This is a genomic window from Rhodococcus erythropolis NBRC 15567 (assembly GCF_001552595.1).
GTDB classification, from domain to species: domain Bacteria; phylum Actinomycetota; class Actinomycetes; order Mycobacteriales; family Mycobacteriaceae; genus Rhodococcus_F; species Rhodococcus_F erythropolis.
Map to the genome: position 1 here is coordinate 112375 of NZ_BCRM01000005.1, position 56972 is coordinate 169346.

At 62.7% G+C, this 56972-nt stretch carries 55 protein-coding genes and 1 pseudogene (2 of these 56 only partly in view); 31 read left to right on the forward strand and 25 right to left on the reverse strand.

Annotation, left to right across the window (positions count from 1 at the left end; all coding sequences use genetic code 11):
* The 3 genes from RE4_RS10035 to RE4_RS10045 form a co-directional block, all read left to right on the forward strand.
* On the forward strand, window positions 1-696 hold the 3' portion of the coding sequence (locus tag RE4_RS10035; protein ID WP_020969532.1) for an ABC transporter substrate-binding protein. The gene continues 1035 nt to the left of window position 1, outside the view; 696 of the gene's 1731 nt are visible here — the last part of the coding sequence; its start codon lies off the left edge, out of view; it ends in the stop codon at window positions 694-696.
* On the forward strand, window positions 693-1271 hold the full coding sequence (locus RE4_RS10040) for an adenine phosphoribosyltransferase (RefSeq protein ID WP_019748305.1): 579 nt from the start codon (window positions 693-695) through the stop codon (window positions 1269-1271). Before RE4_RS10035 ends, RE4_RS10040 begins: the two co-directional genes overlap by 4 nt.
* Before the next feature lie 98 nt (window positions 1272-1369).
* Window positions 1370-3781, forward strand: coding sequence for a RelA/SpoT family protein (locus RE4_RS10045; protein WP_029255290.1), 2412 nt, complete (start codon window positions 1370-1372; stop codon window positions 3779-3781).
* Window positions 3782-3833: 52 nt separating this feature from the next.
* On the opposite strand, the gene RE4_RS10050 is transcribed toward RE4_RS10045, so the two are convergent.
* A complete protein-coding gene (locus RE4_RS10050; RefSeq protein WP_370671294.1) occupies window positions 3834-4646 on the reverse strand; it encodes a peptidylprolyl isomerase in 813 nt (270 codons plus the stop codon).
* On the reverse strand, window positions 4646-5527 hold the full coding sequence (locus tag RE4_RS10055) for a peptidylprolyl isomerase (RefSeq protein WP_047888380.1): 882 nt from the start codon (window positions 5525-5527) through the stop codon (window positions 4646-4648). Before RE4_RS10055 ends, RE4_RS10050 begins: the two co-directional genes overlap by 1 nt.
* Before the next feature lie 194 nt (window positions 5528-5721).
* Between RE4_RS10055 and RE4_RS10060 the strand changes: the two genes are divergently transcribed.
* The 4 genes from RE4_RS10060 to RE4_RS10075 all read left to right on the forward strand — a co-directional run bounded on the left by RE4_RS10060 (window position 5722) and on the right by RE4_RS10075 (window position 9364).
* Window positions 5722-6402 (forward strand): MBL fold metallo-hydrolase, encoded by a 681-nt coding sequence (locus tag RE4_RS10060; protein ID WP_019748309.1) that lies wholly within the window; start codon window positions 5722-5724, stop codon window positions 6400-6402.
* A 15-nt stretch (window positions 6403-6417) separates the two neighbouring features.
* Window positions 6418-7689 carry a histidine--tRNA ligase gene (hisS, locus tag RE4_RS10065; protein WP_060938519.1) on the forward strand — a complete coding sequence of 424 codons (1272 nt, stop codon included), beginning with the start codon at window positions 6418-6420 and terminating at the stop codon, window positions 7687-7689.
* Window positions 7679-8308 (forward strand): hypothetical protein, encoded by a 630-nt coding sequence (locus RE4_RS10070; RefSeq protein WP_020969537.1) that lies wholly within the window; start codon window positions 7679-7681, stop codon window positions 8306-8308. The genes hisS and RE4_RS10070 overlap by 11 nt, the downstream gene beginning before the upstream one ends.
* A 66-nt stretch (window positions 8309-8374) precedes the next feature.
* Window positions 8375-9364: a malate dehydrogenase gene (locus tag RE4_RS10075; RefSeq protein WP_060938520.1), complete on the forward strand. Its 990-nt coding sequence runs from the start codon at window positions 8375-8377 to the stop codon at window positions 9362-9364.
* Between the two features lie 33 nt (window positions 9365-9397).
* Here RE4_RS10075 and RE4_RS10080 read toward each other — a convergent pair whose 3' ends face one another.
* Together RE4_RS10080 and RE4_RS10085 are read right to left on the reverse strand one after the other, a co-directional pair.
* Complete coding sequence (locus RE4_RS10080; protein WP_238076720.1) at window positions 9398-10705, reverse strand: hypothetical protein; 1308 nt, start codon at window positions 10703-10705, stop codon at window positions 9398-9400.
* On the reverse strand, window positions 10702-11031 hold the full coding sequence (locus RE4_RS10085; RefSeq protein WP_029255293.1) for a type VII secretion target: 330 nt from the start codon (window positions 11029-11031) through the stop codon (window positions 10702-10704). Before RE4_RS10085 ends, RE4_RS10080 begins: the two co-directional genes overlap by 4 nt.
* Before the next feature lie 173 nt (window positions 11032-11204).
* Between RE4_RS10085 and otsB the strand changes: the two genes are divergently transcribed.
* On the forward strand, window positions 11205-11993 hold the full coding sequence (gene otsB, locus RE4_RS10090) for a trehalose-phosphatase (RefSeq protein WP_019748315.1): 789 nt from the start codon (window positions 11205-11207) through the stop codon (window positions 11991-11993).
* Window positions 11994-12002: 9 nt separating this feature from the next.
* Here otsB and RE4_RS10095 read toward each other — a convergent pair whose 3' ends face one another.
* The 5 genes from RE4_RS10095 to RE4_RS31565 all read right to left on the reverse strand — a co-directional run bounded on the left by RE4_RS10095 (window position 12003) and on the right by RE4_RS31565 (window position 16338).
* Window positions 12003-12803 carry an alpha/beta fold hydrolase gene (locus RE4_RS10095; protein WP_060938521.1) on the reverse strand — a complete coding sequence of 267 codons (801 nt, stop codon included), beginning with the start codon at window positions 12801-12803 and terminating at the stop codon, window positions 12003-12005.
* 133 nt (window positions 12804-12936) lie between these two features.
* Window positions 12937-13728 carry an ABC-2 transporter permease gene (locus RE4_RS10100; RefSeq protein ID WP_019748317.1) on the reverse strand — a complete coding sequence of 264 codons (792 nt, stop codon included), beginning with the start codon at window positions 13726-13728 and terminating at the stop codon, window positions 12937-12939.
* Window positions 13728-14702, reverse strand: a complete 975-nt coding sequence (locus tag RE4_RS10105; protein WP_060938522.1) for an ABC transporter ATP-binding protein — start codon at window positions 14700-14702, stop codon at window positions 13728-13730. The genes RE4_RS10100 and RE4_RS10105 overlap by 1 nt, the downstream gene beginning before the upstream one ends.
* Before the next feature lie 80 nt (window positions 14703-14782).
* Window positions 14783-15838: a BUD32 family EKC/KEOPS complex subunit gene (locus RE4_RS10110; RefSeq protein WP_060938523.1), complete on the reverse strand. Its 1056-nt coding sequence runs from the start codon at window positions 15836-15838 to the stop codon at window positions 14783-14785.
* A complete protein-coding gene (locus RE4_RS31565) occupies window positions 15835-16338 on the reverse strand; it encodes a nuclear transport factor 2-like protein (protein ID WP_230091149.1) in 504 nt (167 codons plus the stop codon). The genes RE4_RS10110 and RE4_RS31565 overlap by 4 nt, the downstream gene beginning before the upstream one ends.
* 158 nt (window positions 16339-16496) lie before the next feature.
* Between RE4_RS31565 and RE4_RS10120 the strand changes: the two genes are divergently transcribed.
* The 3 genes from RE4_RS10120 to RE4_RS10130 are packed head-to-tail and all read left to right on the forward strand — an operon-like array spanning window position 16497 to window position 20578.
* A complete protein-coding gene (locus RE4_RS10120; protein ID WP_060938590.1) occupies window positions 16497-17117 on the forward strand; it encodes a TetR/AcrR family transcriptional regulator in 621 nt (206 codons plus the stop codon).
* Window positions 17117-18880, forward strand: a complete 1764-nt coding sequence (gene kstD, locus RE4_RS10125) for a 3-oxosteroid 1-dehydrogenase (RefSeq protein WP_060938524.1) — start codon at window positions 17117-17119, stop codon at window positions 18878-18880. The genes RE4_RS10120 and kstD overlap by 1 nt, the downstream gene beginning before the upstream one ends.
* Window positions 18881-18895: 15 nt before the next feature.
* Window positions 18896-20578: an ATP-binding cassette domain-containing protein gene (locus tag RE4_RS10130; RefSeq protein WP_020969548.1), complete on the forward strand. Its 1683-nt coding sequence runs from the start codon at window positions 18896-18898 to the stop codon at window positions 20576-20578.
* 17 nt (window positions 20579-20595) lie between these two features.
* Here the strand turns inward: RE4_RS10130 and RE4_RS10135 are convergent.
* A pseudogene (locus RE4_RS10135) lies at window positions 20596-21243 on the reverse strand (hypothetical protein).
* Window positions 21244-21682: 439 nt separating this feature from the next.
* Between RE4_RS10135 and RE4_RS10140 the strand changes: the two are divergent.
* On the forward strand, window positions 21683-22237 hold the full coding sequence (locus RE4_RS10140) for a LysM peptidoglycan-binding domain-containing protein (protein ID WP_019748325.1): 555 nt from the start codon (window positions 21683-21685) through the stop codon (window positions 22235-22237).
* 12 nt (window positions 22238-22249) lie between these two features.
* Here RE4_RS10140 and RE4_RS10145 read toward each other — a convergent pair whose 3' ends face one another.
* Complete coding sequence (locus RE4_RS10145; protein ID WP_060938525.1) at window positions 22250-22981, reverse strand: TetR/AcrR family transcriptional regulator; 732 nt, start codon at window positions 22979-22981, stop codon at window positions 22250-22252.
* A gap of 197 nt (window positions 22982-23178) precedes the next feature.
* On the opposite strand from RE4_RS10145, the gene RE4_RS10150 reads away from it, so the two are divergent.
* Genes RE4_RS10150 through RE4_RS10165 form a run of 4 tightly spaced genes read left to right on the forward strand, consistent with a single transcriptional unit; the run spans window position 23179 to window position 28203 of the window.
* Complete coding sequence (locus RE4_RS10150) at window positions 23179-24738, forward strand: amino acid permease (protein ID WP_020907661.1); 1560 nt, start codon at window positions 23179-23181, stop codon at window positions 24736-24738.
* Window positions 24739-24740: 2 nt separating this feature from the next.
* On the forward strand, window positions 24741-25574 hold the full coding sequence (locus RE4_RS10155; RefSeq protein ID WP_047888372.1) for an urea amidolyase associated protein UAAP1: 834 nt from the start codon (window positions 24741-24743) through the stop codon (window positions 25572-25574).
* On the forward strand, window positions 25571-26224 hold the full coding sequence (locus RE4_RS10160) for an urea amidolyase associated protein UAAP2 (protein ID WP_060938526.1): 654 nt from the start codon (window positions 25571-25573) through the stop codon (window positions 26222-26224). Before RE4_RS10155 ends, RE4_RS10160 begins: the two co-directional genes overlap by 4 nt.
* On the forward strand, window positions 26221-28203 hold the full coding sequence (locus RE4_RS10165) for a 5-oxoprolinase/urea amidolyase family protein (protein WP_060938527.1): 1983 nt from the start codon (window positions 26221-26223) through the stop codon (window positions 28201-28203). The genes RE4_RS10160 and RE4_RS10165 overlap by 4 nt, the downstream gene beginning before the upstream one ends.
* Before the next feature lie 115 nt (window positions 28204-28318).
* Here RE4_RS10165 and RE4_RS10170 read toward each other — a convergent pair whose 3' ends face one another.
* From RE4_RS10170 to RE4_RS10185, 4 genes are read right to left on the reverse strand one after another with little or no spacing between them, the layout of a single operon-like run.
* Window positions 28319-29101, reverse strand: a complete 783-nt coding sequence (locus RE4_RS10170) for a Fic/DOC family protein (RefSeq protein ID WP_060938528.1) — start codon at window positions 29099-29101, stop codon at window positions 28319-28321.
* Window positions 29098-30531: a putative nucleotidyltransferase substrate binding domain-containing protein gene (locus tag RE4_RS10175; protein WP_238076717.1), complete on the reverse strand. Its 1434-nt coding sequence runs from the start codon at window positions 30529-30531 to the stop codon at window positions 29098-29100. Before RE4_RS10175 ends, RE4_RS10170 begins: the two co-directional genes overlap by 4 nt.
* A gap of 49 nt (window positions 30532-30580) precedes the next feature.
* Window positions 30581-31465 (reverse strand): DUF5995 family protein, encoded by an 885-nt coding sequence (locus RE4_RS10180; RefSeq protein ID WP_078377493.1) that lies wholly within the window; start codon window positions 31463-31465, stop codon window positions 30581-30583.
* A gap of 54 nt (window positions 31466-31519) precedes the next feature.
* Complete coding sequence (locus RE4_RS10185; RefSeq protein ID WP_019748335.1) at window positions 31520-31885, reverse strand: RidA family protein; 366 nt, start codon at window positions 31883-31885, stop codon at window positions 31520-31522.
* A gap of 98 nt (window positions 31886-31983) precedes the next feature.
* On the opposite strand from RE4_RS10185, the gene RE4_RS10190 reads away from it, so the two are divergent.
* Genes RE4_RS10190 through RE4_RS10205 form a run of 4 tightly spaced genes read left to right on the forward strand, consistent with a single transcriptional unit; the run spans window position 31984 to window position 37728 of the window.
* Complete coding sequence (locus tag RE4_RS10190) at window positions 31984-33021, forward strand: Rv2578c family radical SAM protein (protein ID WP_003944842.1); 1038 nt, start codon at window positions 31984-31986, stop codon at window positions 33019-33021.
* A 37-nt stretch (window positions 33022-33058) separates the two neighbouring features.
* Window positions 33059-34483 (forward strand): 3' terminal RNA ribose 2'-O-methyltransferase Hen1, encoded by a 1425-nt coding sequence (locus RE4_RS10195; RefSeq protein ID WP_020907670.1) that lies wholly within the window; start codon window positions 33059-33061, stop codon window positions 34481-34483.
* Window positions 34480-37023, forward strand: coding sequence for a polynucleotide kinase-phosphatase (locus RE4_RS10200; protein ID WP_060938530.1), 2544 nt, complete (start codon window positions 34480-34482; stop codon window positions 37021-37023). The genes RE4_RS10195 and RE4_RS10200 overlap by 4 nt, the downstream gene beginning before the upstream one ends.
* 36 nt (window positions 37024-37059) lie before the next feature.
* Complete coding sequence (locus RE4_RS10205; protein ID WP_060938591.1) at window positions 37060-37728, forward strand: class I SAM-dependent methyltransferase; 669 nt, start codon at window positions 37060-37062, stop codon at window positions 37726-37728.
* Here the strand turns inward: RE4_RS10205 and RE4_RS10210 are convergent.
* A complete protein-coding gene (locus tag RE4_RS10210) occupies window positions 37689-38918 on the reverse strand; it encodes an MFS transporter (RefSeq protein ID WP_047888364.1) in 1230 nt (409 codons plus the stop codon). The genes RE4_RS10205 and RE4_RS10210 overlap by 40 nt on opposite strands.
* Window positions 38919-38988: 70 nt before the next feature.
* Here RE4_RS10210 and RE4_RS10215 point away from each other — a divergent pair, with 70 nt between their 5' ends.
* Together RE4_RS10215 and RE4_RS10220 are read left to right on the forward strand one after the other, a co-directional pair.
* Complete coding sequence (locus RE4_RS10215) at window positions 38989-40044, forward strand: LacI family DNA-binding transcriptional regulator (protein WP_228117894.1); 1056 nt, start codon at window positions 38989-38991, stop codon at window positions 40042-40044.
* Window positions 40041-40664 carry a hypothetical protein gene (locus RE4_RS10220; protein ID WP_238076716.1) on the forward strand — a complete coding sequence of 208 codons (624 nt, stop codon included), beginning with the start codon at window positions 40041-40043 and terminating at the stop codon, window positions 40662-40664. The genes RE4_RS10215 and RE4_RS10220 overlap by 4 nt, the downstream gene beginning before the upstream one ends.
* 95 nt (window positions 40665-40759) lie before the next feature.
* On the opposite strand, the gene RE4_RS10225 is transcribed toward RE4_RS10220, so the two are convergent.
* Entirely contained in the window at window positions 40760-41578 is an 819-nt protein-coding gene (locus RE4_RS10225) for a helix-turn-helix domain-containing protein (RefSeq protein ID WP_060938532.1), read from the reverse strand.
* A gap of 89 nt (window positions 41579-41667) precedes the next feature.
* On the opposite strand from RE4_RS10225, the gene RE4_RS10230 reads away from it, so the two are divergent.
* Window positions 41668-42039: a cupin domain-containing protein gene (locus RE4_RS10230; protein ID WP_060938533.1), complete on the forward strand. Its 372-nt coding sequence runs from the start codon at window positions 41668-41670 to the stop codon at window positions 42037-42039.
* Here RE4_RS10230 and RE4_RS10235 read toward each other — a convergent pair whose 3' ends face one another.
* The 4 genes from RE4_RS10235 to RE4_RS10250 form a co-directional block, all read right to left on the reverse strand.
* Window positions 42040-42768: an HD domain-containing protein gene (locus RE4_RS10235; protein WP_060938534.1), complete on the reverse strand. Its 729-nt coding sequence runs from the start codon at window positions 42766-42768 to the stop codon at window positions 42040-42042. It abuts the gene before it with no gap.
* A 206-nt stretch (window positions 42769-42974) separates the two neighbouring features.
* Entirely contained in the window at window positions 42975-43571 is a 597-nt protein-coding gene (locus tag RE4_RS10240) for a CHAP domain-containing protein (RefSeq protein ID WP_021344205.1), read from the reverse strand.
* Between the two features lie 17 nt (window positions 43572-43588).
* The gene (locus RE4_RS10245) at window positions 43589-45160 is read right to left on the reverse strand and encodes an MDR family MFS transporter (RefSeq protein ID WP_060938535.1); all 1572 of its coding nucleotides are present in this window, start codon (window positions 45158-45160) and stop codon (window positions 43589-43591) included.
* 43 nt (window positions 45161-45203) lie between these two features.
* Window positions 45204-45836 carry a TetR/AcrR family transcriptional regulator gene (locus RE4_RS10250; protein WP_024487257.1) on the reverse strand — a complete coding sequence of 211 codons (633 nt, stop codon included), beginning with the start codon at window positions 45834-45836 and terminating at the stop codon, window positions 45204-45206.
* Window positions 45837-45950: 114 nt separating this feature from the next.
* Between RE4_RS10250 and RE4_RS10255 the strand changes: the two genes are divergently transcribed.
* From RE4_RS10255 to RE4_RS10270, 4 genes are all read left to right on the forward strand, one after another.
* Window positions 45951-46310, forward strand: coding sequence for a zinc ribbon domain-containing protein YjdM (locus tag RE4_RS10255; RefSeq protein WP_020969567.1), 360 nt, complete (start codon window positions 45951-45953; stop codon window positions 46308-46310).
* A 101-nt stretch (window positions 46311-46411) separates the two neighbouring features.
* Window positions 46412-47443 (forward strand): ABC transporter substrate-binding protein, encoded by a 1032-nt coding sequence (locus tag RE4_RS10260; RefSeq protein WP_238076715.1) that lies wholly within the window; start codon window positions 46412-46414, stop codon window positions 47441-47443.
* 51 nt (window positions 47444-47494) lie between these two features.
* Entirely contained in the window at window positions 47495-47914 is a 420-nt protein-coding gene (locus RE4_RS10265) for a DUF1622 domain-containing protein (protein WP_007728052.1), read from the forward strand.
* 31 nt (window positions 47915-47945) lie between these two features.
* Entirely contained in the window at window positions 47946-49346 is a 1401-nt protein-coding gene (locus RE4_RS10270; protein ID WP_019748352.1) for a DUF2252 domain-containing protein, read from the forward strand.
* Between the two features lie 4 nt (window positions 49347-49350).
* On the opposite strand, the gene RE4_RS10275 is transcribed toward RE4_RS10270, so the two are convergent.
* The 3 genes from RE4_RS10275 to ypfJ form a co-directional block, all read right to left on the reverse strand.
* Window positions 49351-50067: an SRPBCC family protein gene (locus tag RE4_RS10275; protein ID WP_060938537.1), complete on the reverse strand. Its 717-nt coding sequence runs from the start codon at window positions 50065-50067 to the stop codon at window positions 49351-49353.
* 2 nt (window positions 50068-50069) lie between these two features.
* Window positions 50070-50681 (reverse strand): ArsR/SmtB family transcription factor, encoded by a 612-nt coding sequence (locus RE4_RS10280; protein WP_060938538.1) that lies wholly within the window; start codon window positions 50679-50681, stop codon window positions 50070-50072.
* A 76-nt stretch (window positions 50682-50757) separates the two neighbouring features.
* Window positions 50758-51681, reverse strand: a complete 924-nt coding sequence (ypfJ, locus tag RE4_RS10285; protein WP_003945028.1) for a KPN_02809 family neutral zinc metallopeptidase — start codon at window positions 51679-51681, stop codon at window positions 50758-50760.
* 163 nt (window positions 51682-51844) lie between these two features.
* On the opposite strand from ypfJ, the gene aspS reads away from it, so the two are divergent.
* The 3 genes from aspS to RE4_RS10300 all read left to right on the forward strand — a co-directional run bounded on the left by aspS (window position 51845) and on the right by RE4_RS10300 (window position 56010).
* Window positions 51845-53653 carry an aspartate--tRNA ligase gene (gene aspS / locus RE4_RS10290; RefSeq protein WP_020907685.1) on the forward strand — a complete coding sequence of 603 codons (1809 nt, stop codon included), beginning with the start codon at window positions 51845-51847 and terminating at the stop codon, window positions 53651-53653.
* 18 nt (window positions 53654-53671) lie between these two features.
* On the forward strand, window positions 53672-54637 hold the full coding sequence (locus RE4_RS10295) for a DUF389 domain-containing protein (RefSeq protein WP_060938539.1): 966 nt from the start codon (window positions 53672-53674) through the stop codon (window positions 54635-54637).
* 191 nt (window positions 54638-54828) lie between these two features.
* Window positions 54829-56010: a protein kinase family protein gene (locus tag RE4_RS10300; RefSeq protein WP_060938540.1), complete on the forward strand. Its 1182-nt coding sequence runs from the start codon at window positions 54829-54831 to the stop codon at window positions 56008-56010.
* A gap of 69 nt (window positions 56011-56079) precedes the next feature.
* On the opposite strand, the gene RE4_RS10305 is transcribed toward RE4_RS10300, so the two are convergent.
* Complete coding sequence (locus RE4_RS10305) at window positions 56080-56460, reverse strand: nuclear transport factor 2 family protein (RefSeq protein WP_019748359.1); 381 nt, start codon at window positions 56458-56460, stop codon at window positions 56080-56082.
* A gap of 123 nt (window positions 56461-56583) precedes the next feature.
* On the opposite strand from RE4_RS10305, the gene RE4_RS10310 reads away from it, so the two are divergent.
* A protein-coding gene (locus tag RE4_RS10310; RefSeq protein ID WP_024487254.1) for a replication-associated recombination protein A crosses the window boundary here: on the forward strand, window positions 56584-56972 show its 5' portion. 1024 nt of this gene lie beyond the right edge of the window; only the first 389 of its 1413 coding nucleotides appear in the window; the start codon lies at window positions 56584-56586; the stop codon falls past the right edge of the window.

Consider the following 56972-nt stretch of genomic DNA (forward strand, 5'->3'; position numbering starts at 1 on the left):
CCGCGGACAACTCTGTTCGAGAAGTTCGGGCAGACGGATAACGCGCCGCAGGCTGGTCTGGGTTCCGGCGTGGTCGATTCGCGACTGATGGCGCCGGATTCACTCGTTTACAGCGACGCCGCTGCGGTCGACGGTGACCGGTACGCCAATGCCGACGTCGATGCCGCGAAGACGTCGTTGTCGGAAGCCGATCTCGACCAGTTGACCGTCCGGGTCGGGTACCTCGCACCGGACCCGGTGCGGGCGCAGATCGTCTCTGAAGCGAAAGCCGCGTGTGCTCCGGCGGGAATCACGATCGAGGACGCGAGTACCGACAGCTTCGATCCTGCGAGTCTGCAGTCCGGGGGAGTCGACGCTGTGCTTTCCGGCATGGCAGGCAAAGTCGGGGCAGGCGGAACAGCGAGCATGATCGACGCGCGCGGAGCGTTGCGATCGGGCAACGGCGCAAACCTCGGTACGTACGGAAATGCACGGATCGATCAGATCATCGATCAGTTGAACGTGGATGCGAGCACCAGTGCGCAATTGGGACTCTCGGTGGAGGCGGAGAACATCCTGTGGACACAGGTGCCTACGATTCCACTGTTCAATCAACTACGAACTGTCGCTGTAGCTCCAGGCATGTCGGCAGTGTTGGTCAATCCGACTCGGGCCGCTACCGGCTGGAACATGGACAGATGGGTATTACGCAGATGAGCGTCTCGAATGGTGTTGCCTTGCACACGCCTGAAGAATTGATCGCAATCCACCGGGCTGCCGGAGACGCCGTTGTTCGGCTGACCCGTTGGGCGGACAACTTTCCCGGGCCCGGGGTTCGGTTCGCCGATCTGACTCCGGTGTTCGCCGACGCCGAGGGGTTCGGGGCTGTGCTCGACGCCCTTGTCGCCTGTGCTCCGGACGCCGACACGATTGCCGCCGTCGATGCTCGCGGGTTCCTGCTCGGTGCCGGCGCGGCTGCGAAGATGGGTGCTGGGGTGGTGGCCGTGCGGAAGGTCGGCAAACTGCCGCCGCCGGTGCTATCTCGTTCGTACAGCCTCGAGTACGGATCTTCGACGCTCGAGATTCCTGCAAACGGCTTCGATCTCACCGGGCGGAATGTTCTGGTGATCGACGACGTTCTGGCTACCGGAGGGACACTCGAGGCGGCTGTACAGTTGGTTGAGTTGGGTGGAGCGAACGTCGTCGGCGTCGCAGTGGTGCTCGAGATCGAGGAACTGCGCGGTCGAGATCGCTTCTTGAAGTACCCACTGACATCCCTGGTGAAGGTCTGAGTATTAAAGTTGTCTCCTGGGGGTCGAGTTAGACCTCCAGGGCAATTACCCGATGCAGGGCGGTTGCCTCAACCAACTCGGTGGTAGGAGGTGGCGACATGACGTCGAATCTTGATCGATCACAGAACTCGGGTGCAGTGTCGCAGGAGACGGGTGCAGATCCGGCTCCGGAGACGACACCATCGAAGTCCGCGGTGCCCGACGATTCGGGATCTGCGCAAACTGCCGGCAATCGGGGTGGGCAGAACCTGGCCGTGCCCGCTTCCGCCTCCCGTAGGGTGCGCGCTCGGCTTGCTCGGCGCATCACCGGTCAGCGCAACGCCACCATCCGCCCGGTGCTCGAGCCGTTGGTCAGCCTCCACCGTGAGCTGTATCCGAAGGCCGACCTCGCGCTGCTCCAGCGTGCGTACGACGTCGCCGAGGACAGACATTCGAGCCAGCGTCGCAAGTCCGGCGATCCGTACATCACGCATCCGTTGGCCGTCGCAAGCATTCTGGCCGAGTTGGGTATGGACACCACCACCCTCGTCGCAGCCCTGCTGCACGACACCGTCGAGGACACCGGGTACTCACTCGAAGAGTTGACCAAGGACTTCGGTGACGAGGTCGCTCACCTCGTCGACGGAGTCACCAAACTCGACAAGGTCGTTCTGGGCACCGCCGCCGAGGGCGAAACCATCCGCAAGATGATCATCGCGATGGCGCGGGACCCGCGCGTGCTCGTGATCAAGGTCGCGGATCGTCTGCACAACATGCGCACGATGCGATTCCTGCCGCCCGAAAAGCAAGCACGTAAGGCGCGAGAGACTCTCGAAGTCATTGCGCCACTTGCACATCGACTTGGAATGGCGACCGTCAAGTGGGAACTCGAGGATCTCTCGTTCGCTATCCTGCACCCGAAGAAGTATGACGAGATCGTTCGACTGGTCGCCGATCGCGCGCCTTCTCGTGACACCTATCTGGCCAAGGTTCGCGCCGAGATCAACTCGACTCTGTCCGCCTCGCGGATCAACGCCATCGTCGAAGGCCGGCCCAAGCATTACTGGTCGATCTATCAGAAGATGATCGTCAAGGGCCGCGATTTCGACGACATCCATGATCTGGTCGGCGTCCGCATCCTGTGTGAAGAAGTGCGTGACTGTTACGCCGCGGTCGGCGTTGTCCACTCACTGTGGCAGCCGATGGCCGGACGCTTCAAGGACTACATCGCACAGCCGCGCTACGGCGTCTACCAGTCACTGCACACCACCGTCGTGGGACCGGAAGGCAAGCCCCTGGAGGTCCAGATCCGGACCCAGGACATGCACCGGACCGCGGAGTTCGGTATCGCCGCGCACTGGCGGTACAAGGAGACCAAGGGCAAACACGCGGGCGACATCGCCGAGGTCGACGACATGGCGTGGATGCGTCAGCTACTCGACTGGCAACGTGAAGCGGCCGATCCGGGGGAGTTCCTCGAATCGTTGCGTTACGACCTCGCGGTCAAGGAGATCTTCGTCTTCACGCCAAAGGGTGACGTGATCACGTTGCCTGCCGGATCGACTCCCGTCGATTTCGCGTATGCGGTGCACACCGAGGTCGGGCACCGATGCATCGGTGCCAGGGTCAACGGCCGACTGGTCGCGCTGGAACGAACTCTCGAAAACGGCGAAGTGGTGGAGGTCTTCACGTCGAAGGCTGCCACCGCCGGGCCGAGCCGAGATTGGCAGACGTTTGTCGTCTCGCCGCGTGCCAAGGCGAAGATCCGTCAGTGGTTCGCGAAGGAACGCCGCGAAGAGGCGCTCGAGTCCGGCAAGGATCAGATCGCGAAGGAAGTCCGCCGTGTGGGACTTCCGTTGCAGCGGTTGATGAATGCCGAATCGATGAGCACGATCGCGCATGAACTTCGCTATCCCGACGTCTCGGCGTTGTACACGGCGGTAGGCGAGAGCCAGGTGTCAGCGCACCACGTCGTGCAGCGACTGGTTGCTCATCTGGGCGGCGTCGGCGCCGTCGAGGAGGAACTGGCCGAGCGTTCGACGCCGTCGACCATGCCGGTGCGCACCCGCAGTACGGGTGACTCCGGAATTCTGGTTCCCGGAGCACCCGGTACGGTGGCAAAACTCGCAAAGTGTTGCACGCCGGTTCCGGGCGATTCGATTCTGGGCTTCGTCACGCGCGGTGGGGCGGTCAGCGTGCACCGTACCGACTGCACCAACGCCAACTCGCTCCACGATCAGTCGGAGCGAATCATCGACGTCGAATGGGCACCGTCAGCGACCTCGGTGTTCCTGGTCGCGATCCAGATCGAGGCGCTCGACCGTCATCGGTTGCTTTCCGACGTCACCAAGGCGTTGGCCGACGAGAAGGTGAACATCCTGTCGGCCTCGGTCACCACCTCAGGTGACCGAGTGGCGATCAGCAAGTTCACCTTCGAGATGGGTGACCCGAAGCATCTGGGTCATGTGCTCAACGTGGTTCGCAATGTGGAAGGCGTCTACGACGTCTACCGCGTGACCTCTGCTTCGTAAACTGCTGTGCGCCTTTATTAACCGCGGGCGGTTAATAAAGGCGCACAGTCGGTCAGGCGACTACTGCAGTCTCGATGGTGATCGGGGCGTTGGGTGCGCCGCCACCGGTTGCGCCCATGCCTCCGTCGTCGCCGTCGGCTGCGATCTTCTCGATCGTCGCCAGGCCGGCGTCGTCGATCTTTCCGAAGACCGTGTAGTTGGGCGGCAAGACCGAATCCTCGTAGACGAGGAAGAACTGGCTGCCGTTGCTGCCCGGTGCACCCGAGTTGGCCATTGCGAGCGTGCCGCGGGGGTAGACGGCAGGCAAGGAGAGCGCCGGATCGTTAGCGGAGTACGCAGTGGTCGGGTACTCGTTGTCGAATCCGTAGCCCGGTCCGCCCGTGCCCTTGCCCGAGGGATCGCCGCACTGCAGGATCTGAAGACCGGGTGTGGTGACCAGTCGATGGCACGGGGTGTCGTCGAAATACTTCTGCTCGGTCAAGCTCACGATGCTGTTGACCGTGCATGGGGCTTCTGCCCGGTTCAGTTCCATCCCGATCGGGCCGGCCGTAGTCGTGAGCGCGACGTTGACGGTTCCCTCGGTGGACACGCCCGTGGAGTTCGGCGGATTGACGGTCTTTGCAGCGCCCGCCGCGCTCGGGTACGAGCAGTCGACAGTCGCCGACGCCGGAGTCGGGACAGGCGGGAGTGCGTCGAACTGTGACATGTCGAGCGGCGGCATGGCAGCCGTTGTCGTCTTCGCCTTGGAGGTGCTGGACGGCGAGTCCGAGCTACCGGAATCACTGGAACAACCAGCCAGAAGCAGCGCTGCGGCGCTTGCAGCGGCAATAACTACAGGAAAGCGCATCACAGGATTACGTCGCATCAGTCGAGCCTTACTGTCTTGATGTCGGTGGTCAGATTCGGCTTGCCGTCACCCTCTGGTGTCGATCCGCCGGCCGCGACCTTGTCCAAAGTGGCGAGACCGGTCTCGTCGATCGTGCCGAAAACCGTGTACTGCGGCGGGAGTTGTGAGTCGCCGTAGACGAGGAAGAACTGGCTGCCGTTGCTACCGGGTGCCCCGGTGTTGGCCATCGCAACCGTGCCGCGCGCGTAGGTGACGGGCTCTTGCGCTGCCGGGTCGGTGGTGGCGTACGCCGTGGTGGGGAACTCGTTGTCGAATCCGTAGCCCGGTCCGCCGGTGCCGGTGCCCGACGGGTCACCGCACTGCAGAACCTGGAGCGAGGGGCTCGTCGTCATGCGGTGGCAGGTGGTGTCGTTGAAGTAATCCTGCTGCGCCAAGCTCACGAAGCTGTTGACCGTGCACGGAGACTTCGTTCCGTCGAGCGTGAGCCCGATGTTTCCCTGCGAGGTCTCGACGCTGATGCTCGGCGTCGCGTCCGGCGCGGTGGTGGGAATCCCGTCGGTACGAGGAGGGTTGTTGGCCTTGGACGCGGTAGCGCCGTCAGCCGGGTACGAGCAGGAAACCGTGTCGGCCAGCGGCGTCGACAGACCGGCCGGCATTGCGCCCGCGGTCTGCGGCGTGAGGCTCGAATCGTCGGCAGCAGTGTTGGTGGTGTTCGCGTCGTCGTCACTGCGATTGCTGAACCAGATGAGTCCACCGACGACACCGACTACGACGACCACGCCGAGCGCAGTTCCGGCTATCGTCATCTGCTTGCGCTTGCGGGCACGTTCTGCGCGACGTTCGAGCTGACGCTCGAGCTTGCGTTTCGCCGCCTCGCGGCGTTGCTCGTTACTCGGCACTGCTGTAGTCCTCCGTATCGCGGGTGGATCGTGGTCGGCCCGCCGAGCGACACCCTGGGGTCGGCTTCGGCAAGCGGCTCTACTCGTCGTCAGAGTCTCCCATTGCAACCTGAGAACTTACTGGCGGGGCAGCAGCTTAGGCTGTAACCGACAGCGTGTTGTTCGTTTCCACCCTTCGAAGAGGAGTTGCCCCCGTGCTCGTCACTGGTTTTCCGGCCGGGATGTTCCAAACCAACTGCTACATACTCGCTCAGGACGACGCGTGCGAATGCGTAGTCGTCGATCCGGGTCAGGATGCAGCCGAGCCGCTCTTCGAATATCTCGACTCCAAGGACATGTCGGTCAATGCAGTACTTCTGACCCACGGTCACCTCGATCATGTGTGGTCGGCCCGCGAGGTCTGTGAGCGGTACTCCGTGCCCGCCTACATCCATCCCGAGGATCGCTACATGCTCAGCGATCCGGCACGGGGGATCGGCCCGACGATGAAGGAATTCATTCAGGGCATGACGTTCGTGGAGCCGGACGAGGTGATCGAACTGAGCGACGGAGACAAGATCACCGAGGCCGGAATGACGTTCGTCGTGGACCACACGCCCGGGCACACGCAGGGATCGGTGGTGTTCCGCACCCAGGCGAACACCGAGAGCGGGCCCGTGGACTTGGCGTTCACAGGTGACACCCTGTTCCAGGGTTCCATCGGGCGCAGCGACCTGCCAGGCGGAAATCACGAGCAGTTGCTCGCTTCGATCGCCCGCAAGCTACTGGTACTCGGTGACGAGACCGTGGTCCTGCCCGGGCACGGTGGCAACAGTTCGATCGGCGCCGAGCGAAGCTCGAACCCGTTTCTCGTTGGACTCAGCGCACAGAAATAAGGAAAAGTACCTCTCGTGAGTAAAGCCAGCACCTTCTCTGCACCCAAGGGAATTCCGGACTACGTTCCGCCGCAGTCAGCCGAATTCGTCGCCGTTCGTGACGGTTTGACGCGCGCCGCCAGGTTGGCCGGGTACGGCCACATCGAATTGCCGATCTTCGAGGACACCGGCCTGTTCGCGCGCGGTGTCGGCGAGTCGACCGACGTCGTCAGCAAAGAGATGTACACGTTCGCCGATCGCGGTGACCGTTCGGTGACGTTGCGTCCCGAGGGAACCGCCGGTGTCATGCGTGCCGTCATCGAGCACAGCCTCGATCGTGGACAGTTGCCGGTCAAGGTCAGCTACGCGGGCCCGTTCTTCCGCTACGAGCGCCCGCAGGCCGGCCGCTACCGCCAGTTGCAGCAGGTCGGCGTCGAGGCCATCGGGATCGACGACCCCGCGCTCGACGCTGAGGTCATCGCGATCGCCGACGCCGGATTCCGGTCGTTGGGGCTCGACGGCTTCCGCCTCGAAATCACCTCTCTCGGCGATGACACCTGCCGACCGCAGTACCGCGAACTGCTGCAGGAGTTTCTCTTTGCACTTCCGCTCGACGAAGACACACGTCGACGCGCCGAGATCAACCCGCTTCGGGTGCTCGACGACAAGCGCCCAGATGTACGCGAGATGACGGCCGGCGCACCGCTCATGCTCGATCACCTCTCGGAGAGCTGCAAGGCGCACTTCGACGAGGTACTAGCGCACCTCGACGCCTTGGGAGTTCCCTACGTCGTCAACCCGCGCATGGTCCGCGGCCTCGACTACTACACCAAGACGACCTTCGAATTCGTGCACGACGGACTGGGCGCGCAGTCCGGAATCGGTGGTGGTGGTCGTTACGACGGACTGATGGAACAGCTGGGCGGACAGCCGCTCTCGGGGATCGGGTTCGGAATCGGCGTCGACCGCACGGTTCTCGCGCTCGAGGCCGAGGGTAAGTCGGTTGCGCCACCGGCACGTGTCGACGTCTTCTGTGTACCGATGGGAGCCGAGGCGAAGGCGGCACTGGTGAAGATCGCACACCAGTTGCGTGCCAATGGGATTCGCGTCGACCTGGCGTACGGAACTCGTGGCGTCAAGGGCTCGATGAAAGCGGCCGATCGCTCGGGCGCCGCAGTCGCGTTGGTTCTCGGCGAGCGCGAGCTCGAAGAGGGCGTTGTCGTTGTCAAACAATTGGCGACGGGTGAGCAGGAGACGGTGCCGCTCGACCAAGTTGTCGACAAGCTCGGGGATCTCGTTGAGCACTGAGGCTGAACCGGTTTCGCTCGATCTGGTTCCCGTGGCGTTGATCGCGCCGCGGCTGAAGAAGTTCGCCGTTGTTGTTGTGGTCTTCGGTGTGGTCGTCGGGTTGATCGTCAGTGTGTTCTCGACGGTGACGGTCGGAGTGATCGTCGGTGCCGTCATCGCGGTTCCGACGTCACTGGCGATTCTGATGACGCTGCGCCGGCATATCACCTTGTATGGCAACAGGATTCGAGCACAAGCTGGTTTTCGAACCAACGACGTCGACGTGGCCGAGGTGCTCACGGCGGCGTTGACGGTGCGATCCGGCCGGATCAGCGAGGTCAGCCTGACACTCGGTGACGGTCGGTCCACCGTGCGAATACCGCTGGCGCTCTACACGGCAGGGGGCGGGCGCGAGTTGGAGATCCTTGCACTCCGCAAGCTCGCCGACGCCCTGGCAGCAAGCGAGTTGGTACCGGCTGCCGCCTTGTCCTCGGTGCTGATCGAACAGTTGCGTGCCGAAGCCCGCGGTGCCGGACTGGCCGAGCGTCCGCTCTACCGCGCCGTCGAACTCGTGACGGCGGAGGGACGAGTGCCGAGAACCACACTCACAGACCACGAAGTGGCCGGATTACTCGACTAGCGTGGAAACCGTTCTTACAGCGTTGTAGAACGGACAGTCGTGAAAACGGCAGGTGAGGAGTCGGCAATGAGTATTGCGCCCGTAACCGTCACGGTGACCGGTGCGTCGGGTCAGATCGCATACGGCATGCTTTTCCGCATAGCTGCGGGGGAGATGCTCGGCGCTGACGTACCGATCAAACTTCGACTGCTCGAGATTCCCGCCGCCGTGTCCGCTGCCGAAGGCGTCGCGATGGAGCTCGAAGACGGCGCATTTCCCTTGCTGAGCTCCATCGACATCACCGACGATCCCGATGTCGCCTTCTCCGGCGCGAACGTCGGGATGCTGGTCGGTGCACGTCCGCGGAGCAAGGGGATGGAGCGCGCCGACTTGCTGAGCGCGAACGGCGCTATTTTCACAGCGCATGGGAAGGCGATCAACAACAACGCAGCCTCGGACGTCAAGGTGCTGGTCGTCGGAAACCCGGCCAACACCAACGCTCTCATCGCGATGAACAACGCGCCGGATGTACCCGATACTCGGTTCAGCGCGCTGACGCGCCTCGACCACAACCGAGCGATTGCGCAGGTGGTGAAGAAGACCGGCGTTCGTGCGTCGTCGGTGCGCAAGGTGTCCGTCTGGGGAAACCATTCGGCGACGCAGTACCCGGACCTGTCCCACGCGACCGTCGCGGGTGAGCCTGCGCTCGCGGTGATCAACGACCGAGACTGGGTGGAGAACGATTTCATCCCGACTGTGCAGGTACGAGGCACCGCCATCATCGCTGCGCGTGGATCGTCCTCTGCGGCAAGTGCGGCCAGCGCGTCGATCGACCACGTCCGCGACTGGGTGATCGGAACGGCCGAGGACGACTGGGTATCCATGGCCGTCTGTTCGGACGGTTCCTACGGGGTGCCCGAAGGATTGATCTCGTCCTTCCCGGTGACCTGTGCCGATGGTGAATTCGCTATCGTTCCGGATCTCGCGACCGACGACTTCTCACGCGAACGGATTGACCTGTCCGTCAGCGAATTGGAGCAGGAGCGTGCGGCGGTACGGGAGTTGGGCTTCGTTTGAGGTTGTAATGCCGCCCCGGCCGGGCAGTCCCGATCAGAGATCTCGGAACAGGTACTGATCGGGATTCTCGGCACCGAGCACGGGCGGTGACACCATCGGTAGATCGTCGACCATCGAGTTTTCGTCACCGGCGCTGACGAGATACCCCGGAGTCGTGCGTGACGACTCGTCGTCCCGCGTTCCGCGAGGACCGCCGCCCATCATGCCGCCCGGCGATATGCCGCTACTGCCGACCGCCGAAGATGGTGCACCCAGGCCGGGCGTTGCTACCGGAACCGGTTGAACTGCAGCAACTCCCGCTGCACCTCTCATCGTTCCACCGGTAGTGCCGCTTCCACCCACCCATGCTCCGCCGGAGCTCGCTGTCGCACTGGGCGACGGCGACCCGCCGGCTGCGAGTGACGTCGACGAATTGCCTGCGCCCCACAGCTTGTCGACGCCGGTCGGAAGTCCGGCGCCTGCCTGCGCTGCCGAGGTCCGAACGGCGTCGGCGCCTGAGTGGGTGGAGAACGGTGCGTCGCCGGCATCGGTCGATCCAGGCAGCGGCGATCCAGACAGCGGCGATGCCGACACGGCTGATGCCGCCAGAGGTTGGGCGATCTGACGGGCGGCGTCGGCGAGCGCCTCCGGAGTGGCAAGGTTGGCGAGAGCCTCACCGATCGGTGGAGTCGGCACGGGGATCGACCCGGCAAGGGCGTTCATGGCAGCGGTGTGCCCGAGCATTTCCCCGCGAGTCTGTGTCACCGCCGCGACGGCTGCCTGCATGTGTTCGGCTGCGGAGGCAATCAGCATCGCCTGTCCTGGTGGTGTCCACGCGATCGGTGCAGCAGCTGCAACCGTGGTCGCGAAGGACTGCGCGATCGCCGCGAGATTCGCGTTGCCTCGCTGCACCGATTCCGCGGCGGCAGCAGCGGTTTTCGATATCGCGGTTCCGCGTTCGCTCAATTCTGCGCCGCTGTTCTGAGCGGATCGCGACAGTTCGGTCGCGGCTTCACTGCCGGTGCTGTTCCAGGTCTGGCCCACCTCGGCGACCGCGCTTTGGGACAGTCCCATGGCTTGGTCGATGAGAGTGGACGCCTGGTTGAAGATGCCGACGGGATCGACGCCGGCAAAAGTGCCGGTGCCGAGGCTCTTCCCGAGTTCGATCAACGGCGCGAACAGATCTTCGATTCCGGGTAATGCCGGAACCGGTATGCCGGCGAGCATCGATTCGACCGTGTTGTTCGGCAATGCCGGGGCCGGAGCACCACCTTGAAGGAATTCGAGGACCGTCGTCGAGTCGTCTTCGGTGTTCATGCGATCGGTGTCGATGCGATCGCTGTTCACGCGATCGCTGTTCACGCGGTCACGTCCGTCGATCCAGCGATGCCGGCGAGATCTGACGCGGTTGAAAGATCTGTGGTGTCGTAGGCCTGAGCGGCTGCACTCGCCGTTGCTGCGTTGCCGGCGTAGAAGGTCGCCAGTGCTGCAACATCTTTGGTGTGAGTTGCCTGGGCGCGCGCGAATGCCGCGAGAAACTCGATGCCGACAGGACCGACGGCTGGTGCGACTGCCGCGATGTTGGCGCCCAGATCGACGGCGGCGGCCTGCGCGATGTGTCCTGCAGCTTCGGCCGACGTCGAGCCGTACCTTCGGATGTCGTCAGTGACGACAGTCAATTCGCTCATCATTACCCCCCAGTTGGTAAGCGTCGTGAGAACTGTATCGGAGAGAAGCGGCGCCGGAGGGGAGTGGACACGGCTCACCCTGCGCTTTCCGGACAACCTGGACGAAGTGGCAGAGATTACATTCTGATCCGGTGTTGGTTATGCGGGTGCGATCGATTTGGCACACTCGAACCATGCGAACCGCTTCGGACGTCATCCTCCGACTCACGTCCGATCCAGCTCGGTGTGGGCTGGTGATGGATTTCGACGGCGTGCTTGCACCTATCGTCGACGATCCGTCGGCCAGTGCGCTCCTGCCCGGTGCCGAGGAGGTGCTCGCGACTTTGTCGAGGCACTTCGGCGTGGTGGGCTTGCTCTCGGGACGGCCGGCGTCGTTCTTGCGAGAACGACTGAGTCTGGATTCGGTTGTTCTCATGGGTTCCTACGGCGTCGAGACCTGGACGGAGAACGGAATCGAAGTGCTTCCGGCCGTCGCTGCGTTCAGTGATGCCGTCGCCGAAGCAGAAGCCGAACTGCGTCGCCTGTTCGACTCTCAGTCAGTTCCTGGCATCCACGTCGAGAGCAAAGGCCTTGCGGTGGCTGTGCATTGGCGTCGGGCCGCGGATCGAGCGGTCGCGCAGCGCCTGGTGGAAGCAGCGACGACAGAAATCGCGAGCCGGACCGGGTTGCGGCGTGAGCCCGGCAAGTTGGTCGAAGAATTGCGTCCACCCGTTGAGGAGGACAAGGGGACAGGCCTCCTTCGCGCGATCGCCACCGCAGGCGTCGACGTCGTCGCGTACGCGGGCGACGACCGTGGTGACCTACCTGCCTTTGCTGCTGTCCTTGCCTCGGGTGGAGAAGCGTTGGTGGTCAAGGGCGATGACATTGCACCGGAAGTGGCTGCTGTCGACGGCGTCCAGTTCGACGGCCCGCCGGCATTCCTCGATTGGATGAAAGAGCTTGCCGCGCACCTGGAACGCTGACACGTGAGGTCAGTCTGCCAAGAACTCGACCAGCGCGCGGTTGACCTCTTCCGGATTGTCCTGTGTGCATTGATGTCCGACGCCGGTGATCACCACCCGGCGAGTCAGGTCCGGTAGTTGATCGCTCAGGGCGTCGTAGATTCGATCGAGTTGGCGCGGCATGTCGACCTCTCCCCGCATCAGGAGGGTCTCCTTTCGGGGTGCCGTATCCACCGGGCAGAGTGACGCGAACCCGCTTGTTCCCAGATCCAGCCAGGTCTGCCGTCCGGCGGCCAGCATGCAGTCTGCAACGTATCTGCGAGTTGCGGGATTTCGACTCGACCACCGGCCACTGTAAAAGGCAAAGGGACCCCACGGAATCCGTCGATACAAATGCGTGCCGATTTTGATTGCCGAGGCAGCGGCTCCACTCATTTCCCGGTGCTGGCCAGGGCTGCCGATCATGACGAGCTTGTCTACTCGATTCGCATGACGATGGGTGAACTCCTGCGCGATGTTTCCGCCGAACGAGTGTCCGACGATGCTTGCGCGATCGATTCCGAGCGAGTCGAGCATGACCTTCACGTCGTCGATCACAGTGTCGAGAGTGGCGCGGTGGCCTTCCTCGAGAATCGACAGCCCTTGACCACGTAGGTCGGGCAGCACCAGGGAATAGGCGCCCGCGAGTTCCGCGACCTGGTCGTCGAACATTCGATGATCAACTCCGGCGCCATGCAGGAAGACGATGCATTTCCGATCGAGCGCCGGCGTGCGCCACACACGCATTTCGGTGCCCGGAGTGGAAATAGTCTGGGTTGTCAGAGTCTGCATCGCTGTCCGTTGCCTCAGTTCGTTGCCGAATCAGATAGAAGTGAGCCTATCCTAACTTCTGTGGACCGCGGTTGTGGCAACAAGAAACTGGCCGCACCGGAACATCTCCGGTACGGCCAGTCTTGGTGTTAGGTCAGGCGTCGCGCTTGTTGACGACGGCGATGCTGATTCCGAAAACCACCAGCACAAATGCTGCGAAGTAGAACAGGCTTCCCCAAGGGCCCCAATGGAAATTGGTGCTCGAACCCGACGAGAGGAAGTGGTCGGCGTTGGCGAACGGGAGGAACGGTGTGACGTTTCTACCGAAGGATCCGAACATGCCGAACAGGCTCTCGATGAGCAGCGGCCAGAGCAGGAGCAATGCAATAGCGCCGGCAGATTGACGGAGGAGTGCTCCGACGGCGATGGCAAGGACAACGCAGAGGAAGGCGAAGATCGGTACGCCGTAGACGGCGCGCCAGGCATCGGCGTTGTCGAGTGCCAGATTGGTGGAACCTTCAGAGCCTGCAGCAGCTTTGGTGATGAATACCGCGCCGAGCATGAGAACGAAGGACAGCGCCGCGCCGAAGGCGCCGATCAGGCCGGCTTTGGCGATCAGGACCGAAGCCCGGCTCGGGATGGCCTGGAAGGTGGTGCGGATGATGCCGAAGCGGTATTCGCTGGTAATCGCGAGGGCCGCCATGATCATCAGGACCATGACGCCGAAGCCGGAAACTCCTAGTCCCGCTTCATTGAACGTGGGGAGGAACTTCTCGAAATCAGGAGTTCCTGATGCGGCTTCGTCGTTGTACGCCTGAATGCTCGAACTCGACGAACGCCCGATCATCCAGGCGACGCCCAACCCTAGGACGATGATTGTGATCGTGCACCACAGCGGCGACTTGGTCGTGGTGATCTTGATACGTTCTGCACTGAGAACAGCCATTACAGTGCACCTCCCATAGCGTGCTGTGTGTTTGTGTGGTGGGCTCCGGCACCCGGATCGATACCGGATGCGTGGTATTGGACATCGTCTCCGGTCAACTTCATGAACGCGTCCTCGAGCGAACCCTGCTGGGACGCCAACTCGTGCAACACGATTCCCTGCGAACCAGCCAGACCGCCGATCACATCAGTCGTCGAATCCACCACCACCAACGCCGGCGCAACACCGGAACCGTCCTCACGCACCGTCAACCCCTGCGAGAGCAACACACTGCGCAACGCATCGAGCTGAGGACTGCGCACCCGCACCGTCGACTCCGACGAACGATCCACGAACTCCGCCACCGTCGAATCCGAAATCAACCGACCCCGGCCGATCACCACCAACTGCTCCGCCGTCAATGCCATCTCCGACAGGAGGTGACTCGACACCAGCACCGTGCGGCCCTCGGCCGCCAACCGCTGCATGAACTTACGAATCCAGACGATGCCCTCCGGATCGAGACCGTTGACCGGCTCGTCGAACAACAACACCTTCGGATCGCCCAACAACGCACCCGCCAACCCGAGACGCTGCGACATACCGAGCGAGAACCCGCCGGCCTTCTTGCCCGCCACCTCGGACAATCCGACCAACCCGAGCACCTCGTCGACGCGGGACTTCGGGATCCCGTTCGAAGCAGCCATCCACTGCAGATGCGCCCGCGCACTGCGATTGGGGTGCACCCACTTCGCATCCAACAACGCGCCGACAGTCCGCAGCGGCGTCTTGAGCTCGCGGTACGGCTTGCCGTCGATCAACGCCGCACCCGACGTCGGCTGATCCAAACCCAGGATCATCCGCATCGTCGTCGACTTACCCGCACCGTTCGGGCCCAGGAAGCCCGTTACGATGCCCGGTTTGACCGTGAACGACAAATCGTCCACCGCTTTCGTCGGTCCGTAAACCTTGGTCAATCCCCTCAGTTCAATCATGATGAGAACTGTGCCCTACGGCGCTGACCAGCACATCGGTCCGGAGGATGACATGGACCCTGAGATGTGGAGACGGCAGTTCAGGGAAAACCCTGTCCTCGACCGGAAGTCGGAACTGCCGCGGCATGAGGGTAGGGCGCATCGAAGTCGCCGTCGAACAATCGCCAGTAGAAGTCGTTCATTCTCGCAGCGGCGGGCGCGTGCCGGGTCAAGATCGCGGCCACCTCCGGTGCCACATCACCTGGGACATGACCTGTGGCGCATCGTCGTACGTACTGGTTGCGGGCGACTGGTCCGCCGTGTTTCGGTCTCGGCACTCCGCAGACTTCGGTGACCAGCCAGTTGACCAGAAGCATGGCGGCGTAGTCGGCGTCATGGGTGGCATGGCGCCGGACGAAGTCATGTTCGGTAGTCGACAGGTCGAAGTGTGGGGATGTGGCCAGTCCGAAGTCGGTGAGGTAGATCCGCTCCATATCGGTGCGCATGTTGCCGAAATGGCCGTCCATGTGCAGCAACTGTCGATCGCGTAAGAACGCCACGATCTCCGAAAACTGTCGCTCGACTTCGGCAGCTTTGGCGGCCGGGTTGTCTTGCAGCCAATCCGAGATCGGGTGTGCGATGTACTCGCAGAACAGTACGAGGCTGCACGGCGCAGTGGCGAGTGCTTCGAGGCGGACCCGCGCTTCACTACTGGCGCAGGCGGTGGGAACGGAAGCGATGTCGGCGTGTTCGAGTGCAACCGGCGATCGACCGGGCAGCACCCGCCAGTGGTAAAGCATTGGGAACGACTGTGTTTCGCCGGCCAGAACGGCCTCTGTGACCATGACGTTCGCGGCCAGCTCTCGCCAGGCGTTGAAGCTCGGGCCCCCAATGCCGTACTGGCAGAACGTCGGCAAGTCGAAATGGTTGGAAGTAGAGCCCACGTCGGCGAGTTCCTGTTCGGTCAGTGGGATGCGTTTGGTGAAGACCGGAACGCTGTCGAACCTGTTTTCGCAGACACCGACGAGTCCTGCGGCGCCGCCCACGCCTACGCTCGAGACTCGAGCGGTGTCGACCAGTCGGGCCAGTTCGACATCGTTCCGGGAAGACAGGAATGCTGATAGTTTCCGGTGGCGGTCAATCCTGACGTCCGTCATTCCGCGACTGTGCCACAGGCTCGTCCGGCTTCGATTTCGCGGAGCCGTCTGTCGAAGTCACCGATTCTGGCGGTGTCCTCGTAGTAGTCCTCCTGCTCGACGATTCTTCCCCACTTGGTTCGAACGAGAAGCACTGTTCGATTTTGATAGATGACGGCGCCGTCCGGGCCACGGGCTCGGTCGTCGAATCGGGCGAGCAGTGTCATGCGCCAGAGCGGACCACCGAAATACGCTTCGGTGACCGCGCCTTGAAGCCCCGCGTCGACAAATTCCTGGAGAAACGTCTCGATTTGGTCCCGTCCGGCATGCACTCCTGCCCACCGATGATCACCCTCGGCGAATCTGAGCACCGCGTGGTGGTGATAGGAATTCAACAGCGGCCGGTAATTGCCGGAATTGAGTGCACGTACGTCGCGTCGGAACTTGAAGATGAGTGCTTTGCGCAGAAGTGATCGCGAGACGATCGCCGTTCCGAAGCCCGCCGCGAACCATCGTTTCATCTTCGAAGCTTGTCGTGGCATCGAATGCCCTGTCAACGAAATGCCGAGGTCTGCTGATATCTGACAGAGAATTGGATATTGACAGTGACTGTCACAATAGGTGAGACTCGCATTATCGAGAATGGCCGGATCTCGGCCGAGGCGGGAGGACGTTGCTGATGTCACTACGGGAGAGACAACGGTTGCAGGTGCGAGCAGACATTCAACGTGCGGCATTCGATCTGTTCGCGCGTGACGGTTTCGAGGATGTGACCACCGAGCAGATTGCGGCAGCAGCGGGGGTGTCGGCGAGTACGTACTTCCGGCACGTTCGTAACAAAGAGGATCTGCTGTTGGACCAGGTCAGGCAGGGCGGTGCCGGGATCGTGACACTGCTCGAGGATCGCCCGGCATCTGAGTCGGCTGATCTTGCGATCTCGCGGGCAATCCTCGAGCGTTCCAATGCTTTCGAGTCCGCGGAGATCGATCAGTGGCGAGCAGCGTTCCGCACCGCGCCGCACCTGATGGATCGAGTCGCGCTGATCGCGCCCGAGCATCGTGATCGGTTGGTGGAGTTGGTGGCACAACGAATGCAACTCGATCCTGAAAATGACAGCCGACCAGGACTACTCGTTCACTTGATGTTGGCGGCGGCGGAGTTCGGCTATCGGCAATGGATACGTAACCCCCAGAAGCGTGGGGCATCACTTCCCGTGTGCGTCGAGGGGGCACTCGACGCGGTTCAGGGATCCCGGTGGCGCACGCAGGATGACGATGACATGAAAGGTCGTGACCAGTGATGAACGAGAACTCTCGAAACTCCGAGCTCTCGGTAGTGGATGTACCAGCGGTGGATGTGATCGTTGTGGGATCGGGGGCTGCCGGCATGTCCGCAGCCATCACTGCAGCCCGCAACGGACTCTCGACAATTCTCGTGGAGAAGTCGGAGTACTGGGGCGGTTCGTCGTCCCGGTCCGGGGGCGGAGTGTGGATTCCGGGAAACTCGATACTTCGCCGCGAGGCGCCGGCGGATGATATCGACTCTGCGCGAACATATCTGAAGAGCATTGTCGGAGAGGATGCAGACACCGACCGTATCGACACGTATATCGATCGAGGCCCGGAAGCCCTCGATTTCCTGATTCGGCACTCTGCACTCGAGCTCGAATGGGTGAAGGGTTACTCCGACTACTTTCCCGAGGCACCTGGCGGACTTGCAAGCGGCCGCTCGTGCGAGCCGCGCCCGTTCGACGCGCGAGCTCTGGGCGACGATCTCGCGACCCTTCATCCGCCGTACATGAAGGTGCCGCTCAACATGGTTGTCCAACAATCTGATTACCGTTGGCTGAGCACGGGGGTTCGGCATTGGCGGGGGCCGGTGCGAATGCTTCGGGTGGGAATGAGATCCCTGGTCGCAAAAGCTCGGAAGAAGAAGCTGATCGGGCTCGGGCCGGCGCTCATGGCGGAACTGATGCTCGGAGTTCGGGACGCCGGAGTGACGGTCGAGCTCGGAACGAGGCTTGTGGATTTGGTTGCCGACAATGATCGTGTCGTGGGTGCGCGACTCGAGTCCGGGGGAGTGCAGAGAACCATGCACGCTCGATGCGGTGTCATCCTCGCGTGCGGCGGGTTCGACAACAACGACGACATGCGAGGCGAGTATCAGCGCCGGCCGAGTAGTGCGCAGTGGACTCTCGGGGCACCGACCAATACCGGAGACGGTATCCGTGCAGCTCTACGCGTCGACGCGGCAATTTCGTACATGGACGACGCGTGGTGGGCCCCGTCGATTCCGCTACCCAAAGGCCCGTGGTTCGCCTTGGCGGAACGCTCGTTGCCTCGAAGCCTGATGGTCAACGCCAGCGGTCAGCGCTTCATGAACGAGTCGCTTCCCTACGTCGAAGCCGCGCACGCCATGTTCGGCGGAAAGTACGGCCGAGGTGAAGGACCCGCTGAAAACATCCCCGCTTGGCTGATCTTCGATCAGACGTACCGTGACCGTTATCTGTTCGCGGGAGTGCCGGCGCGCAGGCCGATACCTCGGTCGTGGATCGAATCGGGTGCGATCGTGCGAGCTGGATCGATTGCCGAACTCGCTGCCGAGATCGGAGTGCCGGGCGATGCGCTGTCCGCCACCATCACACGATTCAACAGTCACGCGCGCGACGGAGTCGATCGCGACTTCGGCCGTGGGACAAGCAGATACGACCACTACTACGGCGACTGCACCAACAAGCCCAACCCCAGCCTCGGAGAACTCACGAAGGGTCCGTTCTATGCCGCGAAGATGGTGCCCGGAGACCTGGGCACCAAGGGCGGCATCAACACGGACGCTCGCGCGCGAGCGTTGCGCGCCGACGCTTCGGTCATCGACGGGCTCTACGCAGCGGGTAATACCAGCTCGCCGGTCATGGGTCATACCTATGCCGGTCCAGGTGCAACTATCGGTCCCGCAATGGTTTTCGGATATCTGGCCGCGCTCGATGCGGTCGGACGATCCCATGACGGTCGTGAACTCGACACCGAAGCCAGGAATAATGGTTTGGCAGATCGCCGTGGGTAGGGTTCCCTTGAGAGCGTGACCCACCTCAACATCGCCGACGTCGACTACTTCCTTCCTGATGGTCGACAACTGCTCAGCGGTGTCAGCTTTCGGGTCGGAAACGGTGCAAAAACTGCACTGATCGGGCCCAACGGGACTGGTAAGACGACATTGCTTCGCATTGTCGCCGGAGACGCCGTCGCTGACGAGGGAGCTGTCACTCGATCCGGAACACTGGGCGTGATGCGGCAATTCGTCGGCCAGGTTCGCGACGAGTCCACCGTGCGCGATCTTTTGTTGTCCGTCTCTCCGGCGCGGATCCGGGATGCAGCACTGGCGCTCGATACGGCAGAAAACGCGATGATCGAGCGCGACGAGGAATCAACTCAAATGAAGTATTCGCATGCGCTGGCCGATTGGGCCGATGTGGGCGGCTACGAGACCGAAGACTTCTGGGACAAGGTCACAACCGCGGCTCTCGGTGTTCCTTATGACCGTGCGAAGTGGCGCGCGGCCAACTCGCTCAGCGGTGGCGAGCAGAAACGGTTGGTTCTCGAAGCACTCTTCGCTGGGCCCGACGACGCACTCCTGCTGGACGAGCCGGACAACTACCTCGATGTTCCGGGCAAGCGATGGCTGGAAAAGACGATCTCGGAATCGTCGAAAGTGGTTTTGTTCGTCAGCCACGACCGTGAACTGATCGCCAACGCGGCCACCCACATCGTGACGCTCGAGCCCGGAATCAGCGGCGCAACGTCGTGGACCCACGGCGCTGGGCTGGCCAGCTACCACCAGGCCCGCGAAGATCGGAACGCTCGATTCGAAGAACTGCGTCGACGCTGGGACGAGGAGCACGCGAAACTGCGTGCCCTGGTTCTGCGATTGCGTGAAAAGGCCAAGTTCAACGACGGCGTCGCTGCGCGGTATCACGCCTCGCAAACCAGGTTGGCGAAGTTCGAGGAGGCAGGGCCACCCGAAGCGATTCCACTTCAGCAGAAGGTGACAGTTCGGCTGGCGGGCGGGCGAACCGCCAAGCGCGCGTTGGTATGTCAGGATCTCGAGCTGACCGGATTGATGAAGCCTTTCGACACCGAGATCTGGTACGGAGATCGGGTTGCCGTGCTGGGCTCCAATGGATCCGGGAAGTCACATTTCCTTCGTCTCTTGGCGGGTGGTGGGACCGATCCGGGGACCGAGCATCTGCCCGTCGAGGCGCTCGACATCGCGCCGGTCGAGCACGGGGGTACTGCGACGCTGGGTGCCCGGGTACGTCCCGGATTGTTTGCGCAGACCCATTCCAGGCCTGATCTGACCGGGAACACGCTGCTCGAGATCCTGCACATGGGCGACGAACACCGAAACGGAATGGGGCGTGAAGCGGCGAGCCGCGCGCTCGACCGTTACGGATTGTCCCAAGCAGCCGAACAGAAGTACGACGACCTGTCCGGCGGACAGCAGGCGCGCCTGCAGATTCTGCTCCTCGAGCTTTCCGGCGCCACGATGTTGCTGCTCGACGAGCCGACCGACAACCTCGACCTTCATTCGGCTGACGCGCTCGAACAGGGCATCGCACAGTTTGCCGGCACCGTCATCTCGGTAACCCACGATCGTTGGTTCGCGCGCGGGTTCGACAGGTTCCTGGTATTCGGATCGGACGGGAACGTGTACGAGAGCGAGTCTCCGGTGTGGGACGAGGCCAGGGTCGAACGAGCGCGCTGAGATCGAGTAGCCGCTTGCTATCTGGGGAGTGGCGGCAACTCGTTGATCATCGCGCGCAGGAGGCCCGGATCGCTGCGATCCGATCGAGGTGGGGGACAGCGCGAAAGATCGAGCAGTGTCGGGAAGCCCTACAGAACGCGACCTGGATCCACCCTGTCCACCGCCGAGTACCAGTGGGTGAGCGGCTCGGCGAGCGTCGCGTGAAGCTCGAAATGCCGTCGTCGGCGGCTGGGGTCTCCTTCGCGCTGCAGTCGAAGTTGCTTCGGTGACGGTATCGAGATGACGGTCAGATCCGCGAGACCCAGTTCGAGGCGCGTAAAAGCCGTCTCGACTGCCTCGAGCTCGTACTCGAATCGCTCCCGAGGTGCGGCGCCCACCGCGGCGAGACACCAGCTGTAGTGCAGTTTCAGCGGGTCGCTGTCGCAGAGCGCGATCCCGGTTCTCGATTCGAGTTCTTCCGCTTGCGACCATCGCTTCGAATTGACCGTTGCCCAGTAACTTGCCTGGACGTCGAGATCCGTGCCGTCCGGCTCGCGCCCCGTGGGCTGATACTCGGCGACGAATCCTTCCGCTGCGGTTTGTCCACCGAGTTGGGTTCGGCACCAGGTGGTCTTGCCGGCGGCGCTGGGTCCTTCTACTGCGACGATCACAAGTTCATTCTCCATAATGATTGGGGCGGTTGGTTTTTGCTCGTTGCCAGGACTCTCCTAACATTTGAACGGGGCTGTTTTGCGTTCCGACACGCCCGTTTCGGTGCGGTGGGTCACAAAATCGCAGTGACGGTTGCCACATAACGGACGGATAACGATCGGTATGGTTGAAGCTCGAATCAACTAGTTGACCTGTGGTTATTTCTTGAATCTCGACTGAATCTGGTACGGCAGTGCCGGAAAACTGCCCCGTGACCAATCCGTGACCATCGCCTACGGTCGTTGACAGCCCGAAACTACCGGGCAAACACCGACCCGCAACTGCGTGCTTCTGCCCCGCGGGTCCGGTACTCCCGAAACCTTCGCGGGGCAGGAGTGAAACAGGCGAGTCGATCGACGAGACGTGAAAGCGTCCGGGCCGACCTCGTCCGCGGTAGCGGAGAGGATTTACCCAATGACCAGCATCACCTTCAAGCGCGCCCTCGGCGCAGTTGCAACCGCAGGCGCAGTCGTCGCAATCCCGCTCGCCATGAGCACCGGCACCGCTTCGGCAGCCGGCCACGACTGGTCCGGAGTCGCAAACTGCGAGTCCTCCGGTAACTGGGCCGCCAACACCGGAAACGGCTTCTACGGCGGACTGCAGTTCACGCAGAGCACCTGGAACGCATTCGGTGGATCGGGCAACGCTGCCAACGCCAGCCAGTCTGAGCAGATCCGTGTCGCCGAGAACGTTCTCGCAGGCCAGGGCGTCGGCGCATGGCCCGTCTGCGGTCAGTACCTGACCACCGGCACCACCGCAGGAAACTACGAGGCCGCAGCAGCCCCCGTCACCGCTGAGGCTTCCGTCGAGTCGGCTCCGGCAGCAAGCACCGGAAGCGGCAACTACGTGGTCAAGGCAGGCGACACCCTGTCGAAGATCGCTGCTGCACACGGCATCTCGCTCGAGAACCTCGCCAGCCAGGTCCCGAACATCAACCTGATCTTCCCGGGACAGTCCCTCTCGGTCTAGTCTCGTGGCCGTTTAGGTCCTCATTGCGTCGAAATTGTCCGGAGCTGATGCAGCCCCGGACAATTTCGGCGTTTCTGCGTTCGCAATGAGCTCTGCCGCTTCCGTGTGGATGGGATCGAGATCCTGGCGCCACCCCAGAATGTGCAGTGCCGACCCGGCGATGACGGCGGCGTTGGGGAGCGGGGTGCCTTCGAGTGCGTCGGCTCGCGCGCTGATCACGCTTTCCACCAGGCGAAACGGAAGCTCGGCCAGGTGAGTTGATGCTGGATCGTCAATCGCGTCGAGCACTGCCTGGGCGAGGGCCCGGTATTGCTCGCGAAGCCGATCGCGATCGGCTCGGAACGACATGAACCTGTCGCTTCTCAGTTCCGGTAAGAGATAGAGGACGCCGAGGTTCCACCGTCCGGTGATCAGTTGGGCCGCGTCGATGTACGAAAGCGCGTACAGCTTCACCTCGGGTGAGGTGCCGAGTGGCCTGAGATTCTCCGCGAAGTCGAGCGCCGGAGTCACGGTGTCGGCGAGCAGTGCAACCAGGATGTCGTCCTTGGTGGCGAAATGGTTGTACAGCGACGCCTGACGCATTCCGACTGCTTCGGCGATGTGGCGTGTCGACGTCGCGGCGAAGCCTCGGGTGGTGAACAGTTCAGCGGCTGCATCCAAGATCTCCGCCCGGGCAGTCCCACCCGGGCGTCGGCGAGCGGTCAGGCGGGGTCGTCCGGGGCCGGCGTTGGTCACGCCTTCCATAGTGGCAGGCTCTGGCCTTACATGCGGGGTGGCCGTCGCTGTGAGCATTCGGTCACGTGCTCGAAACGTACTCAACGAGCCTGTTACAGAATCAGGCGAATCGTATACGCGGGCGTCACCTGCGGCGAGTGGATTTCGCGAAAACTATCAATCGACAGTTATTCGCCTCTGAATCGCTTCGCCGAAGGAGTACGCCGTTGAGTGCAACCACCCCGGCTGCGCAGCCCACCACCGCATCCGCACTCGCCTCTTCGCCTCACGACGACGGTGACCTCGCGGAGTTCGGCTACGAGCAGCAGCTGCATCGATCGCTGGGAAAGTTCGCGTCGTTCGCCGCGGGCTTCTCCTTCGTTTCCATCCTGACCACGATCTTCCAATTGTTCGGCCTCGGTTTCGGTTTCGCGGGTCCGGCGTTCTTCTGGACCTGGCCCGTCGTCTTCATCGGTCAGTTCATGGTTGCTCTCAACTTCGCGGAACTTGCTGCCAGATATCCGATTTCGGGCGCCATCTACCAGTGGTCGCGGCGGATGGGTGGTGAAATCGTCGGCTGGTTCGCGGGTTGGTTCATGATTCTCGCTCAGATCGTCACCGCGTCGGCCGCCGCGATCGCCTTGCAGGTCGTGCTCCCGAATGTGTGGAGCGGGTTCCAGATCATCGGTGAGGACAGTGCACTCACCTCCTCGAGCGGTGCTGCCAATGCCGTGCTGCTCGGATCGGTACTTCTGGTTCTGACCACCTTCATCAACTGCATCGGCGTCAACTGGATGTCGCGTATCAACAACATCGGCGTGACCTGCGAAATCGTCGGTGTCATCGCGGTGATCGGGATGTTCTTCACCCACGCTCAGCGCGGACCGGACGTCGTCCTCGACACCGGCAGTGCCGGCGGTCAGCCCGGATACGCCTGGGCGTGGATCATGTCCGGACTGATGGCTGCCTACGTCATGGTCGGCTTCGGTTCGGCAGGCGAACTGGCCGAGGAGACCCGCAACCCCCGACGCGTCGCACCTCGTACGATCCGCCTTGCACTCTCCGCTTCCGCGCTCGGCGGTGGCTTGATGATCCTCGGCGCGTTGATGGCAGCGCCCTCACTGACCGACGGACGCCTGGCCACGGAAGGTTTGCCGTACGTACTGACCTCTATTCTGAGTTCGCCGTGGGGCACGGTCTTGTTGATCGACGTCTCGATCGCAGTGTTCGTGTGCACCTTGGCCATTCAGACTGCTGCTTCACGGCTGATGTTCTCCATGGCCCGCGACGGGCGGCTGCCTGCCTCGCAGGTACTGGCAAAGGTCAACCCCCGCACCGGAACACCTATCGCGCCGTCCGTCCTCATCGGTCTGGTCTGCATTGCCGTCCTGGCCGTCAACGTGGGCAACTCGGCAATTTTCGCAACCCTGTCCAGCGTATGCATCATCTTGATCTACTTGGCCTACCTCATGGTGACCGTGCCGCTGCTGGTTCAGCGTCTCAAGGGATGGCCTCGCACGGCAGTCGGCCCCAAGTTCGACGCCGAAGGCAAAAAGCTTTTCTCCCTGGGCATCTGGGGAGTTCCGGTCAACATCGCCGCGGTTGTGTACGGCGCGCTGATGGTGATCAACCTGTCCTGGCCACGAGCCGAGATCTTCAACCCTACGGGGGAGTACCCCATTCTGCAGTGGGCCGCGCCCATCACGGTAGCGCTGGTCGTGGGGCTGGGAGTCGCTTGCTTCCCACGTGGCCGCGCCACCCCGAATCCCGTCACGATCGGAGCCTGACCATGAGTACTCAGACCACCGCCGGAGCGCGTGAGCATGCCCGTTCTCAAGCCGGAACGATCACCGATTCCATGCCGGTGTTGCCGGCCACCCGCTGGCCGAACCCGCCCGACGACGTCGCTCCCGAACGTCTGACCTGGGCTGAAACAGTGCCGGGTGGGCGATACACGACAAAGGTTCTCGCCCGTGGAACCCGATTGCGACTTCGCGACATCGTCGGCAGCGCCTGTGCAAACATCTTGCTCTACCGCGCCGACGCCCCCTGGGAGCGTCTCAACGTCGCCGATACCGTCAAGGTGCCATGGCAGGCCTATCTCGGTGTCGGGCACCCGTTGCTCTCCGATCAGGGGCGAGTACTCGCGACGGTGGTCGCCGACACGTCGGGTCACCACGACGCGTTCTGCGGAACGACGTCACGCGCTACCAACGAGGCGAAGTACGGGCAGGGTTCGCTGCACAGTGCCTCACCCGCCGGTCGTGAACTGTTCACCGTCGCTGCCGCGAAGAACGGACTCGGGCCGCAGGACATAGCGCCACCGTTGTCCTTCTTCCATGGTGTCCGCGTCGAGGCCGACGGCGCTCTCACCAGTACGGGTTCCGCCGGCGCCGGCGCGACGGTCGACCTTCTGATCCACCTGCCGGTCATCGTGATGATCGCCAACACCGCGCACCCACTCGATCCGGCGCTGGAGTTTCCCACCACGTCCCTCGAAGTGCTCGCGTGGAACGCGGCCGACGAACTCGGCAGCCTTGACGATCTCGGGCCGGAATACCAACGCGCAGTGCTCAATACCGAAGATGCCTGGACGGCTTCGAACCTGGAGGAGATCGCATGACCACCACCTTGGATGTCCCCGCCCTCGTTCCCGGAACGGTGATCCTCGACGAGATTGCTGACGCGTTCGGGCCGTGGTCCGCAGTTGTCCGCGCCGGCGACGTCCTGACCATCGTCGATCTGCACGGAAATCAAGCCGTCGACACACTCGTCTACGCCAGTGACGATCACAGCGTTCGGTACTCGGCAGCAGCGACGGTCACAGCGCAGCAGAATCTGTTTCTGACCACAGGATCCGTGCTCCGCAGTGACGACGGAACTCCACTCATGACCCTGGTCGCGGACGAGGTCGGAAACCACGACACCGTCGGCGGAGCGTGCTCACAGGAATCGAACACCCTGCGATACGGCCACCACACCAAGCATCAGCACGCGTGCGTCGAGAACTTCCTCGTCGAGGGCGCAAAATGGGGGCTCGGCAAGCGGGACCTGGTGTCCAACATCAACTTCTTCATGAACGTCCCGGTCGACCCCGACGGCACACTCGGAATCGTCGACGGACTGTCTGCGCCAGGCAAGCGGCTCGCGTTGCGTGCCGAACGCGACGCGCTCGTCCTCGTGTCCAACTGCCCGCAGATCAACAACCCGTGCAACGGCTTCGATCCGACGGCCGTCCGCATGATCGTCACACGGCCGGAGGCAGACGAATGAACGCAAAACTGACCATCGTGCGTCCCGGAATGTTGACGACGGTTCAGGACTATCCAGGGCGCGTCGGGTACTGGCAGATCGGTGTCCCACCGTCGGGCCCGATGGACGACCTGTCGTTTCGGTTGGGAAACACCGCACTCGGAAATCCCGAAGGCGCACCCGGCATCGAATGCGCGATGGCCGGACCTGCGATGACGTTCGACGAGGACACCACGGTGTGCGTCACGGGCGCTCCGGTGTCTGTGACCGTCGACGGCATCGCCCACGGTCAGTGGCGTCCTGTTTTCGTCCCCGCTGGAGCGGTGCTCGACGTCGGGACGCTCAGCGGCCCAGGACTGCGCATCTACGTACTCGTACAGGGCGGAATCGAGACCGACGACTATCTCGGCAGTGCGTCGACCTTCACCCTGGGCAGGTTCGGTGGACACGAAGGTAGGACTTTGCGGGCGGGGGACGTTCTCAAACTCGGACAGGCGACCGGGGCAGCGGGAGGTGTTCCCGCCGAGCATGTTCCGGCGATACACACGTGCTGGGAACTTGCGGTGACCGAGGGCCCGCACGGGGCGCCGGAGTTCTTCACCCGCTCCGACATCGACACGCTGTACGCGACCGAGTACGAGGTCCACTTCAACTCCGACCGCACCGGAGTCCGGTTGATCGGTCCGAAACCTGACTGGGCCAGAACCACCGGCGGCGAAGCGGGACTTCACCCTTCGAACATCCACGACAACGCGTATTCGATCGGTGCACTCGACTTCACCGGCGACACGCCCATCCTCCTCGGACCCGACGGACCGAGCCTCGGCGGCTTCGTCTGCCCGATCACGGTGGTGTCTGCTGATCGCTGGAAGCTTGGACAGTTGGCTCCCGGGAACAAGATTCGCTTCGTGCCGGTCCGCGCCGACCGGGCAGCCTCCCGCCGTGACCTCGGAGTATCGCGTCGAGCGTCCAATTCGGTTGTGCATTCCTCCGGTGGTGACGGCGACGACGGCGTCATAGCCCGCCGTGACGGCGACACCGCGGTCACGTACCGGCGCTCAGGCGATGACAATGTGTTGGTCGAATACGGCGACATGAATCTCGACCTGGCGTTACGTGCGCGTGCACATGCACTGCATCAGCGACTCGAAGCCGAGAAGCCGGCCGGACTACTCGATCTCACCCCGGGAATCCGTAGCCTGCAGGTCCGCGTCGACCCAGACGTGCTGCCCGTCGGCAAACTGATGGGAATGCTCGCCGAGGCGGAGGACACCTTGCCTGCGGCCAACGAACTCGTTGTGCCCAGTCGCACTGTGCGGATGCCACTGTCGTGGGACGACCCGGCTACGCGCGAAGCGATCCAGCGGTACATGCACGGAGTGCGCGCGGACGCGCCGTGGTGCCCGTGGAACATCGAGTTCATCCGCCGGATGAACGGTCTCGAATCCGTGAACGACGTATTCGACACCGTTTTCGGCGCCGAATACATGGTGCTCGGACTCGGTGACGTCTACCTCGGAGCTCCGGTCGCGACGCCGCTCGACCCACGTCATCGCCTTGTCACGACCAAGTACAACCCCGCCCGCACCTGGACCCCCGAAAACGCCGTCGGGATCGGTGGGGCTTACCTCTGCATCTACGGCATGGAAGGCCCAGGTGGGTACCAGTTCGTCGGACGTACGACGCAGGTGTGGAATCACCGTCACCCCGCGAAGTCGGGCCCGTTCGAGGAGGGCACTCCCTGGTTGCTGCGATTTTTCGACCGGATCTCCTGGTACCCCGTCGAGCCGGAAGAGCTGATGGATCTGCGCGCGGACACTGCGGCCGGCCGCGGCGGGGGAGTCGAGATCGAGGACGGCAGCTTCTCGCTGGCCGAGCATCAGGAGTTCCTTGCGTCGAACTCGCGCTCGATCGAGGAGTTCCGCGCGATGCAGTCCGTCGCATTCGGAGCCGAGCGTCAGCGCTGGTCCGACGCGGGAGAGTTCGCGCTGCCCGGTTGATGGTCGAGTGAGCACCCTTTTCTTCGAGTGAGCACCGCTTCCAGAGTGTCGGAAGCGGTGCTCACTCAGCAGTAACGGTGTTCAGTCCGCCTGGAACGGGCAGCAGATGTTTGCGTCAGCGAGTCAGCGCGCGATTGAACAGATCGATGAACGGGCGAGGCGACGGGGTCCCGGTGGGCCGGAAAGGCGCAGAATCCCTGGACGCGGATACCCACTCGGTTCTGCTCACCCGCGCCAAGTCGAGCTGATATCGGGTGTCGGCGGCGAGTCGGTGCAGGAAGAGTGTTCCGGTTCGCCCGTTTCCTTCCCGAAACGGGTGGGCATGATTGAGCGTCGAGTACACCGATGCGAGCGCGAACGACGCAGCGCCGTGATCGAGCGCTATCCAATCGACGGCGGCGATGATCTCTTCCACCTCGGACAGGTAGTTCCGAATCGCCGAGACCGGGGCAAACGTTGCCGCACCTTTCCTGATGTCAACGGTTCTGATGTGTCCGGCCCACTGGTACAGATCTTGGAAAACGTGCTGGTGAAGTAGGAGAAGTTCGGCTGTGTCTCGCGTGTGCGGTACGAGGTCGCTGCCGAGATGCGCCTCACCCAGACGAAGCGCGGTCGCCGCGAACTCGAGTGATTGCAGTGCGGCGGGATCTCGCACGTCGAAATTGTTCTCGAGCACCGATGTACCGCGATAGACGTACGGCGCTGATTTTCGCCAGCGGATCCGCGGGGGAATTGCTGACGACAGGCCGACGGCTCGCGCTAATTCCTGCTCGAAATACTCACGCCGAGAAAGCATCCCGATCATGACGGCCTCGAGTTCCGCGATCTGCTCGTTACTCGGATCCCAGCCTTCGAGGCGCTCCGCCGCCAGAACCTGTTCGAGCGCAGTGCGATTCACGGGTCGATGTCGGGTAGCGCCGACGCGGACGCGGCATATTCGAGTCGTCGTTGCACACCTGCGACCTCGCGCACTGCATTGCTCAGCAAGCTCCGCGAGAGCGGAGTGAGTTCGGAGATCACGACTTCGTCGGTCGGTGGCCGACCTGCCGCGAACTGATCGGTCTGGTGGCGGACACGAATCTGCTGCAACACTTCGAAAGATTCGATCAGTACCTGGGCGTCGTCGTCGAGTAGGAAACCGCTTCCCGCTGCAGCCTTGAGGCGTTCGAGTGTCGAACTCGTGCGGGCGCCCACGGAAATCCCCGCCCATCGAGCGATGTTCACGATCGGTTGGACGGCGCTGGCTTTGAGGTCGACGGTTCCGGTCCGACGCGTCATCACGTCCTTGAACGAATGGAGCTTTGCCTTGTCTCCGACCGCTTCGCGAAGGAGTAGTCGCATGACGGCCGGGTGCAGTCGCAGTTGATCCAACGCCGCAGGGCGAGGATCCAACGCCGGATCGCCTGCGACGACACGGGCATCCGCCAGCATCGACAACATGACCAGGGCTTGGTCCTGATACGGGTTGGACACCCATTTTCGCAGCGCAGTGCGCCATTGTGGGAGCGTCCGAGCAAACCTGGCCTGGGTCGCGACGGCGTTCTTGGTGTCGCGAGGGAACCCGCAGAGATCGAGGATGTCGTGGATGGTCTTCGCGGCGTCGGCTCCCTCGTGATGAGATTCGCCGCCCCACACCAGCGCACTGTCGATATCCGAAGAGGGGAGCGCTTCACGCCTGGCAACGCTGCCGAGCGACAGCCACGCGAAATCCGGTCGCTCGTCTCCGCTCACCACCAATTCGATGGCTCGCCTGACCGTCACGTCGATCAGCACGGCCAGCGTCGCGCCGATGTCGAGCGGTGAGACCCGTGACGCCACCAATTCCGTCACCAGAACAGGGACCGCGCGGGCTGTTTCGACGAGGTGGGCGTCGTCCTGTGCTGTGGCGAGCGCTGCGCGCAGTTCGAAACCCTGATTGGTGGCCGAAGTCAGGAGGTCGCTGAGTTCGAGCACACCCATCAGTGCGCCTGCCTCGGTCACGACCGGGAGATGGCGCAATCCGTACTCGAGCATGTCGGTCACGGCGTCGGCGCCCAATCGATCCGGATCGACTGTCACTGCTGACGGCGTCATCACTGTTGATACCGGCTGATTGCTGTCGATACCACCGACTACCACGCGAGCGCGTAGGTCACCTTCGGTGAAGATTCCGAAACCGCTTGTCTCCGTCGGGATCACAACAGCACGGCGGCCCGCATCGGTCATCAACTTCGCGGCCTCGCGGATGGTTGCCTGGCCGTCGCAGACAATTGCGGGCCCGCGCAACAGGTCTCGCACCCGGCGCATGGCGGGACTCTGGATGCCTTGCCCCGCCGAGTGCCCCGTCATGGGGTCATTGTCGCAGGTGTGTCCGTTTCAGGCAGCGGAGGGTGAGATGTCAGAGACCGCCGAGTCGCGAGAGTACGTCGAGAGCGGAATCCGTAGTACGCCAGAGTGCGTCGATCTCCTGTTCTGCGCCGGGACGTGTCTGCGGATTCTGGAGGGCGAATCCGTTGGCCAGTGTGATGGTGTTGTATCCGCTGTCGGCGGCGCGGAGCAGCAGTTCCGAGGGCTGCGAGTTTCCGGCCAATCGGTCGAGTCCTTCGCCGACGAAGTAGAACCGCCAGAGCGGCCCCAGATCGGCGTCGTACTCGGCCTTGGTGAGGGTCACGATCGAACCACCCTTGACGGCAATGGAATCGACGATCTTGTAGAAATCCGTGACATCCTCCGCAGTGGTTCCGGACGTGGCGACGGCGTGAGCGAGGTCGACGGTGAGATGCGCGTTGTAGCCGGCCATGGCAACCCGTGCTGGACTGGCGTCGCACTGACGTGTCAGGGCGAAGTAGTTGGTCCACGCCGGATCGGTGGGAGTACCGGTGAACTCCGCATGGACGTTCACCAGGTACCTGCGCAGCAATTCGAAGCTGACGGAATGGGCCCACTCGTCATCGGCGAAGGCCGCAGGGTCTCGCTGCAGCGGCATCACCGCCTCGTGTTCGACAGCGTCGAGGCCGATGGAGAACAAGCCTCGCCAATCGTGGTGTGAGACGAGGATCGACGTGATCTCACGATGACGTTCGACAGCGGTCTCGAGCCGAGGCAGTCCGGCACCGGTCAGCGTCGTGACGTCGCTGAGTTCGACAATCCGGCCCACCTCGGCATTGCTCAGAGGGCTACCGCAAGCCGTCGAAAGACTCTCGCCCGGATCTGCGAGTGCAGAACCGGGCGAGAGGAAAGCGGCGGTGATGCCGAGCGCGAGCGTCAACGGATACAGCCGCATCGGATTCATCGGCTCAGACTAGGCGTCCATTTTCACAATTGTCCGGATTGGCGATCAGCTGAGAACCGCGTCGGCCTCGATCTCGATGAGCAGAGCGGGGTCGATCAGCGAGCTGACCTCGAGGATGGTCGTGGCGGGACGAATCTCGCCGAACACTTCACCGTGCGCCAGAGCAGCCTGCTCCCACTGCGTCATGTCGCGCAGGTACATGCGAGTGCGGATGACGTCGTCGAGCGAGGCGCCGGCCTCGGCAAGTGCTGCCTTGATAGTTTCGAGCGCTGCGCGGGTCTGATCTGTGAGGGTCTCGCCAGGAGCGGTGGTGCCAGAGACTGCGATCTGGTTACCGATGCGCACGGCACGGGAGTAACCGATCTTGGGTTCCCATTCGGAACCGGACGAAATATTGATTCTGTTCGACATGCCCCGAATTCTGCCAACAACTTCCCGGCCGTGGTGAGGCACGGTCGGGTATTCGCTCCATCTTGACATACCTTAGAACAAGTGTTCGACTTGGGGCCATGAGGTGGTCGGGTCAGGCATTGGATGCAGATGACGGAGCGCTACCCGGACTCGAACGGGCCGGGTTGGTTCGCTCCGTGCAGACTCCCGAGTTCGAGGGAATCACGTTTCACGAGGTGCTCTGCAAGAGCGCGCTCAACAAGATGCCCGAAGAGTCGACGTTGCCGTTCAGCTTCACCGTCAACGCTTTTCGTGGTTGCTCGCACGCATGCCGATATTGCTTCGCGAGACCGAGTCACGAGTACCTCGACCTCGACGCCGGCGCGGATTTCGATTCCCAAGTGGTCGTGAAGACGAACATTGCCGCGGTGCTCCGCAAGGAATTGGCGCGAAAGTCCTGGAAACGGGAGGCAGTGGCACTGGGTACCAACACTGATCCTTATCAGCGAGCGGAGGGCCGATACCGCTTGATGCCCGGCATTATTCGCGCGTTGACCGAATCGGGAACTCCCTTCTCGATCTTGACGAAGGGAACTCTGCTCCGACGGGACCTGCCGCTGTTGAAGATGGCGGCGGCGCAGGTCGACGTCGGAATCGGAGTGTCATTGGCGATCAACGACGCTGCACTTCAGAAGCAGATCGAGCCTGGTACCCCGTCACCGCGGGCGCGTCTCGAGATGATCCGGGCCATCACCGACGCGGGATTCTCGTGCAATGTCATGGTGGCGCCGGTCATTCCGTTCCTCACCGATTCCACCAGTCACCTCGACGGTCTGTTCGAGGCACTGTCCGAAGCCGGTGCGACGAGTGTGACGGTCTTCCCGATGCACCTGCGGGGGAGTACTCGGGGTTGGTTCATGAATTGGCTTGCTCAGGAACATCCGGCACTCATCCGTCGCTACCGCGAGCTGTACGGGCGGGGTGCGTATGTCACTCCCGAATACAAGCGTTGGCTCGCAAGCCGTGTCGAGCCATTGGTCGAGCGTCATGGGTTGGGTGGTCGTTCGGAGCATCGAGACGTCAGTGCGGCTGGCAGTGAACCGCGTGAGGCGCCTCGGGAACTGGTGGGTGCGGGAGCAGCTCTCACTTTGTTCTGACGGCCGCGGGCGCGTAAATCGGAGGCGCCCCGGACGTTTGCCGGGCTACATTCGCCTGGTGCTACTCACACTGACGTCCACCCCGACCCCGCAGACTCCTGATGCGACCGCGTTGAGCTACCTGCTGCACAAACATCCCGACCGCGTGCAAAGCTTCGACTTGGCGATCGGCACCGCCACGGTCCTGTACCCGGAGGCCTCGGCCGAAAAGACCACGGTGGCAGTGATTGTGGACGTCGACCCCATCGAACTTGTGCAGAGTAGGTATCGACGAGGCAAGAGTGGCGACAACTTTTCGCTGGGGGAGTACGTCAACGATCGGCCGTATGCGGCGTCGTCCATACTCTCGGTTGCTCTGTCGAAGCTGTTTCGGACCGCGTTGACGGGAACGTGCAAGTCGCACCCGGAACTCGTCGGAGCCGAACTCGCGTTGACCGTCTCGATTCCGGTGGTTCCGTGTGGCGGCGATGCGGAATTGCCTCGTCGGCTGTTCGAGCCGCTGGGCTGGGACGTGACCGCGATACCGGTGCAGCTTGATCCGCACCTACCGACGTGGGGAAACTCCGACTTCGTGTCGCTGACACTTACCGGGGAACACACGGTGCAGAGTGCCCTACGGCACCTCTACGTGCTGTTGCCCGTCCTCGACGATGTGAAGCACTACTGGGTGGGACCTGACGAGGCAGACAAATTGATCCGCGTCGCTGGAGAGTGGTTGGCGTCGCATCCGGATTCCGCGCTGATCATGTCCCGCTACCTGGCTCGTCGACGCGACCTGGTCGAATCGGTGGTCGATCGACTGATTCCCGAACAAGCTGAGGCGCAGATCGAAGCACCGAGACCGGATCCGCCGCTGGCACGCCTTCGCGTCGACGCAGTTTTGGCGACGCTTCAGCGACTGCACGTGAGAACAATTGTCGATATCGGTTGTGGCGAAGGTAAATTGCTCGAGGCGCTGATGCCGCACGCTCAATTCGACAAACTTGTCGGCGTCGATGTGAGCGCGCGCGAACTGACACGGGCGCAACGCAGATTGAAGTTCACCGAAATGTCCGACGTCCAGCGTGAACGTGTGTCTTTGATGCAGTCGTCCGCGACGTACCGCGACGCACGCTTGAAAGGCTTCGACGCAGCCGTGCTGATGGAGGTGGTCGAGCACGTCGACACGGCGCGCCTGCCGGCGCTGGTCAGATCGGTCTTCGTGGACGCAGAACCGCAGTATGTGCTGCTGACTACTCCGAATGCCGACTACAACGTGCTGTATCCGGCATTGGCCGCGGGAGAGTTCAGGCACCCCGATCACAGGTTCGAGTTCTCACGGACCCAATTCGACGACTGGGCAACCGAAACGGCCCGAGTCCACGGCTATTGCGTGGAGTTCGAATTTATCGGAGCAATTGATCCGGTCCTCGGCGGGCCGACACAGATGGCAATCTTCACGAAGGAGGCACGAACGTCATGACGGTGTACGAGATTCCAGATCTCGCCCTGGTAGTACTCATCGGCGTCAGTGGCTCGGGAAAGTCGACCTTTGCGGCGCGCCACTTCGGTGAGTACGAAACCCTCTCGAGTGACACATTCAGAGGGTGGGTCAGTGACGATCCGAACTCACAGGAGTCGACGTCCGATGCTTTCGAAGTGCTGGAGTTCGTCGCGGCCAAGCGTTTGCGACGCGGACGCCTCACGGTGGTCGACGCGACCAACGTCCAGCCCGCCGCGCGCAAGCGACTCGTTGCGTTGGCTCGCGAGCACGACATACTGCCGGTGGCAGTCGTGCTCGATGTTCCGGAATCGGTCTGTTCTGCACGAAACGACGCACGCTCTGATCGGACGTTCGGACGCGACGTGATTCGTCGCCAGCACCAACAGTTGACTCGCTCGCTCCGCGGGTTGGGTAAGGAAGGTTTCCGTTCGGTTCACATCCTCAGAGGTGAGGACGCGGTTTCCGAAGCCACATTCTTGCGCCACCCGCTCCGCAGCGATCTGCGTGTCGAGCGTGGTCCGTTCGACGTCATCGGTGACATCCACGGATGTCGAAGTGAGCTCGAGACGCTCCTCGTGAAACTCGGCTACACCGTCGACTTCGGGACGGATGGCAGAGCTGTCGATGCGGTGCCGCCGGACGGGCGAACTGCCGTCTTCCTCGGTGACTACGTGGATCGGGGACCGGATTCGGTCGGTGTGCTGCGTCTGGTCATGGGGATGGTCGCGGCGGGACATGCGATAGCGGTTCCGGGTAACCACGAGAACAAACTCGTCAAGGCGCTGCGCGGTAAGAAGGTCACGCCGAGTCACGGACTCGCCGAGACCCTCGAGCAGATGGCCAGCGAGTCGGCGGAGTTCCGCGAAAGCGTCGTCGACTTCTGTGACGGTCTCGTCGCGCACCTCGTCCTGGACGACGGCAAACTCGTTGTCGCGCACGCCGGTCTCAAGGAGGACTACCACAACAGGGCGTCCGGCCGAGTGCGAAGCTTTGCGCTCTACGGTGAAACCACCGGTGAGACGGACGAATTCGGCCTGCCCGTTCGATACCCGTGGGCGCAGGACTACCGAGGATCAGCGATGGTCCTCTACGGTCACACTCCGGTGCACGAGGTGGAATGGATCAACAACACCGCGTGCCTCGACACCGGCTGTGTGTTCGGTGGATCCCTCACCGCCCTTCGATACCCGGAACGAGAGATCGTGTCGGTTCCGGCGGAGCAGGTTTGGTACGAGCCGGTGGTACCGCTGGCACCGCCGACTCGTGATCCGGATGTGCTCGATCTCGCCGACGTCCTCGAAACAACCGGCGTCGACACCGAACTGCGCGGTCGAGTGTCCGTTCGCACCGACAACGCTGCCGGCGCCTTGGAAGTGATGAGCCGATTCGCCGTCGCGCCGCAATGGCTGCGGTACCTACCGCCGACCATGGCGCCCTGCGCGAGCGCCCAATCCGATGATTATCTGGAACACCCGTCGACCGCGTTCGACGCATACCGGGCCGGCGGAATCGGAACAGTGATCTGCGAAGAGAAGCACATGGGTTCGCGGGCAGTGGTGCTCGTGTGCCGTGATCGATCGGTTGCTCAGTCCCGCTTCGACGCACCGGATGCGCTCAGCGGGATGGTGCACACCCGCACCGGCCGCCAGTTCTTCGACGACGACCTGACTCAGCAGTTGATCGACGACATCGCCGCCGCAGTCACCTCCGCTGCGTTGTGGGAAGAGTTGGGCACCGACTGGCTGCTCCTCGACTGCGAATTGTTGCCGTGGAACGTCAAAGCGGAAGGTCTGCTGCGCTCGCAGTACGCGTCGGTCGCGGCGGCCGGGCGATCAGACCTCACAGCTCGCGAGGCCGTGTTGGCGCGGGCCGGGTCGCGGGGCCTGGACGTGGCGGAGATGTTCGAACAGACAACTGTTCGGGCCGCCAGTATCGAGCGCTTCGGAGAGGCGTACCGACGGTACGTGTGGCCGACGAACGGACTGGACGGCGTCACCATCGCGCCGTTCCAGATTCTGGCGACCGAGGGCCAGTCGTACGGGGAACGGGATCACGAATGGCACCTCGGTATTTCGGACCGCCTGGCCGCGGCCGACCCGAATCGATTTACCACTACACGTCGCCTGGTCGTCGATCTCGGTTCCGAAGACTCGGTGTCCGAAGCGACGAAGTGGTGGGAGTCGCTCATCGGTGACGGTGGTGAGGGGATGGTCGTCAAACCGCTGGCGAATCAGATTCACGGACCGCGGGGGTACAACGCGAAGGTTCAGCCGGGGATCAAGGTTCGCGGCCGGGAGTACCTGCGATTGATCTACGGTGCCGACTACCTCGAACCGTCGACGCTTGCGAGATTGCGTAACCGCAACCTCGGACACAAGCAGTCGATGGCGCTGCGCGAGTACGCGCTCGGCATGGAGGCGGTATCCAGGCTCGTCGACCGTGAACCTTTGTGGCGAGCGCACCAGGCCGTGTTCGCAGTGTTGGCTCTCGAATCGGAGCCGGTCGACCCGCGGTTGTGACGGCCGGTGCCCGGGCTCGGATTGATACCGTCGGGTATGGGTGTGATTGCGCGCTTGGACGGTTTCAACCGACGCAATCCGTGGAGTCACAACGATCACTACGGCCGGTGGGTTCTACGTAATCTGCGCGGGGTCAGGTCCGGTCGCGCTCTCGACGTGGGGAGCGGGACCGGCAATCTGATCGACCTCTTGCGGCGGCGGTTCGACGTGGTGGTCGGTGTGGAACCTGACCTGACGACGTCGGCCGCCGTGCGCGCAAGGTTTGTCGACGACGAGAACGTGATCATCGAAGCGCGGCGGATCGAGGACTTTGCATACGAGGCGAAGTACGACGCGATCACAGTCGTTGCAGCGTTGCACCATCTTCCACTCGAGGAGTCGATGAAGCGGCTGAGCGGCCTGCTCGAACCGGGCGGCCGGCTCGTCGTGGTCGGGTGTTATCGATCGACCACAGCCACCGACGCACTCCTGTCGGTGTTGGCGACCGTGTGCAATCCCGTCGTCGGCGTCGTCAAGCATCGACGGGTTGCCTCCGAGCCACTGAAGGCGATGACGGCTCCCACCGCGGAAGCGGGTGAGTCGATGGCTGACGTCCGACGCGCGGCCGCGTTGTGTTTGCCAGGTAGCCGGATCAGGAGACGACTGTTCTGGCGATACACCCTGATCTACGACGCGACCGTCGCTGCCGCGTCGGTGGGGGAGTGAGTAGACCGCTGCGGTTCGCGGGGAAATGCGCGTCGGCCGAACCCGACTATCACCAACGAACCGATCATCAGAGCGACCCCGATGCCCGCCAGATGTGAGAGCCCGCCACCGTCGACGACGGCAGAGCCGAGCAAGGCACCCGTAGCAATCGCGATCTGGAACACGACGACGTAGATGGCCGAGGCACGGTCGGTCCCGATCGGAACGGCGCGCAGAACCGAGGACTGGAGGCAGATCGGAACGGTGGTGAACGCCGCACCCCACAAGATCGTGGCGACGACGGCGAACGCTCCCATCGACGGCGCCAAGAGCCAGAAGATGGCCAGCGCGCCTGCCACCGTCGCGATCGAGATGAGCGTGAAGAGACGCGGTCGGCGGTCGTAGTACTTGCCGGCGACCCACACTCCGACTGCGCCGGCGGCGCCGTAGACCAGAAGCATCGCGGTACGGATGCCACCGGACGAGCCGAGGCTTTCCTCCACCAGAAGTGTGAAGAACGTGTACGAAGCGAACTGCCCCAGGGCGGCAAACAGCGTTGCCGCGCAGATGACGGCGAGTGCCCGTTTCATCGCCGGTGTCGGCTTCGGTTTGTCTCGCTTGCTCCGATGGTGTTGATCGACCGGCATTTCGGGCAACGCACGATGCAGTGAGAAAGCGATGACCACTGCCACCACACCGATTGCCGCCGACGCAGTCCGCCAACCCCAGGATTGGCCGATCGCCGAAGACAGTGGACCTCCGAGAACAAAAGCGAGAGACGTACCGGCATACACCATCGCGATTGCCTTGCCCTGTTGTCCGCGCGGAACCAGAGTGGCTGCGACCGGGGCAACGACAGCCCAGAACACTCCGTGCGTCGCAGCGCAGAGCAATCGTCCGATCACCAGCATCGGATAGTTGACGGCCAATGCTGCGACCAGTTGCGACACCGCGAGGGTGGCCACCGTCAGAACGACAACACGTCGGCGCGGCCAGGTTTTGACCGCTCCGATCAGCGGAAGCGTCAAGACCGCGACACCGTATGCGTAGAAGGTCAGCAGTAGGCCGACACGCCCTTCGGTGACGTCGAGGTCCGTCGAGATTTCGCTGAGCAGTCCGACGGGGAGCATTTCGGCCGTCACGTAGGCGAAGGCTGCTCCGGCCAGTGTCATCAGCCGTAGCGTGGTTGCCTTCGGCAGTCGAACAGTCATGTTGTGTAACGATACATGTATCGATACACACCTGCGCAATGGATATTTTGCACTCGCTATGCTGATGCTCATGGCCATACGTGCGCAGCGTTCGAGTCGTCCGACGATGGCCGACGTCGCCAAGGCCGCAGGCGTGTCGGTGATGTCGGTGTCGTACTCCTTCGCACAGCCCGAGCGCGTGTCTGAATCAACGCGGGCCAAGGTGTTCGCCGCCGCCGAAGAGCTCGAGTACGCGGGCCCTAACCGGGCGGCGCAGTCCTTGCGGAGCGGGAAATTCAACAACATCGCGGTCGTCTTCAGCGAGAAGCTGACGTATGCCTTCGAAGACGCAGTAGCTCGGCGATTCCTCTCGGGAGTCGCCGAAGCGTGCCTGGATGCGAACGCCGGATTGATGATGCTGCCGAACTCGGGGAAACCGGGAGACGTCGACAGAGTTCGCGACGCGGCAGTAGACGGTTTTGTCGTCTGGACCACCGTCTTCGACGATCCCATCCTCGATGCGATTGTCGGCACCGGAAAACCCGCATGCATCCAGGGTGGGCCGTTGCACGAGGGTGTGGATCTCGTCGGGATGGACGATGTTGCCGGCGCCGTTGCGATCGCGGCAGTCGGGTTGTCGGGGGCGCAGCGGCCCGCGGTGATCAGCCTTCCGTGGGATCGTGAGCGTCGGTCCGAGATTCGGATGGACGTGGTTTCAAGTGAAGCGTTCTTTCCGGTGTCCCGCCATCGGCTCGAGGGCTACGAGCGCGCCGTCCGCGACGCGGGCCTCGATTGGCCCTCGGTGCGGGTGGGGGTGGTCACCGTCAACGAGCGGAGCGAGGGTGCGCGGATGGCTCGGTCCCTGCTCGACGTTCCCGAGAGTCGAAGGCCGGATGTCATCTTGGCGATGAGTGACGAACTGGCTCTGGGGGTTCTGGACGCGATCCGTGAACTCGGCCTCGCGCTGCCCGACGATGTCGCAGTCGTCGGATGGGACGACACAACAGCCGCATCGGACGCCGGCTTGACCACAGTTCGCCAGTCCCTGTTCGATCAGGGACGTAACGCAGCTCGCGTGGTTCTCGGGCTGGACGATGCGGTGGAGCCGGTCGAGTGGTCGGTGCGTCGGCGAACCTCGACGCGATGATCACGCCGGTAGTCATCGACGGTCTGCGTCTTCGGTGGTTCGTTCCTCCCGAATTGGGGGAGACCGTCCGGTGGGGACTCTCCTGGAATGTCGACAGCCCGAGCAGGTGGGCGGTAGTCGAGCCGGCGTGGCTCTTGACGGCGGAAGTGCGAACGAGTTCGAAACCATTGATGTGGAGACTGCCTCGCGACGGGTCAGACATCCGGGAGCCGGTCCAGCCGGCGGTCGGTCGCGTCGGTGCACTGCAATTCATGTTCGACGCCGAACCACCGTTGCCGTCTCGGATCGAAGCCGCGGGCGCTTTGCAACTACGCGCCGGAACTCCTCGTGACGACACAAATGCCCGTCAGGCGTGGACCGATTTCGACGAGAATGCCTCCACTACCGGAGTGGTTCGCCGTCTACGGCTGATGTCGATGGAGTCCGACATGCTGCCCGACCCGAAGTTTCCGCACGGCCCGAACTGGGGTTGGGCATCGAGGCAATTCGTGTCCGGGTCCGAGCGGTTCTACGAGTTGGCCCGCGCGCCTCGCGCGTTGCGCTCGTATCAGCTGACCGATCGTGAATACGGGCCGCTGCGCGAGGACTTCCTCCTGGTCGACCTCGAGACGGCTGCTTGATCGTTGGGACCTGACACCGTTTTCATTCAGTGGACACAGACTCCAGCTGATCGGAACCAGTGTCTGCTCGACGAAACCGGTGCCAGGTGCTTCGACTAGCGCGCTCTGCCGACCACGTTCAGTGCGTATTTACCGGGCGACGCCCCGACATGCTTGACGAAGTGCCGCGACAGGTGGGATTGATCGTGGAATCCGACGTCGACGGCCACGTCCGCCAATTCGCGCCCGGCGAGGATTGCGCGTCGCGCCAGATCGATTCGACGTCCCGTCACGTACTTGTGAGGCGGAAGCCCGAAATGCTTCGCGAAGTTCTTGATCAGATACGTGGGGTCCCGTTGCAGGATGTTCGACGCTTCCCGCATCGTGATTCCCGTTGTGAGTCGCGCATCGAGCAGGTCCCGAAGTTGATCGGCAACGCGTTCGTCAACGGTCGGCGTGTGACGGGATCGACCTGTGGCCGGTGTGAGGATCTCGTTCAATCTTTCAGCGAGGAACCCCAGGCGACTTTCGGCTTCGAGTGATTCGCCGTGTGGGCCGAGTGCAGAGTGCAGTTGATCGATGCGGTGGCGCAGTAGAGGGTCTCGAATCTCGGGGCTGTCCACCGCCGGGCCTATGAGGACCTCGCCGAGAACTGACGTGTCGAGGTAAAGGATTCGTTGACGAAATCCGGCCTCGGTGACCGGAACTCCGTCGTGTGCGATGCCTGGCGGCAAAAGAGTGACGATCTCGGGTGCTGCGCCATGAGCGCGATGATCGAGGTCGTATGCAATCGTGCCGCGGTCGACGAGCATCAGAGACCACTGATCGTGCGTGTGTTTGGGATAGGCGTGTCCGACGAAATCGGCATGGAAGACCTCGGTGATTCCCGCGAGGCCCGGTGCCCACGCGGTGATCTGTGCGCCGCGGGGATCCATGTCAGAAACGTACAAGACGCAGCTGCCTCGGGTGACGAAGAGTGGCGGGGTCGTCATCGCGGTGGTGTCGCGCCCGAGGGAGGAACAACATGAACAGTTCGGCAACAGCGGTATCGCTCCGCGAGAAGTTCGGTCAGTTCGCCGAGCACTGGTCGCCCAAGAAGATTGCGGCCCTCAATGATTACGAGATCAAGATCGTCAAGATCAAAGGTGAATTCGTCTGGCACTCCCACACCGACACCGACGAAATGTTCCTGGTGACGAAGGGGCAGATTCGAATCCAACTCCGAAACGGAGATGTTCCACTGGGACCCGGTGAACTGTTCGTGGTACCTCGCGGAGTCGAACATTGCCCGATCGCCGAGGAAGAAGCGGAGGTGATGTTGATCGAACCCGTCGGCGTGGTGAATACCGGGAACGTCGGAGGGGCGCGTACCGCAATGCTCGAGGACTTTTCGTAGTTACCGGCTCTTCCAATCCAGGGGATTGGTACGCAACGGCAGGGCCATTCCCGATCTCCAGAGCGTCGCCGCGCGAGAGTGCGGACGGAGCTCGACCTCGCGCCGCATCGATTGCGCGAACTCGTCGGTGAACCCTGTTCGCGGGTACTCCGCGATTGTTGCATCAACAGTTGCTCGCGGAATTTCGGGCGCACGCCGACCGGCAACGTCGAAATGCGCTGCGGCATGCAGTAGATAGGCGTCAGCGCCCGCGCCGCGGTCGACGGTCAGATCCATGTGCAGACGGATCGCTTCGCCGATTCGCCGTACCGACCTCTCCGAAGTTCCCACTCGGGTCGCGAGTTCTTCTGCGTCTGCGGCACTGATGTAGGTGAAACACCCGTGCTCGGCCGATCCTTCTGCGCCCAGTCCGACATCGTGAAGGGCGCACGCAGTGAAGAGATCTTCGGGGTCGTACTCGATCGCATCGATCTGCGCGAAGGCGTCGGCCCAGATCCAGCAGCGCAGGCTGTGGTTCAAGACCGCGGGGGAGAGGGTTCCTCTGGCGTGATGGAGCGCTTCGCTGCACAGCTTGGTGTCGGGGAGTGGGCGTTTGCGCAGTTCGGGTGTGCGAGTGGGGTAGCGGCCGAGCCGCAGCCGGAGCATCGACGGCGTGCTCATGGCCTGCGTAGCAGCCGCGCGGGCCATGAGCTGTATCTGCTCGAGGGTGGTCAGCTCACCAGGGCGCATCGAATTCCTGTCTGAGGTAGGGGGCAGCTGGATATGAATCTAGTTGCCAGGTCTGATCCTTCGTTCGATACGAATATCTGTCGACGACGGAAACAAGGAATTATCCGAACAATGTCGATCCGTTCGCACCAATCAACGGTTGAACCAATTCGGAAATCTCACCGCTCACAGCAATCAAGTTTCATCACGCAAAGACGGCGGGGGGCTCAGATGACGCCGAACCCGACGATCCCCGGGACTTCCGACGGGACGATGCGATGGAGCATGACCTTGTTGTTCTCGTTGCCGCCAACGGTCGTCAGAGTGCCGCCGTCGTTGACCAGAACGACGTTGACGTGTTGGCCGAAGGGGCTCGAGTCGCCGTACAGGATCGTGTCGCCGACCTTGGGCTGGTAGTCCTGACCGTAGGGGACAAACGCGTCGACCGACTCGTAATACTCCTGCAGCGTGTACACCCCGGGGATGCGCCACGACCCTGAGTTGGGGTTCGAGAACGGCGTGCCGATCTGGTTCATCGACCAGCTCACGAAATCGGCACACCACGATTCTTCGACACCCTCGGCGTACTTGGTGCCGGGACTCCCTGACTCCCACTCCTGCTCGAGGACGCCCAGTAGCGCACTCTGCTGAGCGCTGAGAATGCCGTGGTCGACGGCCGGGAACGAATCGAGATTCTCGCCGGCAAGAGCGTCGTCGCCGCGCGCGAACCACCACAGTGCGCCGGCGACAGCTACGACCACCACAACGCCGAATACGCCCAGAACAGCGAGAGTGCGTCTGGGCGTATTCGGTGCGTGCGACATCACGCCACGATAGTCAATTACTCGAGCGGGGGTGCCGAGCGATCGATCGTCGTCGCGAGTGGCTTCTCCTTGACGAAGAGCAACAGGACAACTGCCGCGATGACCAAGGGGACGAGGTACAGGAAGATCGGCGCCAGCGCGTCGTTGTACGCACCGACGATGATCTCGCGAACCTGGCTGGGCAACTTCCAGAGGATTCCCGGGGTCAAGGAGTTCTCGTCACCACCGACCGCGCCGCCATTCGCGGGGAGTCGCTCGGCCAGGAGATTGGTCAGACGCGAGGCGAACAGGCTGCCCACGATCGCGCTGCCCAACGACGCACCGATCTGACGGAAGAAGTTGTTCGACGCGGTGGCCGTTCCCACTTCGGCCGCGGGGAAGGTGTTTTGCACGATCAAGATCAAGATCTGCATGACGAGGCCGAGTCCGATACCCATGAGTGCGATGTAGCAACCGAAGACCAGCAGTGAGGTCGACGGCGTCAGACGTGAGAGCAGGACCAGAGCGACTGCGACGATGGATGTTCCGACGATGGGGAAGATCTTGTAGCGGCCGGTCTTGCTGACGAGCTGACCGGATCCGATCGAGGCGACCAGCAGGCCTGCCATCATCGGAATCATCATCAGTCCTGCTTCGGTGGCGTTCTTGCCTGTCACCATCTGGATGTAGGTCGGCAGGTATGCGAGCGCACCGAACATCGCGATGCCGATGATCAGACCCGCGACGGTGGTCAACACGAAGTTTCGTTGAGCGAACAGGTGCATCGGAATTACCGGTTCGTCAGCACGCTTCTCGACGAAGACAAACGCCACTGCGGTCACGATGCAGCCGATGATCAACCCGATGATGGCGCCTGACCCCCAGGCGTAGGTGTTGCCGCCCCAGGTGGTGAACAGGATCAGACAGGTTGCGGCCGTTGCGACGAGGACCATCCCCAGATAGTCGATGCGAGGTTTGCCGAGGTTCGGCTTCCGCAGGTGAAGGAATGCCATTGCGCTCGCGATTGCGAGGAGCCCGAGGGGGATGTTGATCCAGAATGCCCAGCGCCAGCCGATGCCCTCGGTGAACCATCCACCGAGAAGGGGGCCGGCAACCGAAGCCAGTGCGAACACGCCGCCCATCGCACCCATGTACCGGCCGCGTTGCCTGGCGGGGACGACGTCGGCGATGATCGCCTGGGACAGCAGGATCAATCCGCCGCCGCCGAGTCCTTGCACGGCTCGACCAGCGATGAGTGTGGTCATGTCGTGGGACAGACCGCCGATCACCGAACCGACGATGAAAATGCTGATGGCGCCGATGAAGAGGCCCTTGCGCCCGATCAGGTCACCGAGTTTTCCGTACACCGGCATCATGACGGTCGAGGCGAGGATGTATGCCGTCGTCACCCAGACCATGTGGTTGACGCCGTTCAATTCGCCCACGATGGTCGGGAGCGCGGTGCTGAAGATCATCTGGTCGAGCGATGCCAGAAGCATCGTGATCATAAGCCCGACAAAAACGAGGATGATCGACCGTTTGTCCGGCGCGGCCTCGGTATCGGTATGCGTGCCGTCAGGCTCGACGGTCGCAGCTTCTCGAGTGGACATGTAGTTCCTTAGTTGAGTGACAGCTGGTGCGAGAGAGTGCGGATCAGCTCTCGGACCTGAGTATTCGAGCCATCAGGAGTAGTGCCGGATCAAGCAAGTCGGTTCTGGGGCTTGCCCGTTCACTGTTCTGCCATTTTCGGAAGACGTAACGCATCGCGGCGCCTGCGGTGATGACCGTTGCCGTGGCTTCGTCGGCAGCGGCTGTATCCGAGTGCAGGCGGCGATACTCGGTTCTGTGCGACAACTCCCGCGTGAGGATCCGGGTGAGCGTGTCTTCAAGATCGTGGAAGGTGGCCAGATGTTGTTGCAACAGCGTGGGATGACGTTCGAACAATTCGCGTCGATGCGCGAGCAGATCGGGTCGCTCGTCGACGATCTGCATCGCCGCCTCGAAGACCGCGAGGGCGCCGCGCAGCGGATCGTCCGGGTGCTCGCCGATGAGCGTGAGCATGGTTGCCTCACTTGGCACGACGAGCATGAGCCCACCGATCGCCGCGTCCTTGGTGGGGAAGTAGTTGAAGAACGTGCGGGTCGACAGATTGCAGGCCTCGCAGATCTTCTCGACGGTCACTTCGTCATAGCCCAGGTCGAGGACGAGTTCGACGGCAGTGTGCTCGATCAGCTGCCTCGTCGCAATTCGTTTTCGTTCGCGCAATCCGAGAGTTTCGGTTCCCATTTCATCCATAATTGCACAGAGTGCAAAGTTTCATCGAATGCAATATTTCGCCCAAGAATGCCTCATGAAATGCAAAAAATGGGGATCGGGTGCCTGGTGGATAGGATGAACCGCGTGGAAGACACCTTGCCCCCTTGCCCCGAATGCGCCGGCGAATACACCTACGAGATGGGCGCGTTGATGGTCTGCCCGTCCTGCGCGCACGAGTGGGCGCCGACCGATAGTGCCGGCGAGGACTCGGGTGTGGTGAAACTGGGTGTGGTGAAAGATGCCGTAGGCAACATCCTTGCGGACGGAGACACGGTGACGGTCGTCAAGACGCTCAAGGTGAAGGGCAGTCCGACCGGCATCAAGTCAGGTACGAAAGTGCGCAACATCCGCCTTGTTCAGGGCGTTGGCGACCACGACATCGACTGCAAGGTCGACGGCATCGGACCGATGCAATTGAAGTCGAGCGTCGTCAAGAAGGTGTGACCGGACAGCGATAGATGTCGGCTCGAAATCCTGTTCAGTTTCGACGGTTCGATAGCCACAATCGAGGAGATCTTCGACCGCTCGAACGAATGGACCGAACTGTGCCGAACTCGATCTGCCTGGCGCCCGCACTCGATAACACCACACTCGATACAGACGAGCAGTGGGAACGCATCGTCGATGCGCTGACACGCAGGGGATTCCTCGGCGCCGGGCTCGGTGTCGCGGCTGCGACATTGCTGGCAGCGTGCAGCAGCGACGAAAACGGCTCGGCGCCAAGTGGTCTCGTCACAGTGCAGGATGAGACGGGCAGAGTCGAGATTCCGTCGGATCCGCAGCGAATGGTCATCGCCCACGTCAGCGCCATGGCGACGGTCCTCGACCTCGGTGTGCCGCCGGAGAAGATCGTCGGCGGCTTCTTCGGTCTCGAAGGGGTGGGCGGCGACGCGGTGTTGCGCACGATGCCGGAGGCGGCGAACATCCCGAACCTCGGCACGGCGGGAACGTGGAACAAGGAAGCGATCATCGGCGCGTCGCCGGATCTGATCGTCATGCTCCTGACCGCCGGAAATGCTTATGCGGCAAAGTCCTACGACGAACTCTCTGCGACCGGTGTTCCAGTGTTCGCCGGCTTCAACGGGTACCTCACGTGGGACGAGATGAAGAAGTTGGTCACCTCGATGGGCGTCGCGGTCCGACGGGAAGAAGCTGCTGCGGAATTGAACGCGAGAACGGAAGAGCGCCTCCTCGCAATCAAGGATCGGCTCTCGGCCCTCGGCTCGCTACCGTCGGTGATGCTGCTGCGTACCGGCGAGAACGGTGTCGTCTACAACCAGGTCGACGCTCTTCTCGATGCTCTCGGTTTCCCGGGCGATCGAGCTACATCGGAGGAGTTCACCCGCACACTCACAGCGGAGCAACTCGATCAGGTGACCAGCGACGTGATCATCGTGGGTGCATTCCAGGACCAGCAGGACGTCCGCGCGCAGTTGGCAATGAACCCGCTCTGGGAGCGTCTTCCCGCTGTCCGCTCGGGGAACGTCCATTACGTCGACGACAGCCTGTGGGGCTCGGGCTATTCTCCTCGCGCGACCGAGCTGCGACTCGACGACATCGAGCGGATCTTCAGCTGACTCCGTCGTGTCACCTCGACTTATCGGTGCATTACCTCGAGAATCATGATCATGGACAAAATCAGGTTCTTCGAGCTTGTCACCGAATGGTTCGAAGTACTCGGTGTTGTCGCCATGGTCCTCGGGTTCGTGTTCGCATTCGTGATCGCGGGGCGCGCCTGGAGTCGAACGCGCGACGGTAGTTCAGCGTTTCGCACTCTGCGCGAGACGATGGGTGCGGTCATCCTTCTCGGGCTCGAGATCCTTGTCGCCGCTGATCTGGTGAAGACTGTGACGTCTTCACCGTCGCTGACCGACGCCGCAGTTCTGGGCATGATCGTTCTGATTCGGACCGTGTTGAGCCTGTCGATTCAGATCGAGATCGACGGGGTACTTCCGTGGCGCAAGGCGTTGGTGTCAAGTCCGGAACTCCTGGTACGCGCAGCGCGCGGATCAGGAGGCCGAACGACGCCCGACGCGTCGAGTTCGTAGCGATAGCCGTTGCGAGTGAAAGGTCGGGCAGATGACAGCAGTGCGTACCGAGCATCCCACTGTCGACGAGAGGCGGGCGCGCGGTCGCCAGGCGCGTAGAGATACGCCATTGGCCGCGCTCGCGGATCTGACTGAGAGTGACCGCGATCCGATATCACTGCTGGAATTGCAGGCGAAGTCGCGGGTACAGGACCTGGTGCCCATCCGATACGGGCGCATGTCGGCGTCCCGGTTCTCGTTCTTCCGTGGTGCTGCCCTGGTGATGACGGACGACTTGTCCCGAAGCCCTGATTCCGGCCTGAACAGCCAACTCTGCGGCGACGCACACCTGAGCAACTTCGGTATCTATGCGACGCCCGAGCGAAAGCTCGCGTTCGACATCAACGACTTCGACGAAACGTACCCGGGGCCGTTCGAATGGGACGTGAAACGACTGGCCGCCAGTTTGGCGATCGCAGCGAAGGACAACGGATACTCCGGCAAAGAGCGTAAGAAGATCGTTCGCGGGTGTGCGGCCGAGTATCGCGAAACCCTGATCGCTCAGGCAGGATTGGGGAACCTTGCAGTCTGGTACGCGCACATCGCACCCGAAGACGGACTGGAAGAACTTCGCGTCGATTTGAAGAAGCGAATGCTCGAGCGGACCCAGGCGACGTTGGACAAGGCTCGTCGCCGAGACAGCGCTCAGGCTGCCGGAAAATTCACCGAAATCGTCGACGGGAGAAGGCGGTTCATCAGTGACCCGCCGCTGATCGTGCCGGCAGAGGAATTGTTCGCGGGCACCGACCTCACTCAGATCGAGGAGTTGCTACGTCAGCGCGTTCGTTCCTATCGAAGCACGTTGCAGTGGGACCGTCGGGTGTTGCTCGAAAGCTTCGAGATGACGCACATCGCGCGGAAAGTTGTCGGTGTCGGGAGCGTCGGAACGCGCGCGTGGATGATCCTGATGAAAGGCGTCGACGACGACGATCCGTTGATCCTGCAGGTCAAGGAGGCGCAGCCGTCCGTTCTCTCGGCGTACGTCGATGGCCCCACCTTCTCCAACGAGGGCGAACGAGTAGTGAACGGGCAGCGCCTGATGCAGGCCACCAGTGACATCTTCCTGGGGTGGGAGCGCGGACCGGGACTCGACGAGGATGAGCACGACTTCTACATCCGCCAACTTCGGGACGGCAAGGGATCAGCGGTCATCGAAACCATGAAACCCGAAGGGATGGAACTCTACGGGCGACTATGCGCGAGGGTCCTGGCCTATGCGCATGCTCGCTCGTCCGATCGGATTGCGATCGCCGAATATCTCGGTGACGGAACCGAATTCGATTTCGCGATCGGGGAGTTCGCGGCTGCCTACGCCAAACGCAACGCACGCGATCATGCCGCTTTGCTGACCGCGATCGACGACGGTCGCGTGTCAGCAGAGCGGGGAGTGTGACGACTCAGGCGAACACGCCGTCGAGCCAGGCCTGCCACGCTGTCGTTGCTGATCCACCGTCAGCGCCCTCTGCGAAGAGGTGATGGGCCGCGTCGACGGTGCCGCCGAAGGCGTTTCGTCCGTAGAACCGCAGCAATGCGTCCTCGGTACGCAAGCCGATGAACCAGTCGTTGATGTAGTCGACAATCGCGTCGACGGTTCCGATTCCGGGGACTTCCACCGACGTGGCGTCACCGACAGCGGTGCCCGAGGTGATTCCGAGGGCGCTGCGAAGCGTTCCCATCGCTTGCGGCGAGGACGAGGATTCCGGGCCTTCGGCCGAGACATAGGTGACGGGTTTGCCGGCGAAGTACCGCACGTATTGTCCGAGACTGTGCAGGTAGAAGTCCGTGTGCTTACCCGCGCCGTCGTACTGGTTGTCCCAGTCCTCGGCAAACACTCCGGCATGGACGTAGCGGACAACGGCGGTGCTCTCGTCGCGGGCCTCGACGACGTACTCGAGGTTGTTGAACCAGCCGTCGGGGCCTTGCATGTGGATGGCGAGCTCGCGGGGCGGCTCCCACGTCGCGATGATCGGGCTGTCCGGACTACTGCCGTCCGCAGGGATTTCGAGCGGAGACGGGAACATCCAGCCGGCCGTCTCTGCCGAGATCGCGGCCCAGATCTGCTCGGGAGTTCCGGGGACGACCACCTCGCGGCGGATTTCGAATTTCTCGGACATCGCTACTGCTCCGTTTCGGGTGTGGTGACGTGGGGTGTGGTGAGACTGGGATGCAGGGCGACAACCAAGCGGTGTTTGCGCCCGGCTTCGGAATTGCCGTCGTGGTATTTGGCCACAAGTGAGTTGATCGACTCCCCGAGTTCGCCGGCGAAGGCGGCGCGGTCGGCCGCCGTGGCAAAGATGATGTCGCTGTCGATGGCAAAGGACGCCAACGGTTTTCCGGCCGCAGTTGCGCCGGCGATCAGTTCGCCGACCTCTCGGACGATCCGCGCCGCGAGAGTGACGAGCCAGCGCGCCGAGAGCTGATCCGGGAACCGGCTCGGGTCCGGCGCGAGCGCCGACATTGCAGCGGGGGAGATGACGTACGACGCGGCGCTGGCCTGCATGATCCGCTCCGTCATGTTTCCCCGCTTGCGCTCCTCGACGAGTTCGACGAGTCCGTGTTCCTCGAGAGTGCGCAAGTGGTAATTGATCTTCTGGCGTGTCAAACCCACTCGGGGTGCCAGCGAGGATGCTGATGCCGGAACTGCCAGTTCAGCCAGAATCCGTTGGCGGATCGGATCGAGCGAGGCCTCGGCAGCTGCGGGACGATCGATGACTGCAACTTCCAACATGAGAAAACCATCCCACCGACAACCAAATCTGTCAAGACAGAAAAAATTGTCGGCGGGATGGTATTTCGGAGGTTCTCTACCGCTTCAGATCGGGCGGATTGTTCAGATCCCGCGCCGAGTACGTGTCACACGACGAGATCTGGCCGGTCTGGTATCCGGTCATGAACCACGCCTGACGCTGTGCCGAGGAACCGTGTGTCCAGCCTTCAGGGTTGACCCGACCGGTCGTGGACTTCTGGATACGGTCGTCGCCCACCGACGAGGCGGCGGACAACGCGTCGCGAATGTCGTCTTTTGACAAGGGCTTCAGGAACGGTTGACCGGTCGCCTGATCGGGAATCGTGTCGGCAAAATGCGCCCAGACGCCTGCGTAGCAATCGGCCTGGAGTTCGGTGCGAACCGCACCCGACTGCTCACCCTGCGGGTCGGCCTGCGCGCGGCCGATGTCGCCGAGCTGATTCTGGATGTGATGTCCGAACTCGTGAGCGACCACGTACTCCTGTGCGAGCGGTCCGGCACTGGAACCGAAACGGTCGACGAGCAATTGGAAGAAGCTCGTATCGAAGTACGCCGTTTGGTCCGCCGGGCAGTAGAACGGACCGACATCACTCGACGCCTGGCCGCAACCGGTGTTGACCGAACCGCTGAACAGAATGACTTCGGGTCGCACGTACGCCGTACCGGTCTGCTTGACCAACTGCTGTTCCCAAACGTCGTCGAGGCTTCCGACGGTCAGTGTGACGCGGCAGTTCACATCGGCGTTTGCCTGAGCGCCGGTGCACTCGTCGACCGACGACAGTCCGGTCGACGAACTCGAAGTTTCGGTGGACGTGCCCAGTAGTGAGCCGGGGTCACCGCCGAACAACAGTGCCAGGATCAGAACGATGATGCCGCCCGCGCCACCGCCGATCGCGATTTTGCCGCCGCGGCCACCGCCGCCCCCGCCGCCTTGAACCTGAACGCGTCCCGCTTCGCCGCGGGCCCCCTCGTTGAAGGTCATCTATGTCCGCTTTCTGCTGTCGTGAACAAGTGCTTGCCGTCACTTCTGGAGATAGCTTCGCATGGGATGCGGGTCCGCGTTTCCGCTCTGCGCAGTTCGCTCCGTAGGATCGCAGGCAAAGTAGTCGGTCGTCGGTTATTGGAAGTAGTTCGAAAGGAATCCCGTGCTGCGCACACATCTCGCCGGTTCATTGCGACCCGAGCAGGCAGAGCAGACCGTAACGCTCACCGGTTGGGTAGCCAGGCGTCGTGATCACGGCGGAGTGATCTTCATCGATCTCCGTGATGCATCCGGAGTTGCGCAGGTAGTTTTCCGGGCAGGTGACGTGGCCGAGCAGGCGCACCGTCTGCGCGCGGAATACTGCGTTCGCGTAACCGGAACGGTCGAGGTTCGCCCCGAGGGCAACCAGAACTTCGAGATCCCCACCGGAGCAATCGAGGTCAACGCCACCGAACTCGAGGTTCTCAACGAAAGCGCACCGCTGCCGTTCCAGCTCGACGATCAGGTCGGCGAAGAAGCTCGCCTCAAGTACCGATACCTCGACTTGCGTCGTGAAGGGCCCGGATCCGCAATTCGCTTGCGTTCCAAGGTAAGTGCTGCAGCGCGCGGCGTTCTCGCGCACCACGAGTTCGTCGAGGTCGAGACTCCGACGCTCACGCGTTCGACGCCAGAGGGTGCCCGTGACTTCCTCGTACCGTCACGCCTGCAGCCCGGTAGCTTCTACGCACTGCCGCAGAGCCCGCAGCTGTTCAAGCAGCTACTCATGGTCGGCGGCATCGAGCGCTACTACCAGATCGCGCGTTGCTACCGCGACGAGGATTTCCGCGCCGATCGTCAGCCCGAGTTCACTCAGCTCGACATCGAGATGGCTTTCGTCAACCAGGACGACATCATCCTGCTTGCCGAGGAAATCCTGACGGCGCTCTGGAAGCTCGTCGGCCACGAGATCAAGACGCCGATCGACCGCATGACCTACACCGAGGCAATGCGTCGTTACGGCAGCGACAAGCCGGACCTGCGTTTCGACATCGAACTCGTCGAGTGCATGGACTTCTTCAAGGACACGACGTTCCGCGTGTTCCAGGCGGAGTACGTCGGCGCCGTCGTGATGCCCGGCGGTGCAAGCCAGCCGCGCAAGCAACTCGACGCCTGGCAGGAATGGGCCAAGCAGCGCGGGGCCAAGGGCCTGGCGTACGTGTTGGTCGGCGAAGACGGCACTCTCGGTGGACCTGTTGCCAAGAACCTGACCGACGCCGAGCGTGAGGGCCTGGCCGCCCACGTCGGAGCTCAGCCGGGCGACTGCGTCTTCTTCGCAGCCGGCGCAACGAAGCCGATGCGCGCCCTTCTCGGCGCAGCCCGTGGTGAGATCGCCCGCAAGAAGGACCTCATCGATCCCGACGCGTGGGCCTTCGTGTGGATCGTCGACGCTCCGATGTTCGAGCCGACCGCCGACGCCACTGCATCCGGTGACGTTGCGCTCGGCCACTCCGCCTGGACCGCCGTGCACCATGCGTTCACGTCGCCGAAGCCGGAGTTCTTCGACACGTTCGACACCGATCCGGATTCCGCTCTGGCCTACGCCTACGACATCGTCTGCAACGGCAACGAGATCGGCGGCGGCAGTATTCGTATCCACCGCAAGGACATTCAGGAACGAGTGTTCAAGGTGATGGGCATCTCCGAGGAAGAGGCGCAGGAGCAGTTCGGCTTCCTTCTCGACGCCTTCGCCTTCGGCGCGCCTCCGCACGGCGGAATTGCTTTCGGCTGGGACCGCATCACCGCGCTCCTCGCCGGCATGGATTCCATCCGTGAGGTCATCGCGTTCCCGAAGTCCGGTGGCGGCGTCGACCCGCTGACGGATGCTCCGGCACCGATTTCTGCGCAGCAGCGCAAGGAATCGGGTATTGACGCGAAGCCCGAGAAGAAGTCAGAGGACAAGAAGTCCGAAGGCGACACCGCCGAAGCCAAGTAGAGCCGACACCGGATCGCCATGCTGCATTTGCGGGTGATCTGCCCGACCGAGCGCACCGAGCAAGTTCTCGGTGTGCTCGCGTCGCAGCGGGGCGCGACACACATCGTCGTATTACGTGATGTCGCGGTTCATCCCGCCGGCGACATGGTGGAGGCCGACGTCGCCCGTGAGGCGGCCAACGACGTCGTCGATGCTCTGACGGCTCTCGGCGTCGCCGAGGACGGCGGAATGACGCTCGTACCAGTCGAGACGGTGTTGTCGGCGGCGGCGCGCAAAGCTGAGCGCGACGTGCCGGGTGATCCCGCGGATTCCGTCGTGTGGGAGGAATTGCTGTCCCGCACTCGGGAAGAATCAACTCTCAACGGATTGTTCGTCGCGTTCCTGACGATCGCATGTCTGCTCGCGGCAATCGGCGTTGTCACCGACTCTCAGATCACGATCGTGGGCGCCATGGTCGTCGGCCCGGAGTTCGGGCCGCTGGCCGCGCTGGCTGTGGCACTCGTACGGCGGGATCGACGGTTGCGTCGACGTTCGATTCTCGCGCTCGCCGTCGGATTCCCCATCGCGATGGGCGTGACTCTCGCCGCAACGTTCGTGGTGAAGTTCTTCGGGTGGATGGACGTCGTGAGTCTCGAATCGCTCCACGAGGTCGATTTCGTCTACAAGGTCGGGCCCATCTCGTTTGTCGTCGCGCTTCTTGCCGGTGCGGCTGGGATGCTGGCACTCGTCTCGTCGAAGTCCGCTGCCTTGGTCGGAGTGTTCATCTCCGTCACCACGGTTCCTGCCGCCGGTTTCGCGGTGGTTGCGGCAGCAAACGGCGAATGGCGGATCGCCGGGTTGTCGTCGCTGCAACTGGCTGTCAACCTGGTCGGGATCGTCACTGCCTGCGTGCTCGTCCTCTGGGTCAGAACCCGGGCCGACGAGGAATTCGAAGCAGCGTTGAAAGGCATTTCTCGATTTGTCGACGAGGACAAAACTCCATGACATCGCCGGTTCGGAGTTCTGCTCACCGACAGCAGAATTCTCGCGAGACCTGTGTGCCGGTGTGGCGATTAGGGACTTTTGTCATCACCGCAGGTAGACGGCAATTTCTGTCGCTGTGAGAGCTTGAATTCGCCGCTGTGAGTGGATGAGCTGGGCATGATCGGAGTCACTAACGGGTAAGTTGGTCGGTGATGACCGCATTACTGGCAGACCCCGTTTCCGAAGTCGTCGCAGCTGCTGAGCAGTTGCTGACACGCCGCACAGGGGCACCCGTAACCCTGGTGGATCCAGTCGATCTCGGGGGGAGTGGCCGCACCGTCGTGCTGCGCGTACGTGTCGCCGAGAACCCGTTCTCCCTGCCTCGAACGCTGGTGATCAAGCAGGTCCGCGACAACTTTCAGGGAGCCACCAAAACCGCGATTGCGCTCCCCGCCGCGTCTGAAGGTGACTTCGACGTCGAGACCGCTTTCCTTCGTGAAGCGGTGTCGTATCAGTTCGCCAACGCGCTTGCCAAGGACGCACGCCCCGGCGCAGAACTGTTGGCGTCCGACCTCGATGCTCGCCTCTTGATCCTGAGTGATCTCGGCGACGCCACCGCAATCAGCGTCCGCCTCGAAGACTCCGACCCGGACACCGTCACTCACACGCTGATGGCCATGGCGCAGGCCATGGGGCGCATGCACGCCGCGACCGTCGGCCGTGAGGACGACTTCACCGCACTGCTGCGTCGAGCCGAGGTCGCCCATTGCTCCGATGAAGTGGCGGATCAGGTGGGACGAGCAGTGGCCCGTGTTCCCGCGATGTTGGTGGAAAGTCTCGGCATCGATGTGAGTTCGGACATTCTCGAGCAGGTTCGGCACGCGCAGACACTGTTCAGTGGCGGTCGATTCCGCGCCTTCAGTCCGTCGGACCTGTGCCCAGACAACATCATCGTCAACGACGACGGCGTGCAGTTCCTCGACTACGAGTGGGGTGGCTACCGCGACGCCCTCCTCGACATCACCTACGCGTTGGTGTCGTTCCCCGGTTGCCTGTGCAACATCGACCTGACCGAAGAGCGGGCGTCGGCGATGGTCGATGCCTGGCGGGCCGAGGTCGTCGGGATGTGGCCGGCCCTGGCCGACGAGGCCGAATTGGGGCGCAGGATCGTCGAGGCCCAACTTATCTGGGTCTGGCTCAGCACCTATCTGTACCTGCCCGAGGATCATTCACGTATCGCCGCTGTCCGCGAGCACTATCTCTCGATTCCACGGGCCGACGCACTGGTGGGACGCTGGGCAAGACTCGCGCGTTCGGCGAAGCTCGCCGGCAACGACGCCGTCGAGGCACACGCCCGCGACGTCGTGGCGGCGCTGCGCACCGAGTTCAGTTGAGTCTCTGACTGATCACACGCAGAAGGGCGCCCGTGCATGCAGCACGAGCGCCCTTTTTCGGTAGTCCGCTCAGTTGTCGGAGACCAGATCGTTCTCGGACAGGTCCGTCGCCGCGAGGGCCGTCGCCAGATCAGGATGGCGGAACGTCGACGTCACCTGGTCGGCCACGACTCGGAAAGCCGAGGCCAGGGTCGCGGACTTGTCCGGTTCGGCCGCCCACGTTGCGGTCTGTTCGACGACGACCACGCCGTGGTGGACGTACATCTTCCCGGGGACGAGCGTGATGCCGGCGTTGGTGGCCCACTCGCGCAGGGCAGCGAGTCCCTGGCTCGCGCCCTTGGGGCCGCCTACCTCGATGTCGTCACTCGACAACTGCAGAAGTGTGTCGATGTCTTGGGAGTTGAGTGCATCGTGCCACGCGAGGACGGTGGCGATCTCGGAGGTGCTCATGGCGACAACGCTATTACAGCGCCTTTGCCGAGGACGTGAGGGCTGGCGGAACCGAGGGTTGTGTCAAGCGTCGGTGGTCTCTAGTAGCGTCGATTCGTGAGCGATTGGCAAGCGGAAGACAGTGTGGGGGCGAAAGACGGCGTGGTGGCGGAAGACGGCCTGTTCGAGGCAACTCCGGAGGAATCCGCGATCGTCGACGAACCCGATGTCGTGTCTGTCGCCGAGCGTGCATTGTCCTCGGTGCCGCCTGGAGCTCCTCTGGCCGTCCGCATGCGTCCCCTCGCCCTCGGTGAAGTTGTCGGTCAACAGCACCTGCTCGGCCCTGGTGCTCCGCTGCGCAGAATGGTCGAGGGGTCCGGCGCCGCATCGGTTCTCCTGTACGGACCTCCCGGCACCGGCAAGACCACGCTCGCCTCGTTGATCTCGGGCGCTACCGGCCGTCGGTTCGAGGCACTGTCTGCCCTGTCCGCCGGCGTCAAGGAAGTCCGCGGTGTCATCGAACTTGCCCGCCG

Coding starts and splice junctions, on each gene's coding strand:
- RE4_RS10160 (WP_060938526.1), top strand. CDS start 25,571: ATGACCACCACCTTGGATGTCCCCGCCCTCGTTCCCGGAACGGTGATC.
- RE4_RS10210 (WP_047888364.1), bottom strand. CDS start 38,918: ATGACTGTTCGACTGCCGAAGGCAACCACGCTACGGCTGATGACACTG.
- RE4_RS10235 (WP_060938534.1), bottom strand. CDS start 42,768: ATGCGCCCTGGTGAGCTGACCACCCTCGAGCAGATACAGCTCATGGCC.
- RE4_RS10105 (WP_060938522.1), bottom strand. CDS start 14,702: ATGATTGAACTGAGGGGATTGACCAAGGTTTACGGACCGACGAAAGCG.
- RE4_RS10100 (WP_019748317.1), bottom strand. CDS start 13,728: ATGGCTGTTCTCAGTGCAGAACGTATCAAGATCACCACGACCAAGTCG.
- RE4_RS10140 (WP_019748325.1), top strand. CDS start 21,683: ATGACCAGCATCACCTTCAAGCGCGCCCTCGGCGCAGTTGCAACCGCA.
- RE4_RS10240 (WP_021344205.1), bottom strand. CDS start 43,571: ATGTCGCACGCACCGAATACGCCCAGACGCACTCTCGCTGTTCTGGGC.
- RE4_RS10185 (WP_019748335.1), bottom strand. CDS start 31,885: ATGTCGAACAGAATCAATATTTCGTCCGGTTCCGAATGGGAACCCAAG.
- RE4_RS10040 (WP_019748305.1), top strand. CDS start 693: ATGAGCGTCTCGAATGGTGTTGCCTTGCACACGCCTGAAGAATTGATC.
- kstD (WP_060938524.1), top strand. CDS start 17,117: ATGAACGAGAACTCTCGAAACTCCGAGCTCTCGGTAGTGGATGTACCA.
- RE4_RS10190 (WP_003944842.1), top strand. CDS start 31,984: ATGAGGTGGTCGGGTCAGGCATTGGATGCAGATGACGGAGCGCTACCC.
- RE4_RS10175 (WP_238076717.1), bottom strand. CDS start 30,531: ATGACGGGGCACTCGGCGGGGCAAGGCATCCAGAGTCCCGCCATGCGC.
- RE4_RS10245 (WP_060938535.1), bottom strand. CDS start 45,160: ATGTCCACTCGAGAAGCTGCGACCGTCGAGCCTGACGGCACGCATACC.
- RE4_RS10085 (WP_029255293.1), bottom strand. CDS start 11,031: ATGAGCGAATTGACTGTCGTCACTGACGACATCCGAAGGTACGGCTCG.
- RE4_RS10050 (WP_370671294.1), bottom strand. CDS start 4,646: ATGCGACGTAATCCTGTGATGCGCTTTCCTGTAGTTATTGCCGCTGCA.
- RE4_RS10045 (WP_029255290.1), top strand. CDS start 1,370: ATGACGTCGAATCTTGATCGATCACAGAACTCGGGTGCAGTGTCGCAG.
- RE4_RS10280 (WP_060938538.1), bottom strand. CDS start 50,681: ATGTTGGAAGTTGCAGTCATCGATCGTCCCGCAGCTGCCGAGGCCTCG.
- RE4_RS10270 (WP_019748352.1), top strand. CDS start 47,946: ATGACAGCAGTGCGTACCGAGCATCCCACTGTCGACGAGAGGCGGGCG.
- ypfJ (WP_003945028.1), bottom strand. CDS start 51,681: ATGACCTTCAACGAGGGGGCCCGCGGCGAAGCGGGACGCGTTCAGGTT.
- RE4_RS10095 (WP_060938521.1), bottom strand. CDS start 12,803: ATGCAGACTCTGACAACCCAGACTATTTCCACTCCGGGCACCGAAATG.
- RE4_RS31565 (WP_230091149.1), bottom strand. CDS start 16,338: ATGAAACGATGGTTCGCGGCGGGCTTCGGAACGGCGATCGTCTCGCGA.
- otsB (WP_019748315.1), top strand. CDS start 11,205: ATGCGAACCGCTTCGGACGTCATCCTCCGACTCACGTCCGATCCAGCT.
- RE4_RS10225 (WP_060938532.1), bottom strand. CDS start 41,578: ATGGATCCCCGCGGCGCACAGATCACCGCGTGGGCACCGGGCCTCGCG.
- RE4_RS10165 (WP_060938527.1), top strand. CDS start 26,221: ATGAACGCAAAACTGACCATCGTGCGTCCCGGAATGTTGACGACGGTT.
- RE4_RS10215 (WP_228117894.1), top strand. CDS start 38,989: ATGGCCATACGTGCGCAGCGTTCGAGTCGTCCGACGATGGCCGACGTC.
- RE4_RS10110 (WP_060938523.1), bottom strand. CDS start 15,838: ATGACGGACGTCAGGATTGACCGCCACCGGAAACTATCAGCATTCCTG.
- RE4_RS10205 (WP_060938591.1), top strand. CDS start 37,060: ATGGGTGTGATTGCGCGCTTGGACGGTTTCAACCGACGCAATCCGTGG.
- RE4_RS10155 (WP_047888372.1), top strand. CDS start 24,741: ATGAGTACTCAGACCACCGCCGGAGCGCGTGAGCATGCCCGTTCTCAA.
- RE4_RS10305 (WP_019748359.1), bottom strand. CDS start 56,460: ATGAGCACCTCCGAGATCGCCACCGTCCTCGCGTGGCACGATGCACTC.
- RE4_RS10075 (WP_060938520.1), top strand. CDS start 8,375: ATGAGTATTGCGCCCGTAACCGTCACGGTGACCGGTGCGTCGGGTCAG.
- RE4_RS10250 (WP_024487257.1), bottom strand. CDS start 45,836: ATGGGAACCGAAACTCTCGGATTGCGCGAACGAAAACGAATTGCGACG.
- RE4_RS10230 (WP_060938533.1), top strand. CDS start 41,668: ATGAACAGTTCGGCAACAGCGGTATCGCTCCGCGAGAAGTTCGGTCAG.
- RE4_RS10145 (WP_060938525.1), bottom strand. CDS start 22,981: ATGGAAGGCGTGACCAACGCCGGCCCCGGACGACCCCGCCTGACCGCT.
- RE4_RS10120 (WP_060938590.1), top strand. CDS start 16,497: ATGTCACTACGGGAGAGACAACGGTTGCAGGTGCGAGCAGACATTCAA.
- RE4_RS10265 (WP_007728052.1), top strand. CDS start 47,495: ATGGACAAAATCAGGTTCTTCGAGCTTGTCACCGAATGGTTCGAAGTA.
- RE4_RS10300 (WP_060938540.1), top strand. CDS start 54,829: ATGACCGCATTACTGGCAGACCCCGTTTCCGAAGTCGTCGCAGCTGCT.
- RE4_RS10180 (WP_078377493.1), bottom strand. CDS start 31,465: ATGCGGCTGTATCCGTTGACGCTCGCGCTCGGCATCACCGCCGCTTTC.
- RE4_RS10275 (WP_060938537.1), bottom strand. CDS start 50,067: ATGTCCGAGAAATTCGAAATCCGCCGCGAGGTGGTCGTCCCCGGAACT.
- RE4_RS10200 (WP_060938530.1), top strand. CDS start 34,480: ATGACGGTGTACGAGATTCCAGATCTCGCCCTGGTAGTACTCATCGGC.
- RE4_RS10295 (WP_060938539.1), top strand. CDS start 53,672: ATGCTGCATTTGCGGGTGATCTGCCCGACCGAGCGCACCGAGCAAGTT.
- RE4_RS10220 (WP_238076716.1), top strand. CDS start 40,041: ATGATCACGCCGGTAGTCATCGACGGTCTGCGTCTTCGGTGGTTCGTT.